Origin of the sequence: Aquitalea magnusonii (assembly GCF_002217795.2) — a bacterium.
Classification (GTDB): Bacteria; Pseudomonadota; Gammaproteobacteria; order Burkholderiales; family Chromobacteriaceae; genus Aquitalea; species Aquitalea magnusonii_B.
This window is the reverse complement of the sequence record NZ_AP018823.1, coordinates 3,038,833-3,095,609: the sequence shown is the minus strand read 5'-3', so window position 1 is coordinate 3,095,609 and position 56,777 is coordinate 3,038,833. Positions and strand designations below refer to the sequence as shown.

Here is a 56,777-nt window from a genome sequence, read left to right as displayed (position 1 = left end):
ACTGGGTCCTGCATTTTACCGTTTTCGTTGGCAGGACTTGTAGCATTGCGTTAAAGAATTGTCGCAATATGCCGATAGATTAATGTGAAGAAATTTTTGTGGTAATCGACAGCATGCTTTCCATCCAGTTATTGGCCAACAGCGTGGTACAGACCGAGACAAGAGGCCATGCTTCCACGGCCCCGGCGGCCAGCGCAGTACCAACTGCGGCTGCGGATGCTGCGAACGGCACACAGAGTACGATAGCGACGGCACCGGCGGCAGCCCGCCAGGCGCTGAACCAGTCTTTACAGCAAGCCCTGAATCAATGGCGCCAGCAACAGTCGGTGCTGCAGAAGCAAGCCCAGACCAGAAAGCAGAATAACAGCCAGCCGCTGGATGCCAGTCGCATGGAAATGCTGAAGGATAGGGTGAAGAATCTGCGCCAGATGTTGTTGCTGGTCGGCCGAGACAAATCCGGCTTGCGCGCGATTGCCCTACAGCTCAAGCAAATCAGTGCCGAGTTGCGACAGATGGTTGCCAATGCCACCGGTCAGGCTCAGTCACCGGAGATGACCCTTACTGTGAATGCCACTGCAGGCGGTAGCGAGCAGGGGGAGGGTGGTGAGGAAGCGGTCTCTGCCGAGGATGCTGCTTCATCGACACCCGACACGGCTCAGGCGGCTGCGCAAGCAGACAGCAGTGCGGCAACCGCAGCGCCATCCACTGATCATGCTGCTGCAAGTAGCGGGCTGGCGGTCGGCAGTGGAATGGCCAGTGGACTGAATGGCAATATGGATTTGCAGGCGCTGATCAACAGCATCAAGGCCATTCAGCAGTGGCTGCGCCAGCGTCAGCAGCAAACGCCAGATGCGGAGTTAAAACAATCGCTGGATGCCAGTAGCAAGGACATGGCCGCCATCGCCAACATGCTGAATGGCGGTGGCAATAGTGCTGAAGGAGATGCCAGCCTTACACTGGTACTGGCCGATGCGGCAAGTGACGGTGGCAATGTCGCAGATGCTGTCAGTAGCGGGGCAAATGCCCAGGCCTGAAAGGGAAGGCCGGTGCATGGCTGCAGCCTTAGCGTGATCCCCACAACTTGCTGGCCAGTTTCCATAGCAGCAGCATGCGTGTGCCACGGCGTAGCCAGCGGCGTAAGGATTCCGAAGGCAGTACATTGGCCAGCGAGGACAGCAGGCTGGCCATGCGACCGCCACTGGAAAATGCCTTGAAACCTTCTCCCGCAATGCCCAGCGGGTGCTGACGTAGCTGTTCCAGTTCCAGTGTCAGTTTCACACGCAAAACTTCGCCCTTCATCAATAACAATTGCTTCTTGATGGCACGATCCTGAGGTTTCATGTCAGCGCCTTCCGCTCAGGCTGTCCCAATCCTTGCGGACTTCGGTCAGCGTATCTGTAAACGGGGCTGCGCTGCGCTGGGCACGCTGCCGTATATGCCATAACAAACCTAGGCCGCCAGCCAGACTCAGCAGTGTCAGACCACCCAGTACCACGGCACGGGACGATTCTGGTGTCAGCACCAAAATCAGCAACAGTCCGCACAGCAGGGCCAGCAGCAGCAGGATGAGCGCCAGTCCTCCCAGCAGCAGGGTGAGCAGCAGGCTGTCCTTCTGCTCTTCTGCTTCCAGCAAGAACAGTTCCAGGCGGGTGAGCAGCAATGAAAACACCCCACCCATCAGCGAGCGGATGCTGCCTGGGCGGGGTTGGCGCTTGGCGGATTCAGACATGCGGCAGTAAATGACTTAGCGACGCGAAACCAGCAGGCCGAGCAAGAAACCGACACCTGCTGCAATGCCAATGGATTTCCACGGGTTTTCGTGTACGTAGTTATCCGTGGCCTTGGCCGCCACCTTGGCCTTGCCCACCACCACCTTTTCCGCCTCCAGCAGACGGGACTTGGCCAGCTTGATGTTTTCACTCAGGCGCTTGCGCAGCTCACGCCCCTTCTCGCCACCTTCATCACCGGCAGCACCAAGCAAATCTTCGGTACTGGACAAAACCTGGCGTACATCATCCAGCAGTTGTTCTTTCTCCTGATTCAGTGCAGCGTCGGACATGGCAATTTCCTTGATGAAGTTGAAGCGGGTAAACGGATACAGACTGCAATGCAGAGTGGATGGTTCCCATGCGTGCATGGATACCCCTGAACGTAACAGTCGTACTGCGGTGCGTCAATTCCCAGCGGCGCAAGACTTGTCCTGACGCAACGGCTGACGGCTGTGATGTACACCCGTTTTCAGAAGATCGCGAGGAAATGACTAGCAATGTCGCGGCGTCCCTGCTGTGTCGGCTGAGCAGTTACGTTGTGACTCTATACCCTGTATTTGATGCATTTTGCCGGTATGGCTGACGTCCCAGGCATCCGGTGTGATATAAAGAAAAAAGCCCGGTTTCCCGGGCTTTAGAGGGCAGGTTTACTGTCCAAATTCTGTCCAAGTAGCTTGGTCAACAACGCGACTTAGAGCAAAAATTTTCAGAGCGTGAACACTCAATGCAAATTGATTGAAAATAACCTAACTGTCTGATATTTATCGGTTTTTATTCCCACTCAATCGTTGCCGGCGGTTTGCCCGATACATCGTAAACCACGCGGTTGATGCCGCGCACTTCGTTGATGATGCGGTTGGAGGCGCGGCCCAGCAGGGAGTAGGGCAGTTCTGCCCAGTGAGCGGTCATGAAGTCGCTGGTGACCACGGCACGCAGGGCAACCACGTAGTCGTAGGTGCGGCCATCGCCCATCACGCCAACCGATTTCACCGGCAGGAACACGGCAAAGGCCTGGCTGGTGAGGTCATACCAGTTCTTGCCGGTTTTCTCGTCCACGGTATTGCGCAGTTCTTCAATGAAGATGGCGTCAGCCTTGCGCAGCAGGTCGGCGTATTCCATTTTCACTTCGCCCAGGATGCGCACACCCAGGCCAGGGCCCGGGAAGGGGTGGCGGTACACCATGTCGTGCGGCAGGCCCAGTGCCACGCCCAGTTGACGCACTTCGTCCTTGAACAGCTCGCGCAGCGGTTCCAGCAGCTTGAGGTTCATGTCTTCCGGCAGGCCGCCCACATTGTGGTGGCTCTTGATGGTGTGGGCCTTTTTGGTCTTGGCTCCTGCGGACTCGATCACGTCCGGATAGATGGTGCCCTGGGCCAGCCACTTGGCATTGGTCAGCTTGTTGGATTCAGCCTGGAACACTTCGACGAACTCGCCACCGATGATCTTGCGTTTCTTTTCCGGGTCGGTTTCGCCGGCCAGCTTGCTCATGAACTGTTCGGTGGCATCCACGTGGATGACCTTCACGCCCAGGTTCTGCGCAAACATTTCCATCACCATCTTGCCTTCGTTCAGGCGCAACAGGCCGTGGTCGACGAAGACGCAGGTCAGTTGCGAGCCGATGGCACGGTGAATCAGCGCGGCAGCAACCGAGCTGTCCACGCCGCCGGACAGGCCGAGGATGACTTCTTCATCGCCCACTTGCTCGCGGATTTTCTTTACCGCTTCGTCGATGTAGTTGGGCATGGTCCAGCTGGGAATGGCACCCGCCACATGCAGCACAAAGCGATGGATCATTTCGGTGCCGCGCTTGGTGTGGGTCACTTCCGGATGGAATTGCACGCCGTAGTAGCCGCGGTCTTCATCGGCCATGGCGGCGATGGGGCAGGACGGGGTTTCGGCAATGACATGGAAGCCGGCCGGCAGGGCTGTCACCTTGTCGCCGTGGCTCATCCACACGTCCAGGAAGCCGTTGCCGGCATCGTCGACGTGGTCTTGCAGGCCTTCCAGCAGTTTGGAGTGGTGGCGGGCCTGGATCTGGGCGTAGCCGAATTCGCGTTTGTCACCGGCTTCTACCTTGCCGCCCAGGCTTTGCGCCATGAACTGCATGCCATAGCAGATGCCCAGTACCGGAACGCCCAGTTCGAACAGGGCCGGGTCGGCCTGGTAGTCGGATTCGTATACCGAATTGGGGCCACCGGACAGAATGATGGCCTTGGGGCCGAATGCACGGATTTCTTCAATCGGCATGTCAAACGAATGAAGCTCACAGTAGACGTGAGCTTCGCGTACGCGGCGGGCAATCAACTGGGTAACTTGAGAGCCGAAGTCGAGAATGAGGATCTTGTCCATGCCTGTCCTTGAAAGGTTCCGTTGGCCCGTGGGCCTGTCGTTCAATGGGTAAAGAGTTTGCCGGTTCAGGGAAGGTCCTGTTTGTCCGGCAGGGAGCGCCAGCGTGTGCTGCGCTCGGGAATCCGGTCGCTACGCGACAACAACATCAACAATCCGGCCAGTACCATGCCCAGCGACAGCAGGTGACTGAAGTGTAGTCCCATATTGTCGCGCAGGTAGGTGGCGGCTCCGGCATAAACCAGCAGCGGGCTGCTGACCAGGGTGGATTTGTTCAGGCCGTCCAGCAGTCCCAGCAGGCAGCCGGCTGCAATCAGCAGCAGGGCCAGCAGGGTGCTGGTGTTGGGTAACAGGGCGGTGCTTTTGAGAAACCATACCGCGCCCAGGCAAATCAGGGCGATGGGCAGCGCGGCACTTTTCTTCATGCGCCACCTCGCTGGTTTTTCATCAGGCGCTGCTTTTCACGCTGCCATTCGCGGTCTTTTTCCGAGTCGCGCTTGTCGTGCAGCTTCTTGCCCTTGGCCAGGCCTACCTGTGCCTTGATATTGCCTTTGCTGTAATGCAGGTCCAGCGCCATCATGGTGTAGCCGGCACGTTCCACCTTGCCGATGAAACGGTTGATTTGCGATTGCGACATCAAGAGTTTGCGCGGGCGGACCGGGTCCGGTTTGACGTGGGTGGACGCGGATTGCAGTGCGGTGATATGGCAGCCGATCAGCCAGAACGCACCGTTTTTCCAGTCGATATAGCTTTCTTTCAACTGGATGCGTCCGGCACGGATGGCCTTGACCTCCCACCCTTCCAGCACAAGCCCGGCCTCGAGTTCTTCCTCGATGAAATAGTCATGGAAGGCTTTGCGGTTCTGGATGATGCTCATGCGGCTGAGGTTTCCGTGGCTTTGAATGGGAATCGGCTATTCTACCAGAAGCTGCGCCCAGGCCAAAATTCCTGAAAATCAGCGGCTTGTAAAGTGTATGCGGGCAGAAGCCGGACAGGCCGGATGGCTTTTGGTAAACTGCCGGGCTTGAGCCATTTTGCACAGTGTGCGGTTTTCCCATGCAGGTTGTCGAAAAGAAAGTTCTGGTTGCCCATACCCCGGCGCAAATGTTTGCACTGGTGGATAAAGTGGAAAATTACCCGCGGTTTCTGCCTTGGTGTGCCAAGGCGGAAGAGCATTCACGCGAAGGGGATCAGCAGGTGGCCAGCCTGCATATCGATTATCTGAAGATCCGCCAGCATTTCACCACGCGTAATACTTTGCGCGATGGTGAGAGCATCTTGATGGAACTGGTGGAGGGGCCATTCCAGCATTTGCAGGGCTTGTGGCAGTTTACGCCCTTGGGTGAATTTGGTTGCAAGGTGGAGTTCAGCCTGCGCTACGAGTTTTCCAGCAAGATTCTGGAAAAGGTGATCGGTCCGGTATTCGGTCATATTTCCGGCACACTGGTGGATGCCTTCATCAAGCATGCGGATAAGGTATATGGCGATGACTGAACGGATTCATATCGAAGTGGCCTGCGCCTTGCCCCAGCGGCAGCGCATCATCGCGCTGGAGGTCGAGAAGGGGGTGACGGCACTGCAGGCGGTGTTGCAGTCCGGTATTCTGACGCAGTTCTCCATGGTGGATAGTGCCAGTCTCAAGCTGGGTATCTTCAGCAAGGCGATCAAACCGGATACCGTGTTGCGTGATGGCGACCGGGTGGAAATCTACCGGCCGCTACAGGCCGACCCCAAGGCGGTGCGCCGACAGCGTGCAGAGGCGGGCAAGGGCATGAGCAAGGGCGGCGAGGCATGAAAAAACCGGGGAATACCCCGGTTTTTTGTTAGCAGGCTTGCATCTTCAGATCATGCGTTGTGCTTCTGCGGAAACCACACGGTTTTTGCCACTGATCTTGGCCTGATACATGGCCTGGTCTGCGCGTTCGATGACTTCAATATCCTGTTCGCCCAGGTGCCACTTGGCGATGCCGGCACTGAAGGTGATCACCAGCCTGTCGTTATTGGCCAGGAAGAAGGTGCGGGTGAGCTCGCGCTGTAGACGCTGTACGGTGTCGATGGCCTCATCCACCGGGGTGTCCGGCATCAGGAGGACAAATTCTTCCCCGCCAAAACGGGCGACGATGTCTGCCGGGCGCAGATTGTGCTTGATCACGTCAACCAGGTATTTCAGTGCATCATCGCCTGTCAGGTGGCCGTAACGGTCGTTAAGCTGCTTGAAATTGTCGACATCGATCAGGGCCACGCTCAGGTCGCTGTTGGTGCGTTCGGCGCGGCTGATTTCGCGTTGGAAGTGTTCGGCCAGCCCACGGCGGTTGTACGCCCCGGTGAGCTGGTCTTCCTTGACCTTGGCACTGGCGGCCTCCAGCGCATTTTCCAGTTCGGAGATACGTTGCTCGGCAGCCACCACCTGTTCGCGCGCCGACAAGAGTTCGTCACGTGAGCGGGTCAGATCCAGCTGCATCAGCGAGGTATCTTCCATCAGGGCACCAATAATGCCGCCTAGCTCTTCCACATTACTGGTGTTTTTCAGTTTTTCACTGTGTTTGCTGATTTTGTTATGGAAGTCGTCGGTGCTGTCGGTCATTTGCGCCAGGCGCGAAATGAAGCGGTCCAGCAGGGTGCGCAGCGAACTGGTGGCTTCATCCAGGCTGCTTTTGAGCATGCCCTGCTTGCGGATGACTTCCTTGAGGCTGGTTTCCAGTTGGTAAACCTGCTGCATGGACAGCGGCTGGTGTGACAGGACTTCCTGCAGCGAGTGAACCTGGCCTACCAGATAGTCATCCGAGCGGTTGATCTCGGCCACATTGTCCAGCAACAGGCGCAGCAGATTGGTTAGTCCGGATACCAGACGGCCTTCCTGCTGGGTTTGCAGTTCCAGCTTGATCATGAAGCCGCGCAGCTTGGGCATGTAGACATTGAGGCTGGCGTCGTCGCTGACCTGTTCCAGTTCGCGGATCAGGGCCTCCAGGGAGTCAACCATGTCCGGCATGCTGATCAGGCGCGGTTCCAGGCCGTGCTTGAGGGCAAAAGCCAGCGTGCGTTGCCACAGTGGCCAGCTATTATCCTGGCCGGATGCCATGGGGGCGACAACGCCGGTGCTGGCCGGTGGCGCACTGTCTGTGATGTCTACCACTTCCCGCTGGCTGGCTGGCGCATTCCAGTTGCGCACCAGCGCACTAAGCTTGAGGTTTAGCTCTTCCGGCTGATTGCCGTAGTTGATCAGTACCCGCTCCAGTGCCGCCTGTTTGTGATGCTGCGGCAGATCCGGCAGGCGTAAATCCCAACTGCGGATCAGGTTCTGGATCAGGCTGCCCCAGGTTTGGGCCAGATTGGTTTCGGTGAGCGCCAAGCGGAGAAAATCGATGGCCAACTGGGGGAGTTGTTCCCAGCGGGATTCTTCTGTGGCCTGCTTGAGGCGCAACAGCAAGGATTTGCTCTGTGCCGATTCGGCAGGAATGGTTTCCAGCGCCCGTAACAGCTGGGTGCCCAGCTTGTTGTCTCGTTCGATGGGTGTTTGCGTGAGCTCGTGGTACACGCGCTCGAAATTTTCCGGTGTAGGCAGCAGCTTGCGCAGACTGAGCTGCTTAAGCGTTTCCCGTGCAACCTCTATCGGATTTTGTGTTGTCATTGACCAAACCCTGGAAGTTTTATAGCCAGCCATAGTTATTCTTAGTTCAGGAGGGCGAAGTTTTGGACTGGCTTAGTCAATGTTTTGTCGCGGTAGCCGGATCCAGTAATTGAAAAAATACCTCGCCGTTGCGGATCATACCAAGTTCGTTACGCGCTCTCTCTTCAATTGCGTCAGTTCCTTGCTTCAGATCACGTACTTCTGCATCCAGGGCCGCATTGCGGGCTATCAGCTTTTGCGTGACAGCCCGCTGTTCCTGCAATTGCTTGTCCAGCTGCCAGACCCTGAGCCAGCTCCCCTTGCCAAACCACAAGGGCCATTGCAAGGCGATCAGCAGGGTTACCAGAGTCAGGGTCAGCCAGCGCATGGTGAGCTTACTTCAGGTGGTAGAAGGCGGCACGGCCCGGGAACCAGGCTGCATCACCCAGTTCTTCTTCGATACGCAGCAGCTGGTTGTACTTGGCCATGCGGTCGGAGCGGGACAGGGAACCGGTCTTGATCTGCATGCAGTTGGTGGCAACGGCCAGATCGGCGATGGTGCTGTCTTCGGTTTCGCCGGAACGGTGGCTCATGACGCTGGTATAGCCGGAGCGCTTGGCCAGGTCAACTGCTTTCAGGGTTTCCGACAGGGTGCCGATCTGGTTGACCTTCACCAGCAGCGAATTGCAGATGCCGGCTTCGATGCCCTTGGCCAGGATTTTCGGGTTGGTGACAAATACATCATCGCCTACCAGTTGGATGCGCTTGCCCAGACGGTCGGTCAGGATCTTCCAGCCTTCCCAGTCGTGCTCGCTCATGCCATCTTCGATGGAGATGATCGGGTAGTTGTTGACCAGGGTTTCCAGGTAGTCGGCAAACTGTTCGGAAGTCAGTTGCAGGCCTTCAGCGGTCAGGTGGTACTTGCCATCCTTGTAGAACTCGGAAGAGGCGCAGTCCAGTGCCAGCATCACGTCCTGGCCTGGTACGTAACCGGCAGCGTCAATGGCTTCCAGAATCAGCTTGATGGCATCTTCGTGGCTGGCTAGGTTGGGGGCAAAGCCGCCTTCATCACCCACGGTGGTGGCGTAACCCTTGCTGTCACACAGTTTTTTCAGGTTGTGGAATACTTCGGCACCACAGCGCAGGGCTTCGCGGAAGGTTTGTGCGCCAACCGGCATGATCATGAATTCCTGGATGTCCAGGGTGTTGTTGGCGTGCGCACCACCGTTGATCACGTTCATCATCGGCAGCGGCAGGGCCATCGGGCCGGCACCACCCAGGTAGCGGTACAGCGGCAGGCCGGCGTCTTCCGCAGCGGCGCGGGCGACAGCCATGGAAACGGCCAGCATGGCATTGGCACCCAGGCGGGACTTGGTTTCGGTGCCGTCCAGCTCGATCAGGGTCTTGTCGATGAAGGCCTGGTCTGCGGCGTCGAGGCCGATGATGGCTTCGCAGATTTCGGTATTGATGTTTTCAACAGCCTTCAGCACGCCCTTGCCCAGGTAGCGGCTCTTGTCGCCGTCACGCAGTTCCAGTGCTTCCTTCTCGCCGGTGGAGGCACCGCTCGGTACGGCTGCGCGGCCCATCACGCCGGATTCCAGCAGTACATCGGCTTCAACAGTCGGATTACCACGGGAGTCGAGAATCTCGCGGGCTACTACGTCAATGATCGAACTCATACTTGTCCCCTTCAATTGCTTGCTTGGTTAACCGTATCACTGCCGGCCAGCCTGCTGGCTGGCCGATATATGCTTGCTACCACAACGCGGGCTGCAGAAGACTCAGAGAGTGTGCTCGGGCCAACTGCTCTGTTTCACCAGGCTGTCCAGTTGCTGCAGTGTGGCCAGCAGTTCCTTCATGCGACCCAGCGGCCAGGCGTTCGGGCCATCCGACATGGCGCAGGCCGGATTGGGGTGGGTTTCCATAAAGATACCGGCAATGCCGGCAGCAACTGCGGCACGGGCCAGAACCGGTACGAATTCACGCTGTCCGCCGGACGAGCTGCCCTGGCCGCCTGGCAGTTGCACCGAATGTGTGGCGTCGTAGACCACCGGGCAGGCCGTTTCACGCATGATCATCAGCGAGCGCATGTCGGATACCAGATTGTTGTAGCCGAACGATACGCCGCGCTCGCAAGCCATGAAACTGTCCTCTGGCAAACCGGCTTCCAGTGCAGCGGCGCGCGCCTTGTCGATGACATTCTTCATGTCGCCCGGCGCAAGAAACTGCCCCTTCTTGATGTTGACCGGCTTGCCACATTGGGCCACGGCGCGGATGAAGTCAGTCTGACGGCACAGGAAGGCCGGCGTCTGCAGCACATCCACCACGCTGGCGACTTGGGCGATTTCACTCTCTGCATGCACATCGGTCAAGACCGGAACGCCGATCTGACGCTTTACTTCGTCCAGGATGCGCAGGCCTTCATCAATGCCGAAGCCGCGGAAGGAGCTGCCGGAAGACCGGTTGGCCTTGTCGTAGCTCGACTTGTAGATGAAGTTGATGCCCAGTTCGCTGGTGATTTCCTTCAGCTGACCGGCGGTATCCAGTGCCATCTGTTCGCTTTCGATGACGCAGGGACCTGCAATCAGGAACAGGGGCTGGTTCAGGCCGACTTCGAATCCGCACAGTTTCATGCTTATTTCCCTTGCTTTTCAGCCTTGTAGTCGATGGCTGCCTGCACATAGGCCTTGAACAGCGGGTGGCCATCGCGCGGGGTGGAGGTGAATTCCGGGTGGAACTGGCAGGCGAAGAACCAGCGGTGGTCTTTCAGCTCGATGGTTTCCACCAGCTTTTCATGACCGGCGGAACGGCCGGAAATGGTCAGGCCGGCAGCTTCCAGGCGCTGTACGTAGTAGTTGTTCACTTCGTAGCGGTGGCGATGGCGTTCGACGATGTCGGTGGAGCCATACACGCGTGCTGCCAGCGAGCCTTCCACCAGATCACAGTGCTGGCCGCCCAGGCGCATGGTGCCGCCCATATTGGAGTTTTCGTCACGCTTTTCGATCTTGCCGTCGTGATTGACCCATTCGTCGATCAGCGCCACTACCGGGTAGTCGGTGTCCAGGTCGAACTCGGTGGAGTTGGCACCGGCAAGGCCGGCCACATCACGCGCGTATTCGATCAGCGCAATCTGCATGCCCAGACAGATACCCATGTAAGGGATGTTGTTCTCGCGGGCAAACTTGACGGCCTTGATCTTGCCTTCCACGCCGCGCTTGCCGAAGCCACCTGGTACCAGGATGGCATCCATGTCCTTCAGCGATTCGGCGCCGTCACGCTCGATGTCTTCGGAATCGACATAGATGATGTTGACGTCGGAGCGGGTGTGAATGCCGGCGTGCTTCAGCGCTTCGGACAGCGACTTGTAGGATTCGGTCAGATCAACATACTTGCCGACCATGGCGATGTTGACGGTTTGTTCCGGATGTTCGATGGCGTCGATGATGCCAGCCCATACCGACAGGTCGGCCGGCGGGATGTCCAGCTGCATGTGTTCGGTAATGATGTCGTCAATGCCTTGTTCGTGCAGCATGGCCGGGACTTTGTAGATGGAGTCCGAGTCGTAGCAGCCGATGACGGCGTTTTCTTCGACATTACAGAACAGGGCAATCTTGCGCTTTTCATCAGCCGGCAGTTCGCGGTCCATGCGGCACAGCAGGATGTCCGGCTGAATGCCGATTTCACGCAGCTCTTTTACCGAGTGCTGGGTCGGCTTGGTCTTGATTTCACCTGCGGTGGCAATGAACGGTACGTAGGACAGATGCACGTACATGGTGTTCTTGCGGCCCAGGTTGGAGCGCATCTGGCGGATGGCTTCCAGGAAGGGCAGGGACTCGATATCACCCACGGTGCCGCCGATTTCGACGATGGCCACGTCGGCATCGCCCGCGCCTTCATGCACCTTGTGCTTGATTTCGTCGGTGATGTGCGGAATGACCTGCACGGTGCCACCCAGGTAGTCGCCACGGCGCTCCTTGGTGATCACGGATTCGTAAACCTGACCAGTGGTGAAGTTGTTGCTCTTCTTCATCTTGGATTTGATGAAGCGCTCATAGTGGCCAAGGTCGAGGTCGGTTTCGGCACCGTCTTCCGTCACGAAAACTTCACCGTGCTGGAAGGGGCTCATGGTACCCGGATCGACGTTGATGTACGGGTCGAGCTTCAGCATGGTGACTTTCAGCCCGCGCGACTCAAGAATGGCAGCAATGGACGCAGCGGCAATGCCCTTCCCCAGGGAAGACACCACACCGCCGGTTACGAAGATATACTTGGTCATGGAATTACGGCTCTATGGGAATCCGGGATTTTAACCTGAAATCGCTTGGATTTGAACCGCCATGGCAGCCCTTGTTGCAACAATGAATGCAACACTTGTGCAGTCTCTTCTCAGCTTGTACTCGCCAGTTTGTGGTAATTCCGTTACAATGCGCCCCGACTGTTTCATATACGAGATCGTGCTTTCTACGGAAAGTGCGCATCATGCTTGAATCGCTGGCTTTTTTCATGGTATAAAGCCAGCTTTTACCGGTTTTGGGAGTGTTAACATGGCGCGTGTTTGCAAAGTCACCGGCAAACGTCCGATGACCGGGAACAATGTTTCCCACGCCAACAACAAGACGAAACGTCGTTTCCTGCCGAACTTGCAGTACCGCAAGTTCTGGGTAGAAAGCGAAAACCGCTGGGTGCGCCTGCGCGTATCCAATGCTGCACTGCGTACTATCGATAAAGTTGGTATCGATGTAGTGCTGGCTGATCTGCGCGCTCGTGGCGAGATCTAAGCGGTCCTCTAGATAGCGACAGATAGGTAATACAATGCGCGATAAAATCAAGCTTGAATCCACCGCCGGCACTGGCCACTTCTACACTACTACGAAGAACAAGCGCACAATGCCGGAAAAAATGGAGATCAAAAAATTTGATCCCGTTGCCCGCAAACACGTTATCTACAAGGAAACCAAGCTGAAGTAAGCTTGATTTTCAGTAACGTCGAAGAGCCCTTCTCTGGTGCACGGAGAAGGGTTTTTTATTGTCTGTTTCCCGCCTGAGCACGGTGCTGCTCCTGTCTGCCAGTTTTGGTGGCTTCTGATTATTTGATCAATTATTAGTTAATTTTCTCCATTAATTAGTCTATATTGGCTTTTTTGATTTTTTTGTGATCATCTTTGTGCGGTCGAGTGCCAGGATGAACATGAGGGAACGTTATGAAGCCGATTGCCATCATTCAACATGTATCGCTGGATGGTCCGGAGTATTTTCTCGATTATCTTAACCGGCAGGCCATTCCTTCGCGTGTATTTCAGGTGTATGCCGGTGATACCTTGCCCGAGGATGTGTCGCTTTATGCCGGTGTCGCCAGTTTTGGTGGGCCGATGAGCGTGAACGATGAAGCGCTGCATGACTGGATCCTGCCGGAGATTGCTTTTTTACAGCGGGCAATTGCGGCGGATGTGCCCGTGATTGGGCACTGCCTTGGTGGCCAGCTATTGGCGCGGGCGCTTGGTGCGCGCGTGGTCAAGGCGGATATCCCGGAAATCGGCTGGATCGACTTGCAGACAGAGCCAGGTACCTTGGCGCGGGCGTGGTTTGGCGAGTGCTCGCCCTTGCGTGTTTTTCAGTGGCATAGCGATACCTTTGCCTTGCCTGAGGGGGCCAGCTTGCTGGTCAGCAGTCCCTATTGTCGCAATCAGGCATTTTTGTATGGCGGCAAGCACCTGGGCATGCAGTTTCATTGCGAAGTGAAAGTGGAGATGATTCGCCAGTGGCTGCAAGTGGGCTATCAGGAAATCGATGCACACGATTTGCCCAGTGTCATGTCTGCCGAAGGCATTGCTGCCTCGCTGGAGATGGGCATGGCGCAAAGTCATGCCCAGGCGGATGTCATTTATCAGCGCTGGTTGCGTGGCGTGTATGGCTGAAGCCTTTACAAATCAGGCTGGCTGACTGAGGCGGGCAAAGTGTTGCTTGGCCAGCACCATGTCCTGCCAGGCCTTGGCCTTGTCCGGCAAGTTGCGCAGCAGATAGGCTGGGTGATAGGTGGCGATCAGCGGGATGCCCTGATATTGATGCAACTGACCACGCAGACGGCCTATGCTCTGTTCGGTTTGCAGCAGCGTTTGTACGGCAAAACGTCCCAATGCCAGGATCAGGGTGGGCTGGACATGGCGAATCTGCTGTTGCAGATAAGTCTGGCAGGCGAGAATTTCCTCAGGGGCTGGATTGCGGTTGCCCGGTGGGCGACATTTGAGCACATTGGCAATGTACACGTCGCGGTCACGATCCAGCCCGGCGGCTGCCAGCATATTGTCCAGCAGTTGGCCGGCCTTGCCGACAAAGGGTTCGCCTTGCCTGTCCTCGTGTTCGCCTGGTGCCTCGCCAATCAGCATCCAGCGTGCCTGCGGGTTGCCTCTGGCGAATACGGTCTGGGTGCGTGTATTGCACAACTGGCAGCGCTGGCAGTTGGCGACGGTTTCTTCCAGTTGCTCCCAGCCTAGTAGTGCCTCCTCCACGTTGGGGGAGGGCGTAACGCTAATACGTGCGCTGTCAGAAGGCAGATGGAGCGCTGCTGCGAGCGGAGCGCTGTGCTCAGGCTGCTGGTTGCTGTACGACGGTACTGGGCTTGCTTGCGCTGCCACTGCTTGTTGCGGTGGTTGCGCAGCGGCGCTGGCTTCGCTTGCCAGCGACTGTTGTTGCCGGGAGTGCAGGATGGCCTGTCTTTCCAGTTCTGCCGGATGCTGTTCAAACCATCCATCACGCGCCTGCCATTGCGGCCCAAGGCCCATCGCGTGCTGTACAAAATGGCTTCTGCTCACAGGATGGCCTCCATCAGGATGGCATGTTCACGTTCACCCGTGCCAGATGGGTAGTAGTTTTTGCGCAGGCCGCTTGCCTGAAAACCACTGCGTTGGTAGAGCCTGATGGCAGGCGCATTACTGGCACGCACCTCCAGAAAGAGCCGCTGATAACCGTGCTGTTTCAGGTCCGCCATCAGACCGGATAGCAAAGCTTGACCCAGTCCTTGTCCCTGTTGCTCGGCGGTAATGAAGATATTCAGCAGTTCGGCTTCATCCAGCAGTGGCATGACCACGGCAGTGCCGCTGCTGCCCTGTTCCAGCCGATAAAAGATATGTGCGGCGTCGATGGAATCCTGATAATTACGTGTACTCCAGCCATACGGGGTGGCGGTGGCTTCACGTTCGGCCAGGGCTTGGGCGCTTTCGGGCTGGTAGCGGCTGACCCGGTTCATCCCTTGAGAGCCTGCTGTTCAAGCGATGTCAACGCCACTTTGTTACGGACGTAAAGCAGTTCGGCCTCACGTGGGTGCTGCTGTGCATAGCGCCCGGTTTGTGCCAGTTCGATATAGGCCCGCGCATCGGCACGCAGCACGCCGGTATGGCGGGTGCTGTCACGCTGTTGCTGCAACAGGGCAGGGTAATTGCTAAAGCCATCGCCTGCCAGCAAGGTGATACCGTCAGGCAGGCTGACATCTTGTGGGTCTTGCAAGGTGATTGGTCCCAGTCGCTGCCAGTGGGGGGTGGTTTGGTAGCTTGCGCAGTACACCTGCTGCATGCGTGCATCCAGGCAAACCATGACCCGCTCGGCGCCGCTTTGATGCGCAACGGCATCCAGCGTGGGAATAGCGATAACCGGCAGCTCAGCAGAAAAAGCCAGACCTTGTGCTAGGCCGCAGGCAATGCGCAGTCCGGTAAACGAGCCTGGCCCCTGGCCAAAGATGATGGCATCCAGTTGGCGCAGTCCGATGTCCGCCTGCTGTAACAGGCGGCCGATTTCGGGCAGCGTGCGTTCTGCATGTTTCTGGCCCATTTCCTCGTGAAAGGCGTGCACTTCCCCGTCCATGCTTAAGGCAAGGGACAAATAACTGCTGGAGGTGTCTATGGCTAACAGTTTCATCGAGACATGGTGACCGGCTGAAGGGCTGGCAATTATAAGCCCAGATCCTCCACCCAGGCGAGTGCCGCAACATGGGCCTGGTTCAACTGCTGTGCGCTTAGCTGCAGTTGGGAGCACAATTCGGCCACACCATTCAACTGCCCATCTTCGCAGGTCTTGGCCAGTTGTAGCAGTTTGCCCATCTGGCCTTTATGTTCGGATAGGGCGGCGATGATGCCGCTTGGCAATTGCAGATGTTCCAGAATGCTGCTCATCGGCATGTCAAACAGGACATCCAGCAAGCTGAACATGCCGACGATGAACAGGTTGTCACAGTCGTCATGATTCAGGCCCAATTGCTCTCCCATCAGCTCCATGAAGCGACCGCGCGTTACCGCGGTTTTCTGCAGTGCCGGTGGCGCATGTCCATCATCTGATGCCGTCACCAGCAGCAGGGTCAGCCAGCGGTAGAGTTTTTTGTAGCCGAGCACGGTGACCGCATGCGAGAACGAGCTGATGGTGGTGTTAAGCCCGGCTGCGGCAGAGTTGACGTAGCGTAGCAGCTTGTAGGACAGGGCGACGTCCCGCTTCAGGATCTGCTCCACCTGGCGCAGGTCGGCATCCATCCGCAGCAAATTGAGCAATTCCAGTGCATTGCTGAATGTGGGATGTATCACCTTGGCCGACAGGGTTTCCGGTCTGGCAAAGTAATAGCCCTGAAAACCATCCATGCCCAGTTCCTTGCACAGATGGTACTGCTCATGGGTTTCTACCCGTTCGGCAATGCGGATGACCGGGTAGCTGCGCAGTCTGGCCGCCAGCACCTGAAAGTGGTTGGCATCACGGTTCTGGATGTCGAGCTTGACGTAGTTGGCGAACTCCAGAAACGCTGCCGATTGTGCTTCGAATGAAAAGTCATCCAGTGCAATACCAAAGCCGAGCGAGCGCAGGTGACGGGCGCGTGACAGCAGTTCGCTGGACGGGCTGATGTTCGGCGCAATATCAAGAATCACGCGCCGTGGTGGCAGCAGCTCCAGAAAGTCGCTGGTCAGCATCGCCTCACCCACATTGATGAAGGCCAGCTTGTTGCCGATCAGCCAACTGGTACCCATATTGTTCAGGGTATTGACCAATACTTCGGTATCAGCCTGCAATTCGCTGTGGGGGCCAACCGAGCTTGCTTCCTGGCTTGCACGAAAAAGCAGCTCATACCCGATGAGCTGCTGGTTGCGGTTCAGAACCGTTTGTCGGCCAATGAAGGCGCTTTGTGTGGTCATTAAAGCTTGCCAGTTTTGGTTTTTTTATGCGGAAATCAACTCCGAGGTCCTTACCTGACCATTGGTGCCATCACTGGAACTGAGCAAGTCTTCCATGTCCAGTACCAGAACCACCGAACCGTCGCCAGACAAGGTGGCACCGGCCACACCCTTGGGACGGATGTTCTGCAGCGGTTTGATGACAACATCGTCACGACCCACAAAGGAATCAATGGCGAGGATGAAGGATTTCTCGGCCGACTGCATCAGTACGCCGAAGTAGGGTTTCTGGGTGGGTTCCCAACCCAGCAGACCTGCCAGCGTGCGCAGTGGCAGAATTTCATCACGCACCACGATGGTGGGCTTGCCCGACACTTCCTGGATGGCGTTCGGGTCGATGGTGATGATTTCGCGCACCATGGCCAGTGGCACGGCAAACGGCTGGTTGCAGGCACGAACCACCAGCACCGGCAGAATGGCCAGGGTCAGCGGCAGCGAAATGCTGATGCGGGTGCCTTCGCCCGGTAGCGAGTTGATGTCGATGCGGCCATTGAGCTTCTGGATATTGGTACGCACCACATCCATGCCCACGCCACGGCCAGAAACGCTGGAGATCTGGTCCTTGGTGGAGAAGCCCGGCATGAAGATCAGCTGCAGGCATTGCTTCTCATCCAGACCATTGGCGGTTTCCTGATCGATCAGGCCTTTTTCGATAGCCTTGCGACGCAGGGCGTCCGGGTTCATGCCCTTGCCATCGTCGGTGATTTCGATCTGGATGTGATCGCCCACCTGTTCGGCAGTCAGCTGGATCAGCGATTGCGGCTTCTTGCCGGCGGCAATACGTTCTTCCGGCGACTCGACACCATGGTCAACGGCATTGCGCACCAGGTGAACCAGCGGATCGTTGAGGTCTTCGATCATGGTCTTGTCCAGTTCGGTTTCTTCACCGGACAGTACCAGTTCGACTTCCTTGCCCAACTGGCGGGCCAGGTCGCGTGCCAAACGCGGGTATTTCTGGAACAGGCGGCCAATCGGCTGCATGCGGGTTTTCATCACCGCGTTTTGCAGGTCGCCCACCAGCAGGTCCAACTGGCTGATGGCTTCATCCAGCGAACGCAGGGTATTGCCGTCACGATTGCCCTGCAGGATTTCCGTGCGCAAGGTGGTCAGGCGGTTCTTGGTCAGGCCGATTTCGCCAGACAGGTTCAGCACCATGTCCAGACGCACCGTATCAATACGGATGGTGTTTTCTTGCGGGCCGCTGCTATTGCCTGCGCTGCTGGGTTGCTTGTTGGCAACCGGTTTGGCGGGCTGTTTGACAGCCGGCAGGTGCTCTGCGGCGGTAATCAGTTCCTGGGCCGGGGCTGCTGCCGGTGCCGACGTTGGTGCCGGTGCCGGCGCAGGTGCAGCAGCTGCAGTGCTGGCAGCCTGGGGGACAATGGCCTGATGCAGGGCATTCCAGTCCGGTCCATTTGCCGTTGCCGCAGCAGGTGCCGGAGCAGATGCCGGAGCTGGAGCAGCGGCTACCGGTGCAGCCGCGGTGGCCTCTTCAGCCTTGCTCAACTGTTGTCCGGACAGTACTGCATCCAGGGCATTGAGAACGTCCGGATCGGCGTCTGCCACCATCAGGCCCTGGCCCAGGGTGCCAAACATGTCGCGCACAATCCCGGTGGCGTCAAGGATCACATCCATGACTTCCGGCGTGATGTGCAGTTCGCCATTACGTAGTTTGTCAAACAGGTTTTCCGTGCGATGACATAGATTGACCATCGGTCCCACGTTCAGAAAACCGGCACCGCCCTTGATGGTGTGAAAACCCCGGAAAATATCGTTCAGCAATGCCTTGTCTTCTGGACGCTTTTCCAGTTCCACCAGCTTGTTGTCCACGTCAGACAACAGATCGGTAGATTCCATCAGGAAGTCTTGTAGCAGTTCTTCCATGCCGCCAAAATCGCTCATATTCACACCCCCGCTTATGCCGCTAACACGTTCACCGCTTGTTGTTTAGAAGCCCAGGCTTTCCAGCAGATCGTCGACCTGCTGTTGGCTGGAAACCACGTCGGTTCTGCCTTCGGGATTTACCACAGGTCCGTTCAGCAGGTTGTTGTCCAGTTCTGCCTTTTTCGAATCCGGCGAGAACTCGATCAAGAAAGCCACCAGTTCCGTTTCCAGTATATGCACCATATCCATCATTTTCTTGATGACTTGGCCTGTCAGGTCCTGGAAATCCTGCGCCATCACAATTTCCAGCAACTGGGCATTGGTGGCTTGAGTCTGTTTGGGAACATGTCCCAGGTACTGGCGCGTTTCTTCGGCCAGGTTTTTGAATTCTGCAATGGAAAGCTGGTTGGCATACAGCTGTTCCCAGCGTGCAGCCAGCAGTTTGGCTCGGCTTTCCAGGTCATCCTGATATGGTTTGGCCAGATCCGTGGCATTGAGGACACGTTCGGCAGCACTCTCAGTCAAGGAAGCAATATAGCCCAGCCTGTCCTTGGCATCCGGGATGGCATCTGCCACTTTCTCCAGCGACTTGTCATAGCCCAGATCACGCAAGGCGTCGTGCATCTTGCGGGTCAACTGTCCAATCTGCTCATACATCACGGCAGTACTGGGGGCATTGCTGCTGGTGGCAGCAGCCGGCGTAGTGGCAACGGCTTCTGCTTCCTTTTGTTGACTGGCAATGCTGTCAAACAGTGCTTCGAGATCCGGTGAATCTCCGCTTTCCAGAATGTGATCCGGCACGATGGCCTCTCCTCGGTGCTGACTAGGCAGGTCTGTTTGCTGTTCTTTGTTTACTTGTTCATGGTCTGGAAGATCTTGTTCATCTTTTCTTCCAGGGTTGCTGCAGTAAAGGGCTTCACAATGTAACCGCTGGCACCGGCCATGGCGGCCTCAATGATGTTTTCCCGCTTGGCTTCGGCGGTAATCATCATGAAGGGCAGATGCTTGATCTGCTGGTCGGCCCGTACTGCCTTGAGCAGCTCGATGCCGGTCATGTTCGGCATGTTCCAGTCGGAAACAATAAAGTCGAAATGTTGCGTTTTCAGCTTGTGCAAGGCCACCTGGCCATCCTCGGCCTCGTCGACGTTGGTAAAGCCCAGTTCTTTCAATAGGTTGCGCACAATGCGTCTCATGGTCGAGAAATCGTCCACAACGAGGAATCGCATGTTTTTATCTGGCATCTGGGTAGGTCCTGAAATGTCGGTATTCCATTGAGCCGTTGATTTTAACGGTTACCTCTGCAGGAATGGAATCAAAGTTTCAGCCAGGATTGCCGGATCGAATTTGGCAACATAGGCATCCACACCCACGCTGGAACCCATCGCCTTGTTGGCATTGGATGACAGCGAGGAGTGCATGATAACCGGGATGCCTTTGAAGCGGACATCGGATTTGATCAGCTTGGTCAGCACATAGCCGTCCATTTCCGGCATTTCCGCATCCACCAGAATGATCTTCAGGTAGTCGTGCAGGCACTCATCCTCACCCCAGGTGCGGCTGGCCAGCACCTGCAGGCGCTCCCACGCTTCGCGGCCATTGGTGGCCTGCTGGAACTTGATGCCCATTTTTTCCAGCACACTGGTGATTTCCTTGCGCGCCACCACCGAGTCATCCACGAAGAACAGGTACTGGTCGCTGTCCATCTGCGCGGTCGGAATTTCCGGCAGGCGCGGTTCGCCCACCACCGTGGCCAGAATCTGCTCCACGTCCAGAATGGAAACCAGCTTGCCGTCTTCCAGTTCGGTAATGGCGGTGATCAGGTTGGAATTGGTGGTGCTGCTGCTGTTCATCATGTTTTCCGGGGCGCGTACGCGATCCCAGTCCACCCGGATGATGCGGTCCACCGAGTCCACCAGGAAAGCCTGGGTGCTCTTGTTGAATTCGGTAACGATCATGGTGTCGAATTTGCGGCCGCTCTGCTCGGAGCCGACAAAACGCGCCAGCGAAATCACCGGAATGATGTTGCCGCGCAGCGACAACACACCCTGCACGCCAAAGGGCATGTTGGGGGTTTTGGTGATGGCGGGGGTCTGGGACACCTCGCGCACCTTGAACACATTGATGCCGAAGGTTTCACGGGTTCCCAGGGAAAACAGCAGGATTTCCATCTTGTTGGAGCCGGCAAGCTTGGTGCGGGCGTCCACGCTGGCGAGCAGGGATGCGTCGGTTGCTGACATATTGGATACCTCTCCCGGATGAAGTCTGTTCTGGTTTAGTTGTTGGTCAGCTTGAGCATTTCGCGCAACTTCATCGACAGCTTCTGGGCTTCGAACTTGGAAACGTACTCATCGACGCCGACGGACTGGCCGAGCTTCTGGTTGGAACTGCCGGAGAGCGAGGAATGCATCAGCACCGGAATACCGGCAAAGCGCGGGTCGCTCTTGATCAGTTTGGTCAGCATATAGCCGTCCATTTCCGGCATTTCCACATCGGTGAGCACCAGATGCAGGGTTTCGTTCAGGCGCTTGCCGGACAAGTCGGCCTGCATGGCCATTTTTTGCAATTCTTCCCAGGCGCGCATGCCGTTGATGGCATAGGCGTATTTGACCTGCATGGCGTCCAGCGTGCGCTCGATCTGTTTGCGGGCGACGGCGGAATCGTCGGTGAAGAAGATCATGCGTTCTTCTTTCACCGGCTCGATATTGATGAAGTGATGCGAGTCGTCGACCAGGGAGGTTTCGGCCAGGACTTTTTCCACGTCCATCATCATCACCAGCGTGCCGTGATCCAGCTCGGTGACGGCGGTGACGAGGCCGGCCATGCGGTTGGTGATCATGTCGGGCGGCACGCGCATGGCGGACCAGTCCAGACGCAGGATGGTATCGACGGCCTCGACCAGGAAGCCCTGGGTGTGGCCGTTGTACTCGGTCACGATCATGATTTCGGGCTTGTTGCTGGTGACGATGCCGGCGTACTTGGCCAGATCGATGACGGGGACCAGGGATCCGCGCAGGCTGACCATGCCTTCGACGGAGGAGGGCATTTCAGGAGCGGAAGTGATTTCGGGGGTGCGCATGACTTCACGCACTTTGAAGACATTGATGCCGAAAACTTCTTTTCTCCCGGTACGCTGGTCGTGACCCAGGGAGAACAGCAGGATTTCCAGCTTGTTGGTCCCTGCCAGTTTTGTTCTGGCATCGATTTTTTTAAGAAGCTCTGACACAGAAACCTCCGCTGCATCGGTTCGTTGTTGTGGCGTATTACTCCTGTTGTATACGCCAATTATTCATTTTCCCAGCTTTCTTTGAAAACTGTCTTGGTTAAGATCAGACTTTAAGTTGGCTTGGCTCAGACTTAGTCATTATCATACTGTTTAAGTCCTTTTTACAAATAAGACGCAAAACATGGCCAAGACAGCATCAAATTTGAAAGACCAGGAGATGCTTGAGGCGGCTTTCGAGCAGTTCAACACCGTCTCCAGTCAGTTGATTGATGCTTATCGCCAGCTAGAAGTACAGGTTAACGTACTGAATGCTCAACTGGACGAGGCTAACAATCAATTGCGAAAACAGCGTGACGAAAACGCTGAACTTGCCGAGAGGCTGGGCATGCTGCTGGAGGCCTTGCCTGCGGGGGTTGTGCAACTGTCTGCTGACGGCGTGGTGGTGGCGGAGAATCCGGCGGCCAGGCTCCTATTGCAGGGCGCACATGGTGGGGAACCCTGGAGCGCGGTCATGGCCGGGTGGGTGCATTCCGAACTGGATGGCACTTATATCTTGCCCGGTCTGGATAATGCGCCTCGCCTGGCGGTGCAGTATCAGGATCTGCCTGCGTCTGGCGGGCGTATCGTGCTGCTGCATGATGTGAGCCGCTTGCATCATCTGACTGTGGAGCTGGCACATCAGCAAAAGCTTGCAGCCATGGGCGGGATGGCGGCATCGCTGGCACATCAGCTGCGTACCCCGTTGGCTACGGCCATGCTCTATACCGCCAACCTGAAGCAGGAGGGCTTGCCTCCGGAGGCTCGTGCCCGCTTTGTCGATAAGAGCCTGGCGCGCATGAAGGCGCTGGAGGGCTTAATCCAGAATATGTTGGGTTTTGTCCGGGGGCAGACCAGTGCGCTGGAGTTGCTTGATGTCGATGCGTTGGTGGAAGACGTTGCTGCGGTGCTGATTCCGCAATGTAATGAGCGCGGCATGATTTGGGATTGCAATAAGTTGCTCCCTTCTGCCATAACGGTAATGGGCGATCGCAAGGCCCTGCAGGGGGCGCTGGTCAGCCTGCTGGAAAATGCCATGCATTTTTCGCCGGAGGGCGGAAGGATCGGCTTGCAGGTCAGCTTGCACGGCGACCAGGTTTGCTTCCGTGTGGAAGATGATGGTGCCGGGTTGAATGGTGCTGATCCGGCACGCTTGTTCGAGCCTTTTTTCACGACGCGGCCTGGTGGCACCGGCCTTGGTTTGTCGATTGTGAAAAAAGTGGCCGAGGAGCTGGCCGGTTCGGTGGTGGGCGGTGATCGCCCCGAAGGTGGTGCCTATTTTGAGTTGAGTCTCCCTTGCCGCGGGATGGGGGCTGTTGATGAGCAAGATATACAAGGGGAAAAGAAATGAAACCAGTTGTTAAGGTGGAAGGGCAGATCGGCACGCTGATGCTGGTGGGGCAGTTTGATTTCAACCTGCACAAGGATTTTCGGCTTGCTAGCCAGGAGCTGCTGGAGAACCCGTCGGTACAGGAAATCCAGGTGGATTTCGATCAGGTTCCTTTCCTGGACAGTTCGGCCTTGGGCATGCTGTTGCTGCTGAAGGAAAGGGCGACCAGTCAGAAGAAAGCCATGTCGCTGGTTAATTGCCGCGACACGGTGTTGCAGGTGCTGGAAATTGCCTGCTTCAACAAGATGTTTACTATCAAGTAATGTTTTGCTGAAAATCACATATGGCATGAGTCACGGCAGTCCTAAGCCTTTGAATAATTATTTTATTTAAGCCAAGCAATTCAGTCATTTACATGTTTTGCATCATTTCCTCCTTGATTTGCCAGCAGGATTGTCAGATGAAGAAGTTAGTACATTGGCAAGATTTTGACTGGCCGGGGGGAAGATGGGGTTTTCATATCGGCATCATCGGTTTGCTGGCGGGGGGATCTGCCTTGCTTCTGGCCTGGCCTGGCTGGTGGGGGCCGGATGGGGGAGCGTGAGCTGGTATCTGGCCACGGTACTGAGTGTTGGCCAGTTGTATGTCATGTCGGTCTTGTGGTTTTACAAGGAGGGCAGGGTGAGCGATCAGCATGAGCCGGCATCCAGCCCGGCTGAACCGGTAAGCGCAGTATCCCGCCCTGAGTGTGTGGACTTCATCCACGATCAGATTTCCCAGTCGAAAGATGAAGTGGCACGGGTGCAAATGCTGATTCAGGATGCGGTGCAGACGCTGGCCAACAGTTTTTCCGGTTTATCCCACGAGGCCGCCGCCCAACTGCAATTGGCCGAATCGCTGGCGCGCGGCGAGTTGGGCATGGATGCCCACGCCATTTCGTTTACCGGGTTTGTGGCTGAAATTGCCAATGCCATGGCCAATTTTGTCGACAAGACCGTGGAAAACAGCCGGCTGGCGATGTTGCTGGTGGAGCAGATGGAGTCGATGGGGCGGGAGATGCAGGATGTAATCCGCTTGCTGGATGAAATCCACTCGATTACCAATCAAACCAATATGCTGGCGCTCAATGCCTCTATCGAGGCTGCCAGGGCAGGCGAGCTGGGCCGTGGTTTTGCGGTGGTTGCCGATGAGGTTAGGCATCTGTCGGGCCGTACCGGGTCTTTCAGCGAGCAGATTCGCGATTTGATCAACAGGGTGAACGGTTCTGTTGCGCATGCCGAAGGACTGATCAACCAACTGGCCTCCCAGGACATGATGTTTACCCTGCAGGCCAAGCAGCGGCTGGATGAAACTTCATCACGCATACGCGACATGGATGCGCTGATGGCTGAGTCGGTAGGCCAGTTGCGCCATGGTGTGGGCCTGCTGTCCGACCATGTGGGTGATGCGGTGCGCTCGCTACAGTTTCAGGACATGGTGTCGCAGTTGATTGCCCATGTGGGCAAGCGGCTGTACGGGATAGAAGAAATGATGGAACTCAGTAGCGGCCAGGCCCGGGAGCAGGAACAAGGGCAGTGGGAGCAGCATGTTTCGGCGCGCTTGGCCGTATTGCGGGAAACCTTGTCCAACAATCCGGTGGCTCAGGGGCGTATGGAAAGCGGCAGCATTGATCTGTTTTGAGCGTGAACAAAACATAAAGTGGGAACAACATGCCAAAAAAAGTACTGACAGTGGATGATTCTGCATCTATCCGCCAGATGGTGACCTTTACCCTGAAGAGTGCGGGCTACGAAGTGGTGGAGGCGGTAGATGGCAACGGTGGGCTGGCACGCGCTCAGGCGGACAGCTTTGACCTGATTCTGACCGATCAGAACATGCCGGGCATGGACGGGCTTAACCTGATTCGCGCCTTGCGCAAGCTGCCTGCCTACGGCACCACCCCCATTCTGATGTTGACCACCGAGTCGAGTGACCAGATGAAGTCGCTTGGCCGTGCCGCCGGTGCCACTGGCTGGCTGGTCAAGCCGTTCGATCCGCAAAAATTACTTGACGTGGTAAAGCGGCTGGTGGGCTGAGCCATCAGTACCGATGTGCTGATGGCCGGGTAAGTGCAGGCGGGTTGCAGGCTTGTTCATTCTGGCTGCGAAGCAGGGGGAAGCATCGTGTCAATCGATATGTCGCAGTTTCATCAGGTATTTTTTGATGAAACCGACGAGCATCTGGCCACCATGGAGTCTGTGCTACTGGCAGTTGATCTGTCCTTGCCAGATAGCGAAGACCTCAATGCCATCTTTCGTGCCGCCCACTCCATCAAGGGTGGTGCCGCCACCTTTGGTTTTGCCGATCTGGCCGAACTGACCCATATTTTGGAAAACCTGCTGGACAAGGTGCGCAAGGGCAGCATGGCGCTCACCAGCGACATGGTGGATGCCTGCCTGCAGTCCAAGGATGTGTTGACCGGCATGCTGGCTGCGCATCGCGGCGCGGCTGCGGTTGAGCCTGGCATCATCGCCGCTGTCGAGCAGCGGCTGTCCCTGCTGGTGGATGGTGGCCCTGCGGTGCCGGCGGATGCTGTAACCGCTCCGCAGACCGAGGTGGCTACGGCGGCCGTCTCCAGTCATACCTTGTATATAGAGCTGGATGATCTGCTTGGCGTCGACTATCCGGCCTTGCTGCAGTCGCTGTCTACGCTGGGCGAGATGACCGTGGTCCAGCAGGGGGGGAGCGATCCGGTACAGCCCTGGGTGCTGGTGTTTACATCGGCATTGCAGGCAGACGAGGTGGCTGAGTCGCTTGCCTTCTCCATTGCGCCGGCGCATTTTCACATCACGGTTGATCATGGGCAGCAGGATGAGGGAGATTTCGGCCTGTTCCTGACTTCCAGCCCGGAGGGCGGCAGGAAAGCGCAAACGTCCGACATCGCCTTTGAAGAAGATGGTTTTGGCCTGTTCGCGCCACCGGACACTGGCAGGACCGCCGCGGCGCTGGAAGACGAAGGTTTCGGTTTGTTTGAACCCTTGCCCGCCGCCCCGGCCAACAGCGAAGTGCTGCATGAAGAAGACGGATTTGGTCTGTTCGCACCCTTGGCAACGGCCACGGCACCAGCCGCGATGCTGCACGAAGAAGAGGGCTTTGGCCTGTTCCTGCCGCTTTGCGCCACGCCATCACATACTGCCCCCATCAATAGCGCAGCGTCTGCTGCAGGCCAGCCGGCAGCACCGCGTGTCGAGCGTGCTGCGCCGGCAGCGGAAAATTCCATCCGGGTCAACATCGACAAGGTGGATCTGTTGTTGAACCTGGTGGGTGAGCTGGTGATCACCCAGTCCATGCTGCTGCAGTCCAGCCAGGCGCTGGATGCGGTTCAGAATGAACGCCTGCTTAGTGGCATTTCCGCCCTGCAGCGCAATGCGCGTGAATTGCAAGAAGCGGTCATGTCTATCCGCATGACCCCGATTGCCTTCGTGTTCAACCGTTTCCCACGCGTGGTTCGCGACCTTGCCAGCAAGTTGGGCAAGCAGATCGAGCTGAAAATGGTGGGAGAGAATACCGAGCTGGATAAAGGTTTTATCGAAAAGCTGGCCGATCCGCTGACCCATCTGGTGCGGAATAGTCTGGACCATGGTATCGAAGCGCCGGACGTTCGGGTGGCCAAGGGCAAGTCGGCGGTTGGCCGGCTGACGCTGCGGGCCTTCCACCAGGGCGGCAGCATCGTGATTGAAGTGACTGACGATGGTGCCGGGCTGCATCGTGAGCGCATTCTGGCCAAGGCGCGTGAGCGTGGCATGCCGGTGTCAGATAGCCTGAGTGATAGCGAAGTATGGGGTCTGATTTTCGAGGCCGGTTTTTCCACGGCCGCAGAAGTGACCGATGTGTCTGGCCGTGGCGTGGGCATGGATGTGGTCAAGCGCAACATCCAGGGCATGGGCGGGCGCATCGATATCGACTCCATGCAGGACTTTGGCACCACCATCAGCATTCGCCTGCCCTTGACGCTGGCCATCATGGACGGCATGTCGGTGGGAATCGGCACTGATCTCTATGTCATCCCGCTGAGCTTTGTACTGGAGTCGCTGCAGCCGCAGGCACAGGACCTGAAAACCGTGGTGGGCAAAGGACAGTTGGTGAATGTGCGCGGGCAGTATCTGCCCATTGTTTCGCTGGCCAGTTTCTTTGGCCATGCCGATGCGGCCAATGCCGATCCGACACGCTCCATCCTGGTGATTGTCGAAGCCGGTGGCCAGCAACTGGCACTGTTGGTGGACGAGCTGATTGGCCAGCAGCAGTTTGTCGTCAAGAACCTGGAAACCAATTATCGCAAGGTCGAGGGCATTTCCGGCGCCACCATCATGGGGGATGGTCGGGTGGCCCTGATTCTGGATATCTCCGTGATTGCCCGCCACAACCAGCGATCTTCACCCGTAGCGGTGCGGCAGGCCGTGGGTGAGGTGGCCTAAGAGGAAGGCAGAGTCAATGACAGAACAACTGGAATACCACCACGGGCAGAGCAAGGCAGTGCGCGAGCTGCTGGTGTTTACCCTGGGGCAGGAAGAGTACGGCATCGACATCCTGAAGGTGCAGGAGATACGCGGTTACGACGCGGTCACGCGGATTGCCAATGCGCCACCCTTCATCAAGGGCGTGGTCAATCTGCGCGGCAGCATCGTGCCCATTGTCGACATGCGCATCAAGTTTGGTCTGGGCGAACCGGTATACGACGCTTTTACCGTGGTCATCATCCTCAATATCTTCCAGCGCACGGTGGGTGTGGTGGTGGATGGGGTGTCGGATGTGATCCAGTTGGCCGAAGACGAGCTGCGCGATCCGCCGGAATTCGGTTCCGTGGTGGAAACCACCTATATCGAGGGGCTGGGTACCAAGGGGGAGCGCATGGTAATCATTGTGGATATCGAGCGATTGATGAGCAGTGCGGAGATGGCGCTGGTCGATGTGACGGACCGTAGCTGAAACCGACAGGGTGTCTGGGAGAGACGAAATATGAACAATCTGAAAGTAACGCATCGTTTGCTGCTGGGTTTTGGCCTGCTGGTTGCCGTCATTATTGCCGCCATGGCGGTGGCCATCAGTCAGATTCACAGCCTGCGCGATGACATTGATGTCATTGCCAATGTCCATGTGCCGCGGGCCTCCGAAGCCAACAAGGTGGTGGATGATGTCAATCTCACCGCGCGTGCCACCCGCACCCTGCTGCTATCCAAGGACACAGCGGTGTTGGAAGTCCAGCACAAGCAGATTGATGAGGCGCTGGGCAAGATCACCGCCCACATGAGCCACCTCGCCAACGGCATACCGGCTAGCGGGCAGGCATTGTTCGATAAGGTCCGGGGGCTGGAAGCCAGCTACCGCCAGCAGTTGCAGCAATTCTTGCAGCAACAGAAGGCCGGGCAGGAAGAAGAAGCCAAGAATTACCTGCTGCAAACCCTGCGTCCCACTCAGGTGGAATACATCAAGTCGATTAGCAACTATGTCGAGTTCGAGGAAGGACTGGCCAAGCAAGTGGCCGAAGGCACTCTTGCACAGGCAAACAAGGCCGGTTTGATGCTTAATGTGCTGATGGCAGTGTCGGTGCTGATTGCAGTGTTGGCCGGCTGGTTGATCAGCCGCTCCTTGCTGCGCCAGATTGGTGGTGAACCGGCCGAAGCGGTGAAGTTGATGCAAGAGCTGGCGGCCGGCGAAGTCACCACCGAACTGAAAGTGGCGGCGGGCGACAGCAACAGCCTGTTTGCCTACATGCGTCAGGCAGCCGACAAGGCGGTGGAGAATATCCGGGTGCGCAATGCGCTGGACCATGCAGCCACCAATATGATGATTGCCGATGCCGACTTTAATGTGGTGTATGCCAACCAATCGGTGGTGAATATGTTTGCCCAGGCAGAAAGCGATATCCGCCGCGACCTGCCGCAGTTTTCCGCCCGTAACCTGTTGGGCAGCAATATTGACCAGTTCCATCGCAATCCGGGCTATCAGCGCGGCCTGATGCAGCAATTGCGCAATCCGCACCATGGCACCATCCACATCGGCGGTCGCACTTTCAACCTGATTCTCACCCCCATCAATGGCAGCAGCGGCAAGCGTCTGGGCTATGGGGTGGAGTGGATAGACCGCACCGCCGAACTGGCACAGCAGGCGGCAGAGCAGCAACGCATCGAGGCCGAGCGCCAGATTGCTGCCGAAAACGCCCGCATCCGCAGTGCGCTGGACAATGTCACCACCAATGTGATGATTGCCGACAACGACCGCAACATCATCTACCTCAACCACAGCGTGGTGGACATGCTGGCGGTGGCCGAAGCCGACCTGCGCAAGGCACTGCCCAATTTCAGCGCCCGGCATGTACTGGGCGGCAATATGGACATGTTCCATCGCAACCCGGCGCATCAACGCGATTTGCTGGCCAATCTGCGCTCCACTTACAAGGCTGACATTACTGTGGGCGGGCGTCATTTCTCACTGACCGCCAACCCGGTTTTTGCTGCGGATGGCGAGCGTCTGGGCAGCGTGGTGGAGTGGAAGGACCGCACCGGCGAAGTGCTGATCGAAAAAGAAGTCGAAGCCATCGTCAATGCCGCGGCCCGTGGTGATTATGGCTCCCGGCTGGCATTGGAGGGCAAGACCGGTTTCTTCCGTGTCCTGTCCGAAGGCGTGAACCAGTTGCTGGGCGTCACCAGCCAGGCGCTGGGCGATATCGCCACCGTGTTGGGCGGACTGGCCCAGGGCGACCTGACCCGCATCATCAAGAACGATTACGAAGGCATGCTGGGCCAGTTGAAATCGGATACCAACGCCACCGTGGAACGGCTGCGCAGCATTGTCGGCAATATCCAGGAGGCCACCAGCGCCATCAATACCGCAGCCCAGGAAATTGCGGCCGGCAACAGCAATCTGTCTGGCCGTACCGAACAGCAGGCGGCCAGTCTGGAAGAAACCGCTTCCAGCATGGAGGAAATCACCAGCACCGTTCGCCAGAATGCCGAGAACGCCAAGAAGGCCAATACCCTGGCCACGGGCGCTTCGGACATCGCCGCGCGTGGTGGCCAGGTGGTGGGCAATGTGGTGTCCACCATGAATGAGATCAACGACAGTGCCAAGAAGATTGTCGACATCATCAGCGTGATAGACGGCATTGCCTTCCAGACCAATATCCTGGCACTCAATGCGGCAGTGGAAGCCGCCAGGGCCGGCGAACAGGGCCGTGGCTTTGCCGTGGTGGCCAGCGAAGTACGCAACCTGGCCCAGCGCTCGGCAGCCGCCGCCAAGGAAATCAAGCTGTTGATCGGCAATTCGGTGGATAAGGTGGAGTCCGGCAGCCGGCTGGTGGATGAGGCTGGCCGCACGATGGAAGAAATTGTCAGCTCCATTCGCCGTGTGGCCGACATCATGAGTGATATTTCGGCCGCGTCGGTTGAGCAAAGCTCCGGCATCGAGCAGGTTAATCTGGCCGTGACCCAGATGGACGAAAACACCCAGAAGAACGCCGCACTGGTAGAAGAAGCTGCCGCGGCGGCGGAATCGCTGGAGGAGCAGGCACGCCACTTGATGGATGCCGTGTCCATCTTCCGGCTGGATGCCGCCGCTGCCCGCCAGTCGACTCCGCGGCTGACACAGCGCGAGTCGGCACCTGCGGCGCGCCTGGCCCATCATGTCGGGCAACAGGTGAAACCGGTTGCTTCCCATCTGCCGCTCAGTGCCGAGCGTATCAAGACGCTGCCCGGACCAGCACCGCACGATGATGAATGGGAGGAGTTTTGAGCCGCGCGGTGAAGCCCGATGAGCGCTGAACGCGATATCAAGTTCACTGCGGCTGATTTTCGCCGCCTGCGGCAAATGCTGTACCAGCGCGTGGGGATTGCGCTGAATGACAGTAAAAGCCATATGGCCTATTCCCGGCTGGTAAAGCGTGTGCGCCAGCTGGGAATGCGCCAGTTTTCCGATTATCTGGATTTGCTCGACAGCAATGTGGACGAAGAGGAGTGGCAGCACTTTGTCAATGCACTCACCACCAATCTGACAGCCTTCTTCCGCGAGCCACATCATTTTGACTTGCTGCGGCTGCATGCGCTGGAAAGGGCAGGGCAGGACCGGGTATACCGGGTATGGAGTGCCGCCGTCTCCACCGGAGAAGAGGCGTACTCGATCGCCATCACCCTGCTGTCGCTGCCGCAGCTTAACCGTAAGCGGCTGGAACTGGTGGCATCCGACATCGATACCCGGGTGCTCAGCCATGCCGCAGATGGCATCTATGATGCCGACCGCGCCAAGGCGCTGGACGAAGCCCAGCTCAAGCGCTTTTTCCTGCGCGGCGTTGGCCGTAATGCCGGCAAGATCCGCGTCCGGCGCGATGTGCGTGACCAGCTATCGTTTTACCAGTTCAACCTGATTGCCGCACAGTGGCCCGATATGGGGCGCTTTGACGTGATTTTTTGCCGTAATGTGCTGATCTATTTCGACAAGCCCACCCAGGCCGCCATCCTGCAGCATTTTGCCACTTGCCTGCAGCCGGATGGTTTGTTGTTCCTGGGGCATTCCGAAAACATCCAGCATCTGTGCGATGCCTTCCAGTCCTGTGGCCGGACCGCTTATCGCCTGGTAAACCCTGCGGTGCGAGGATGAAATGAATACGAGCAGCAGCCGTAAAATCAGAATCGTGGTGGTGGATGACTCGGCGCTGATCCGCAGCCTGCTCACCAGCATCATCAACGAAGCGCCGGACATGGAGGTGGTGGCCACCGCCTCTGATCCCATTGTTGCGCGCGAGCGCATCCGGGAAACCAATCCGGACATGATCACGCTGGATGTGGAAATGCCGCGCATGGACGGGCTGGAGTTTTTGCGCCGGCTGATGCGGCTGCGCCCGACACCGGTGCTGATGATTTCCTCGCTGACCCAGAGCGGATCGGAAACCACCCTCAGCGCGCTGGAGCTGGGCGCAGTGGATTTTCTGCCCAAGCCGACGCTGGATGTCAGCAACACCATGCAGTCCTATGCCGAGGATATCCGCGACAAGATCCGCATGGTGGCGGCAGCCCGTTTGCGCCGCCCGGCCCTGTTTGCCGCCGCCCCCCGGATTGCCTCGCCACGGCTGGCACCTAGCCTGCTGCGGCAAAATGCCATCATCGCGGTGGGGGCCTCCACCGGCGGTACCGATGCCATCAAGGAATTTCTCGACAAGCTGCCGGCCAACTGCCCGCCGGTGATGATTGTGCAGCACATGCCGGAAGGCTTCACCCTGTCCTTTGCCCGCCGCCTGGACAAGCTGTGTGCCATGCATGTGAAAGAGGCTGAGGACGGCGAACCGCTGTTGCGTGGCACTGCCTATATTGCCCCTGGCCATTCCCACATGCGGCTGGGCAAGGGCGCGCAGGGCTTTGTCATCGGCCTGGACCAAGGACCGCCGGTCAATCGCCATCGCCCCGCGGTAGATGTGCTGTTTGCCTCGCTGGCCACGCTGGCGGCTGCCCAGACCGTTGCCGTCATTCTTACCGGCATGGGCCGGGATGGCGCGCAGGGCATGCTGCAACTGCGCCAGGGCGGTGCCATCACCTTTGCCCAGGATGAAGCCAGTTGCGTGGTATACGGCATGCCGCGCGAGGCGGTGGCACAAGGCGGGGTGATGCATGTGCATCCGCTGTCGCAACTGGCTGACAAGGTCATGGATTGCCTGCGCCTGCCGCATGAGCGGGAGGGCATATGACGTATTCCGACCAGCCTGCAGAACGCCTGTATTTCGACCGCCAGTTTCAGGTGGAAGCCATCAAGATTCTGCCGGGCGAATATTTCGCCACTCGCCAGCCACTGATGCTCACCACCTTGCTGGGTTCCTGCGTGGCGGCATGCCTGATGGACCGCGTCGCCGGGGTGCATGGCATGAATCATTTCCTGTTGCCGCAGGGTAGCGACTGGCATAGCCAGACCGGCGTGCCGGCGCGCTTTGGGGTCAATGCCATGGAACTGCTGATTACCGATATGCAGAAACTGGGAGCCCAGCGCCAGCGGCTGGAAGCCAAGGTGTTTGGTGCCGGCAATGTGCTGGATGGCATGTCGGTGGTGAACATCGGCGAGCAGAACAGCGAGTTCATCCGTACCTACCTGAAAAGCGAGGGCATTCCCCTGTTGGCGGAGGATTTGCTGGGCAGCTTTGCCCGCAAGATTTTTTTCTTTCCCGGCGATGGCCGGGTCATGGTGCGCAAGCTCAAGGGCAGCCGCACCCTGGTGTCCAAGGAAGCCGCCTACCGCCAGCGGCTGGATCGGCAGACTGCTTCCCAGCCGGGCGGCGATATCGACCTTTTCATCTAGGCTTGGCGGCGCTTAGTCGCGTTGCAAATGTGGCAGCTTGTCGCTTACCTCGGCCCAGTCGGCGTGGTCGGGCAGCGGTGGCTTGCTGGCCGTGATGGAGGGCCAGCGTTTGGACAGCTCGGCATTCAGCTGAATGTACACTTGCTGGCTGGCAGGTACGTCGTCTTCGGCATAAATGGCCGAAACCGGGCATTCGGCCACGCATAGCGTGCAGTCAATGCACTCGTCCGGATCGATGGCGAGAAAGTTGGGACCTTCATGAAAGCAATCCACCGGGCAGACATCCACGCAGTCGGTGTATTTGCATTTGACGCAGGCATCGGTTACAACGTAGGCCACTTTTCCTTCCTCCAGATGATGATGTCCTCGCCATCAGGCATGCTGCGGGCAGTATGGCGGCAAGCTGATGGTCGGGCAGGGGCAGATCGGACTTGGATAATTCCGAGTGATTTACTCGGATATTATTCACCAAAAATCGCGCCGCTGCTTCCCCATTGTGATGTTGATTGCCAGAACTGTTGCCATGCCAGTCATTCCTTATCGCGGTCGCTTTGCTCCCAGTCCCACCGGCTTGCTACATGCCGGCTCCCTGATGACTGCCGTTGGCAGCTATCTGGAAGCGCGCTGTCGTGGCGGGGAATGGTGGGTACGCATGGAAGACCTGGACCCGCCGCGCGAGATGCCCGGTGCGGCGGACGATATCCTGCGCACGCTGGAAGCCTTCGGCTTTGAATGGGATGGCGAAGTGGTGTACCAGAGCCAGCGCCACCATCTGTATCAGGCCGCCTTGCAGCAATTGATAGACAGTGGCCATGTTTATCCCTGCAGTTGCTCGCGCAAGGAAATCACCAGCATCGCCCGCCGTGGCGTGGATGGCCATGTCTATCCCGGCTGGTGTCGTGACGGCTGCCGCAAGCAGCGTGAACACCATGCCTGGCGTTTGCGGGTGGATGATGTACCGGTCAGCTTTGCCGATCGGCTGCAAGGGGTGTACCAGCAAAACCTGGCCCACGATATCGGCGACTTCGTGCTGCTGCGCGCCGATGGTTTCTGGGCCTACCAACTGGCCGTGGTGGTGGATGATGCCGAGCAGGGCATGAGCGATATCGTGCGCGGTGCCGACCTGCTGGTGTCCACGCCGCGGCAGATCCATATCCAGCGCTGCCTGGGTTTGCCCACCCCCGGCTATTGCCACTTGCCGCTGTTGGTGAATGCGGCGGGGGAGAAGCTCTCCAAGCAAACCCTGGCACCGGCCATTGACCGGGCCGCCGTGGCCAAGGAACTGCGTCTGGCGCTGTGTCGGCTGGGCCATATCCCCCCGGCTGAGTGCCAGAGTGCCAAGGAGTTGTGGCAATGGGCCTGCGCTAACTGGTCGCTGGCGGCAGTACCCGCTGGGCCTTGCCAGCTTTGACCTGCGGTTCTGCTTGATTTTGCCCGGCCAGTGCCGGGCATGTTGTTATGCCGTGGTGGCTACCCCTTGTTCGCAGTCTTCCCTTCCTTCCTTCCTTCCTTCCTTCCTTCCTTCCTTCCTTCCTTCCTGCACTTTTTCTGATTTCCGACATGGTGCTGCGCTGGCAAACCGCCTAAACCATAGAGATGACCGCCTTGTTTTAGCGTCTGCCATCGCCTGCGGTGTGTCTTGCCGCAGTGCATGTTCAAAACCGCGACATGGAATTACATATGCGTAAATAACATATTTACAAAATAATTAAATACTAATATTGTGAAGCTCATACAGAACACGTTCTTTAACAGCTTCGATTTTCGGCCTCGATGGAGACAAGACCATGAGCGAGACCAAAGTAAAAAAAGCGGCATTGGGCGTGTGGATGTGTACCGCCCTGGTCGTGGGCAATATGATCGGTTCCGGTGTATTCCTGCTTCCCGCTTCGCTAGCCCCCTACGGGGGGATGTCCCTGATCGGCTGGGCAATCACCTCGGCTGGTGCCATTTGTCTGGCGCTGGTGTTTGCCCGGCTTTCCGCCATGATTCCCAAAGAGGGTGGCCCCTACGCCTATATCCATGCCGGCTTTGGCGACTTTGCCGGTTTCTGGATTGCCTGGGGTTACTGGATAGCCCTGTGGGCCGGCAACGCCGCCTTGGCGGTGGCCGCCACCAGCTATATGCAGGTGTTTTTCCCGCAACTGGGGCATGACAACCTGCTGGCAGCTGCCTTTTCCATCGGCCTGATCTGGACCGTTACCTGGATTAACAGCCGCGGTGCGCGCAGTTCCGGCCTGGTGGCGGTGGTGACTACCGTACTCAAACTGGTGCCACTGGCAGCCGTCACCTTTATCGGCTTCTTTTACATGCACCCGGAAAACCTGGTGTTCAACCCGCACGGCAAGCCCTTGTTGAGTTCGGTTTCCGCCACTATGGCGCTCACCCTGTGGGCGTTTCTGGGACTGGAATCGGCCTCGGTTCCCGCCGGTGATGTGGTCAACCCCAGCAAGACCATTCCGCGTGCCACCGTCATCGGCACCTTGCTGGCCACCGTGCTGTACATCCTGTCCACGGTGTCGCTGATGGGGGTGATGTCACCGGCCATGCTGGCCAATTCTCAAGCCCCGTTTGCCGATGCCGCCCGCCTGATGTGGGGCGACTGGGCCTACTGGGTGGTAGGGCTGGGGGCGGTGGTGTCCTGCTTTGGCGCACTCAATGGCTGGAGCCTGATGCAAGCCCATGTGCCCCATGCCGCCGCCAGGGACAAGCTGTTCCCGCGCCGCTTTGGCCAGACCAACCGCCAGGGTGTGCCGCTGTTCGGCCTGCTGCTGTCAAGCGGCCTGGTGACGGTGCTGCTGGCGATGAAATACGCGGGCGGGGAGGGCGGGGTGAAGATTTTTGAATTCATCATCCTGCTGGCCACGGCCACCACCTTGCTGCCCTATGCCTTCTGCGCGATGGCGCTGCTGGCCATCATGCTGATGCAGAAAGGCAAATACAGCCGGCGCGACTTTACCGCGCCGCTGATCTTCTCCTCCATCGGTTTTCTTTATGCGGTGTGGGCACTGTTTGGTGCCGGCGCCGAGATTGTGATGTGGGGAGTCCTGTTGTTGATGCTGGGTTTGCCAGTCTATGTCTGGCAGATCAAAGAACGTTACGAGACCGAAAACTGAAGCCAGCCTTTTGCTGTTCACTCCTTTGCGCCAGCAAGGGAGTGTACGGAAACAGGTTTATGCAATTACTGATTGAAAGGATTTCATCATGACCGGCAAATTTGGTGTTCATTCCGAATGTGGCAAGCTGCGCAGCGTGATGGTGTGCCGTCCGGGCCTGGCTCACAAACGCCTCACCCCCGACAACTGCCACGACCTGCTGTTTGATGACGTGATCTGGGTGGAACGCGCCCAGAAAGACCACGCCTACATGGTTGAGCAGATGCGCGCCCGCGGCATCCATGTGATCGAAGCCCACGACGCACTGGCCCAGGTGCTGGACGACAAGGCCGCCCGCAGCTGGCTGCTGGACCGCAAGGTCAAGGCTGACAACGTCGGGATCGGCATGCTGACCGACCTGCGCAGCTGGCTGGACGAAATGCCGTCCACCCAACTGGCCGAGCACCTGATCGGCGGCATCGCCAAGTTCGAACTGCCGTTCGACCCCAAAGGCCTGTTCGGCGGCTATCTGGACCAGTCCGAATTCGTCATCCCGCCGATTCCCAACAGCCTGTTCCAGCGCGACCCGTCCTGCTGGATCTACGAAGGCGTGACGCTCAACCCGATGTACTGGCCGGCCCGCCGTCAGGAAACCCTGATCCTGCAAGCCATCTACCAGCACCACCCGTACTTCGCCGGCAAGGTGAAGGTATGGTGGGGCGACTGCGACAAGAACCACGGCCCGGCCACGCTGGAAGGCGGCGACGTGATGCCGATCGGCAACGGCGTGGTGCTCATCGGCATGGGCGAACGCACCAGCCCGCAAGCCGTCGTGCAAGTAGCCCGCAATGTGCTGGGCAAGGAAGGCGGCGCCACCCGCGTGATTGCCTGCCAGATGCCCAAATCGCGTGCCGCCATGCACCTGGACACCGTGTTCAGCTTCCTCGATATCGACCTGCTGTCGGTGTTCCCGGACGTGGTCAACGAAATCGTCTGCACCAGCATCTACGCCGGTGACAAGGAAGGCGAAGTCCGCTTCGAACGCCACGACGGCGTGCCGTTTACCGAAGTGGTGCGCCAGGCCCTCGGCCTGAAGGAAGTCCACATCATCCAGACCGCCGGCGATGCCTACCAGCGCGAACGCGAACAATGGGATGACGGCAACAACGTGGTGGCCCTGGACCGCCGCGTGGTGGTGGCCTACGACCGCAACACCTACACCAACAAGCTGATGCGTCAGCACGGGGTGGAAGTGATCGAGATTCCGGCCTCCGAACTGGGCCGTGGCCGTGGCGGTGGTCACTGCATGACCTGCCCGATCATCCGTGACGAAGTGAAGATTTAAACCGCTGCCCCCGCAGCACACCAAGCACATCAATCTCGCCCGGTGGCGACGGCCAAGCCCGCCACCCGGCACCGAAACAAGGAGTGTTACCATGGCCTTCAATCTGCGCAACCGCAACTTCCTCCGCATGCTGGACTTCACCCCGCGCGAAATCCGCTACATGCTCGACCTGGCCCGCGACCTGAAACGCGCCAAGTACACCGGCACCGAACAGCAACACCTGAAGGGCAAGAACATCGCCCTGATCTTTGAAAAAACCTCCACCCGCACCCGCTGTGCGTTCGAAGTAGCCTGCTACGACCAGGGCGCCAACGTCACCTACCTCGGACCGTCCGGCTCGCAGATCGGTATCAAGGAATCGATGAAAGATACCGCCCGCGTGCTGGGTCGCATGTATGACGCCATCGAATACCGCGGCTTCGACCAGGACATGGTGGAAAACGAACTGGCCAAATTCGCCGGCGTCCCGGTGTACAACGGCCTGACCGACGAATGGCACCCCACCCAGATGCTGGCCGACGTGCTGACCATGTGGGAAAACAGCGACAAGCCGATCTCGCAAATCAGCTACACCTACCTGGGCGACGCCCGCAACAATATGGGCAACTCCTTGCTGGTGATTGGCAGCAAGCTGGGCATGGACGTGCGCATCGGCGCCCCGAAACACCTGTGGCCGACCGATGAACTGGTGGCCGAATGCCGTGCCATCGCCGCCAAGACCGGCGCCCGCATCACCCTGACCGAAGACGCCGCCGAAGCCGTCAAGGGCACCGACTTCATCCACACCGACGTGTGGGTATCGATGGGCGAACCGGCCGAAGTGTGGGCCGAACGCATCCGCCTGCTGAAACCTTACCAGGTGAATGCCGCGCTGATGGCTGCTGCACAGAACCCGCAAGTCAAGTTCATGCACTGCCTGCCGGCGTACCACAACAGCGAAACCAAGGTGGGCAAGGAAATTGCCGCGCAATACCCGGACCTGGCCAATGGCATTGAAGTGACCGAAGACGTGTTCGAAAGCGAAGCCTGCATTGCCTTCGAGCAAGCCGAGAACCGCATGCACACCATCAAGGCCATCCTGGTCGCCACGCTGGGCGATTAAGACTGGACAACGTGGCAAAGCCCCGCTGCGTTGTTGCGCCGCCTTGCCGTACGACCTGTACTGTCTGCGGCGGCGCGCCTGGCAGCAGCCGCTGCGCTGACTTTGCCACGTCGCCAGCGTGTAAGGCAAAACGCCGTGCAAGCAGCTGAATCACCTGAAGTTGAAGTCTGACAGCTATACCGTTTCACCCACCACGACGACACCCCCTTGCAGTCGTGGCGGCGGAATCCGCTCCCCCTCACTCAGGCGGATTCCACCCTCCGGCAGGTCATCCCCCGGTGACCTGCCGCCCCATCCGACACACACCGGCCTGCCACAGGCAGACCGGCCACGCCACTGTCCCGCACGCGCGGACAGGGCCAGAAAAGGAAACATCATGCGAGTCGTCGTAGCCCTGGGCGGCAATGCCCTGCAACGTCGTGGCGAAGCCATGACCGCTGACAACCAACGCGCCAACGTCAAGGTGGCCGCCGAACAACTGGCCGCCGTCACCCGGCTGGGCCACAACCTGGTGATGTGCCACGGCAACGGTCCGCAAGTCGGCCTGCTCGGCCTGCAAAACGACGCCTACGCCCGCCACGTCGACGGCAAAGTCACCCCCTATCCGCTGGATGTCCTCGGTGCCCAGACCGAAGGCATGATCGGCTACATGATCGAACAGGAACTGGGCAATGTGCTGCCGTTTGAAGTGCCGCTGGCCACCATCCTCACCCAGACCGAAGTGGACGCCGCCGACCCCGCCTTCCAGAACCCCACCAAGTTCGTCGGCCCGGTGTACAGCAAGGAAGAAGCCGAAGCGCTGGCTGCCAGCCACGGCTGGACGGTGAAAGCCGACGGCGACTACTACCGCCGCGTGGTACCGAGCCCGAAACCGAAACGCATCTTCGAACTGCGCCCCATCAAATGGATGATCGAAAAAGGCGCGGTCGTGATTGCTGCCGGTGGTGGCGGCATCCCCACCATGTACCAGGGCGACAAGCTGGTGGGCGTGGAAGCGGTGATCGACAAAGACCTGGCCTCCGCCCTGCTGGCCCGCGAAGTGGACGCCGACTACTTCGTCATCGCCACCGACGTGAAGAGCGTGTTTGTTGGCTGGGGCACCCCCGAAGCCAAGGCCATCCGCCACGCCCACCCGGACGAAATGGACAAGCTGGGCTTTGCCGCCGGCTCGATGGGCCCGAAAGTGGAAGCCGCCTGCGAATTTGCCCGCTTGACCGGCAAGCGTGCGGTGATTGGCGCGCTGGAAGACATCGAGAAGATCGTCAAGGGCGAAGCCGGCACCATCATCTCCACCGAGAAGAGCGGTATCGAGTGGTACTGAGCGAGGGCTGAAACACCTGCGGCGGCGTGGCGACGTCGGCTGAAGGGCAGGTGAGATGTGGATCAACAAGGGCTGCTGTGGCAGCCCTTTTGTTATGCCTGATCAATAATGAATAAATTGTGACAAGGAATTATTCGTATTTTTTCGATTACGAAAATAATGCAAAAACAACAGGATAGATCACTTCGCGTGAAGATATTCTTGGCTTGCCTTTGTCTTTATCTGCAACGATAATCGCCCCCATCATGCAGGAGAGAGTGGCCAATCGCGGCCACCGCCGAAGGCGCAAGCGCACCCGCAATCGCTCAGGCAAAAGGACTGCATCATCGGATATCACGTATCTGCTTTACTCTGGAGAGCGCTGCCCATGAAGGCAGCCACCGAAGGGGCTAACGGCGGCTGAAAATGCCCGCCGGAAAATCTCAGGTGTCAGGACAGAGGGGTGTTGTACCAAGACAGGCAAAACACCCCCTTTGCAAGGACGCACAGATGACGGCCCCGAAACGTACCCCCCTGTTTGACGCTCATGTCGCCGCCGGCGCCAAGATGGTTGATTTCGCCGGTTGGGAAATGCCCATCCATTACGGCTCCCAGCTGAAGGAACATGAGATCGTGCGCAGCGACGCCGGCATGTTCGATGTGTCCCACATGACCGTGATCGACATCACCGGCAGCGATGCCAAGGCCTGGCTGCAACAACTGATTGCCAACGACGTGGCCAAGCTGGGCTTTGAAGGCAAGGCGCTGTACTCCGGCATGCTGACCGAAGACGGCACCGTGGTGGACGACCTGATTGTCTACCTGACCTCCTACGGCTACCGCATGGTGGTGAATGCCGGTACCACTGATAAAGACCTGGCCTGGATGGAGAGCCACAAGGCCGGTTTTGATGTCTCCCTCAATGTACGTCGCGACCTGGCCATGCTGGCCGTGCAAGGCCCCAATGCCATTGCCAAGGTCTGTGCGGTAAAGCCGCAACTGGCCGACGCCATTCAATCACTCAAGGTATTCCAGGGCTTGCCTGCAGGCGACTGGTTCTTTGCCCGAACCGGCTATACCGGTGAAGACGGTCTGGAAATCATGATTCCGGCTGGCGAAGCCATCAACTTCTTCAATCAGCTGGTAGAGGCCGGTGTGGCCCCCATCGGCCTGGGCGCCCGCGACACCCTGCGTCTGGAAGCCGGCATGAACCTGTACGGCCACGACATGGACGAAACCGTGTCCCCGCTGCAGGCCGGCATGGGCTGGACCATCGCCTGGGAACCGGCCAGCCGTGACTTTATCGGCCGCAAGGCACTGGAAGCCCAGAAGGCCGCCGGTGTGCCGATGAAGCAGGTGGGCCTGGTGCTGGAAGGCCGTGGCGTGCTGCGTGAAGGCCAGAAAGTGGTGGTGGAAGGCGTGGGTGAGGGCATCATCACCAGCGGCACCTTCTCGCCCACCCTCAAGCATTCCATTGCCATTGCCCGCGTACCGGCCGCAACCGGTGCCGACGCACAGGTGGATTTGCGTGGTACGCTCACCGCTGTCCGCGTGGTGAAGATGCCGTTCGTGCGCAACGGCAAGAAAGTTTTCGAATAACAGCGAGCCGGGAAACACCGCACCAGCCTGCGCGCTGCGCTGCGGTTTCCCGCTCCCGTAACGGTTCAATCAATCCGAGGAGATTCAATCCATGAGCAATATCCCTGCCGAACTGAAATACGTTGCCAGCCACGAATGGCTGCGTCTGGAAGCCGACGGTTCCGTCACCGTGGGCATTACCGAACATGCACAAGAGCTGCTGGGCGACATCGTGTTCGTCGAGCTGCCGAAAGTGGGTGCCAAGCTGGCTGCTGAAGAGCAGGCCGGCGTGGTGGAATCGGTAAAAGCCGCTTCCGATGTATACGCCCCGATCGCCGGTGAAGTGCTGGAAGTGAACGCCGAACTGGAAGCCGCTCCCGAGCTGGCCAACAGCGAGCCCTATGGCGCTGGCTGGTTCTTCAAGATCAAGCCGGCCAATGCCGCAGATCTGGACAGCCTGCTGGATGCCGCTGGCTACGCCAAGGAAATCGGCGCCTGATTGCACGCTGTCAAAGCCTCGTGATGCTTACCATCGCGGGGCTTTTTCAGTTTCAGGCACAGCTCTTCATTACCGGACACCCACCATGACTCTTGCTTCCCTGTTTAACCGTAGCGAATTCATTGCCCGCCATATCGGCCCCTCCGATGCCGAGCGCAGCGAAATGCTGGCCGAAATCGGTGCCGCCTCGCTGGACGATCTGGTTGCCCAGACCCTGCCGGCCGACATCCGCCTGAACCGTGCGCTGGACCTGCCGTCCCCGGTGCCGGAAGCCGAAGCCCTGGCTGCGCTGAAAGAGGTGGCCAGCCGCAACATCGTCAACAAGTCTTTCATCGGCCTGGGTTATTACCCGGTGCTGACCCCCACCGTCATCCTGCGCAATGTGCTGGAAAATCCGGGCTGGTACACCGCTTACACCCCGTATCAGGCTGAAATCGCCCAGGGTCGTCTGGAAGCGCTGCTCAACTACCAGCAAATGGTGATGGACCTGACCGGTCTGGAAATGGCCAATGCCTCGCTGCTGGACGAAGCCACCGCCGCCGCCGAAGCCATGGCCATGGCGCGCCGTGTGTCCAAGAGCAAGTCCGCGCAGTTCTTTGTCGACAGCCGCGTGCTGCCGCAAACCCTGGACGTGATGAAAACCCGTGCCAAGTACTTCGGTTTCGAGCTGGTTTCCGGCCACCCGGAACAAGCCGGCAATGGCGACTACTTTGGCGCGCTGTTCCAGTATCCGGGTGAAGCGGGCGACCTGATCGACCTGACGCCCTACATTGCCGCCGTGAAAGCCAAGGGTGGTGTGGCCGTGGTGGCCGCCGACATCATGGCGCTGGTGGCGCTGAAGTCGCCGGCCGAAATGGGTGCCGACGTGGCCATTGGCAACACCCAGCGCTTTGGCGTGCCGATGGGCTATGGTGGCCCGCACGCTGCCTACTTTGCCTTCAAGGATGAAATGAAGCGCTCGGCACCGGGCCGCATCATCGGCGTGTCCGTGGATGCCAAGGGCAAGACAGCGCTGCGCATGGCGCTGCAAACCCGCGAGCAGCACATCCGCCGCGAAAAGGCCAACTCCAATATCTGTACCAGCCAGGTACTGCTGGCCAATATCGCCGGCATGTACGCGGTGTACCACGGTGCCGAAGGCGTCAAGCGCATTGCCAGCCGCATCCACCGTCTGGCCGCCATCTTCGCCCATGCGGTGACAAGCGCCGGTGGCAAGCTGGTATTCGACCGCTTCTACGACACCGTACAGGTGGAAGCGGCCAATGCCGACGCCATCTACGCCGCCGCCCTGGCTGCCGGTTATAACCTGCGTCGCGTGTCCGCCACCGTGCTGGGCGTGGCCTTCCACGAAGCGGCTACCGAGGCTGATCTGGCCACGCTGATCAAGCTGTTCACCGGCAAGGATGCCGACATCGCCGCGCTGGATGCCGCCGCTGCCGATGCCATCCCGGCCGGCCTCAAGCGCGAATCCGCCTTCTTCACCCACCCGGTGTTCAACACCCACCACAGCGAGCACGAGATGCTGCGCTACCTGAAGAAGCTGGAAAACCGCGACCTGGCGATGAATCACTCGATGATTTCGCTGGGCAGCTGCACCATGAAGCTGAATGCCACCAGCGAGATGATTCCCATCACCTGGCCGGAATTCGCCAATATGCACCCGTTTGCCCCGCGCGATCAGGCTGCCGGTTATCTGCAACTGATCGACGACCTGCAAACCCAGCTCAAAGCCATCACCGGTTTTGATGCCATTTCCATGCAGCCCAACTCCGGCGCGCAGGGCGAGTACGCCGGCCTGCTGGCCATCAGCCGTTACCACGAAGCGCGTGGCGAAGCGCAGCGCAATATCTGCCTGATTCCGCAATCGGCCCACGGTACCAACCCGGCCACCGCGCAGATGATGAACATGCAGGTGGTGGTGGTGAAGTGTGACGAATCCGGCAACGTCGACGTGGCCGACCTCAAGGCCAAGGCGGAGCAGCATTCGGCCAATCTGGCGGCACTGATGATTACCTATCCGTCCACCCACGGTGTGTTCGAACAGCCGATCCGCGAGATCTGCGACATCATCCACAGCCACGGTGGTCAGGTGTACATGGACGGTGCCAACCTGAACGCCCAGGTGGGCCTGTGCCGCCCGGCCGATATCGGTGCCGACGTGTCGCACATGAACCTGCACAAGACCTTCTGCATCCCGCACGGCGGTGGCGGCCCGGGCATGGGCCCCATCGGCCTGAAAGCCCATCTGGCCCCGTTCATGGCCAACCACGTGGTGGCGGAAGTGCCAGGTGCGCTTGCCGGTCAGACTGCGGTTTCCGCTGCGCCGTTCGGCTCGGCTTCCATCCTGCCCATCTCCTTCATGTATATCCGCATGATGGGTGCCGAGGGCATGAAGGCCGCCACCGAAAACGCCTTGCTGTCCGCCAACTACATGGCCAAGAAGCTGGGCGAGCATTTCCCTGTGCTGTATACCGGTGCCAATGGCCGTGTGGCGCACGAGTGCATCATCGACCTGCGCCCGCTCAAGGCCGCCAGCGGCGTGACCGAGGTGGACGTGGCCAAGCGCCTGATGGACTACGGCTTCCACGCTCCGACCATGAGCTTCCCGGTACCGGGCACGCTGATGATCGAGCCGACCGAATCCGAGCCCAAGGCCGAGCTGGACCGCTTCATTGCCGCCATGACCGCCATTCGTCAGGAAATCGACCAAGTGCAGAACGGCACCTGGCCGGCGGACAACAACCCGCTGCGCAATGCACCGCACAGCAAGGCTGACATCGCTGGCGACTGGGACCGTCCGTACAGCCGCGAAACCGGCCTGTTCCCGCTGCCTTATGTGCTGGAAAACAAGTTCTGGCCGAGTGTGAACCGTATCGATGACGTATACGGCGACCGCAATCTGGTGTGCAGCTGCCCCAGCACCGACAGTTATCTGTAAGCCAAGGCCGCCCGCCTGCGGGCCGGGCTGATGCCCTGAGCGCTGTTGCCAACCCCCGTCTGTGACGGGGGTTTTTCTTTTAATTCAATAGCATTTGCGCTTGAGCAAAGGCTCTAATCTGCGGCGTGGTTATAGTGGCGTCCGTGCGCTGGTCGCGCCAAGCTGCTTAAATCGTGAGCAGTCGTTAACGAAATAAGATTTATTTTAAGCTGATAGCTTAAAAAACGATGGATGATTGCTAGAATGAACGGCTAATTAATGGCAAATGGCAGTGTTGTCATGGCAGCTCTATTCATACTGGGGTAAGTCGAGAATCGATATGCAGCATGATGCAGTACCGTTTTCTGCGGAAACCATGGCGCGCTTTGCCTTGCTCGAAAGGCTGCGTCACCCGGTATGGGTGTTTGATATTGATGCGCGGCGCGTGTTCTGGGCCAACCAGTGCGCGCTGACGGTATGGGAGGCGGCCAGCCTGGAAGAGTTGTGCGCCCGCGATATGGGGCAGGACATGTCCGATTCCGTGGCGCGCCGGCTGCGGCAGTACCAAGCTGACTTCATCAGCCATGATGTGGCGTTTTCCGAAACCTGGACGCTCTACCCCAACGGCAATCCGCGCAGTCTGCAGGTGGTGTTCAGCGGCCTGCGGCATCAGGGCCGCATGCTGATGCTGTGCGAAGCCTTGGGCGAGTTGCAGGCCAATCCGGACACCCTGCGCAGCGCCGAGGCCCTGCTGCATTCCCCGGTTTTCATCACGCTTTATCAGGCCGATGGCCAGCCGCTGTACCGTAATCCCAGTGCGCGTGAACAGGTGCTGGACCCGGCCGAGCACTGGCAGGCGCGCTTTGTCGACCCGGCAGACCTGGCACTGCTGCAGCAGCAGCTTGAAGCACAGGGCAAAGGGCGGCTGGTGGCGCGGGTACTCACCCGTCAAGGAGAGCGCTGGCACGAAATCTCGGCCCGCCACTGCCGCGATGCCGCCTCTGGCGAACCGGCGTTGCTGGTCAGCGAAATGGATGTCAGCGAACTGAAGGAGGCCGAGGCCCGTGCCAGCCATCTGGCCATGCACGATATGCTGACCGGCTTGCCCAATCGCAATTTCGTCCAGCAGCATTACCCGGCCTTGCTGCAGCAGGCGCGAGAGCAAGGGCTGCAAGTAGCCTTGATGTGCATAGACCTGGACCGTTTCAAAAACATCAACGACAGTCTGGGCCATGGTTTTGGCGACTTGCTGCTGGTGCAGATGAGCGAGCGCCTGAAAACCCTGTTGCAGCCGGGACAGCAACTGGCGCGCCAGGGGGGAGACGAGTTCCTGCTGCTGCTGTCTGCACCCCAGGTCAAGGATGTGGCTGCCGGCATGGCGGCATCGATTGTGGAAACGCTGGGACGCCCGCTGTGGCTGCGCGGACAGGAGGTGCAACTGACGGCCTCGGTCGGCATCAGCCTGAGTGCCGATGGTGCCGACGATGTACAAAGTCATATGCGGCATGCTGATTTGGCCATGTACAGCGCCAAGGAGGCTGGCCGCAACGGCATCCATTTTTATGATGAGTCCATGGATGCGCGCGCCCGCTCACGGCTGGCGTTGGAGTACGAGATTCGCCGTGGTCTGGAAAACGGCGAATTCGAGGCCTTCTACCAGCCCCGTGTCGATTGCTTTACCGGCGAGATTGTCGGTGCCGAGGCGCTGGCGCGCTGGCGGCATCCCGAGCGTGGCCTGCTGTTTCCCGACAGCTTTATCCCGGCCTGCGAAGAAAGCGGCCTGATCCGCGAGCTGGACCGGCAGATTCTGGCGCAGGTGGCGCGCCAGTTGGCCTGCTGGCAGGGACAGGGCAGAATCTTGCAAGTGTCGGTCAATCTTTCGGCCAGTCAGTTTGCCGATCCGGAACTGTCCAGCGTCTTGCAGCAGATCCTGCAGCAAAGTGGCTGCCCGGCTGCCAGTATCGAGCTGGAAATCACCGAATCCCTGTTGCTGGCACATGACCAGCACACCCTGGAAACACTGGCCTCCCTGCAAGCCATGGGGTTTGCCATTGCCATCGACGATTTTGGCACCGGCTACTCCAACCTGGCTTATCTGCAAAACTACCCGCTCAATACCCTCAAGATCGACCGCTCCTTTATTTCCGGCCTGCCGCAACGTTCCGCCATTCCCGAGCTGATCACCAGCCTGTGCCGCATTCTCAAGCTGGCCATGGTGGCCGAAGGCGTGGAAACCCACGCTCAATTGGACTGGCTGCGCCAGCAAGGCTGCCAGCAGTACCAGGGCTATCTGTGCAGCCGGCCGCTGTCGCTGCGCCACTTCAACGAACTGCTGGAATACAGCACGGCTCCGGCCTGAGCCTTGCCGCCTGATAAGCAGGGTGAATAAGCTTAGCGGGAAAGCGTCATTCTATTTTGCCGCGTCTTCCCTTAAGCTGATGTCCAGCCGGGGCCCCGCATGATGGCGGCCTTCCCCCGCATGGAGATCAAGATGAACCTACGCCCCCTGTTGCCGGTCTTGCTGCTGGCCAGCCCGCTGGCGCTGGCTGCCAAGCCGCTTACCGTCTGTACCGATGCCAATCCCGAAGGCTTTGACGTGGTGCAGTACAACTCGCTGGTGACCACCAATGCCTCGGCCGATGTGCTGATGAACCGGCTGGTGGAATATGATGCCGTCTCACACAAGCTGCAGCCCGGTCTGGCCACTAGCTGGCAGGTTAGCGCTGATGGCCTGTCCTACACGTTCCGGCTGCGCCCCGGCGTGGCTTTCCACAGCACCGATTACTTCAAGCCCACGCGCAAGCTCAATGCCGATGACGTGGTGTTTACCTTCCAGCGCATGCTCAACCCCGAGCATCCTTGGTACAAGACCGCAGCCAACGGTTATCCGCATGCCCAGTCCATGCAACTGCCCAAGCTGATCAAGGCGGTCAGCAAGCTGGACGACAATACGGTGCGCTTTGAACTGAATTACCCGGAATCCACCTTTCTCTCCACGCTCAGCATGGGTTTTGCTTCCATCTATTCCGCCGAATACGCCGCCCAGTTGCAGGCTGCAGGCAAGCAGGCCGAGCTGAACAGCAAACCCATCGGCACCGGGCCTTTCATCCTGCGCAGCTTCCAGAAGGACAGCGTGGTGCGCTACCAGCCCAATCCGGCTTACTGGGGCGGCAAGGTCAAATTGCCCGCCCTGGTGTATGCCATTACCCCGGACGCCACGGTGCGGGTGCAAAAGCTGAAAGCCGGCGAGTGCCAACTGGCCCTGTCTGCCAAGCCGCAAGACGTCCTGGCAGTGCAGGGCGACAGCAAGATCCGCGTGCTGTCCACACCGGCCTTCATGACGGCCTTTGTTGCCATCAACAGCCAGCACAAGCCCTTTGACAATGTGCTGGTACGGCAGGCGGTCAACCTGGCCTTTGACAAGAACACCTATCTGAAAACCGTGTTCGATGGCACCGCCACCGCCGCCACCCTGCCGTATCCGCCCAATACCTGGAGCTACAACAAGAGCGTCAAACCCTATCCACAAGACCTGGCGCGCGCAAAGAAGCTGCTGGCCCAGGCTGGCTATCCCAACGGCTTTGACACCACGCTGTGGGTGCGCCCCAGCGGCAGCACGCTCAACCCCAACCCCAAGGCCGGGGCCGAACTGTTGCAGGCTGATCTGGCCAAGGTGGGCATCCGCGCCCAGATCAAGGTCATCGAATGGGGCGAGCTGATCAAGCGCGGCAAGGCGGGCGAGCATGACCTGCTGTTCATGGGCTGGGCCGGGGATAATGGCGACCCGGACAACTTCCTCACCCCGCAGTTCTCCTGCGCGGCCGTGCAGTCCGGCACCAACTTTGCCCGCTATTGCGACCCGAAACTGGACAAGCTGATTAGCGATGGCAAGAAAACCAGCGACTTTGCCCAGCGCAGCAAGTTGTACCTGCAGGCGCAAAAGCTGATCAGCGATCAGGCATTGTGGCTGCCGCTGGCCCATCCCACCGCCTATGTGCTGGAGCGCAAGGAAGTGGCCGGCTTTGCCGCCAACCCGTTTGGCCGCGTCAACTTTGCCACGGTGAATGTGCAGTAAAACCGCTCATCCAGCAAAGCCGTCCATCCCGCAGCAAAAAGGCAGCCTTGCGCTGCCTTTTTGCATGGACCGCAGGCCGGCTTGGCTTGCATGCTGTCGACAGCGGCGGCTTGCGGTATCATGTGCGGGTGTTTGTCGATCACAGACACAGCGGGTGCCGGGAACAGTCTGTCCCGGGGTTCCGCGCACCGGGAAGAACCTGCCATGAGTCGCAAAGAAAGCAAAAGTCCAACCTTTGACCGCATTGTCGAAGCCAGCCTGCAACTGTTCAACCAGCAGGGCGAGCGCAGCGTCACCACCAATCACATCGCGCGCTATCTGAATATCAGCACCGGCAATCTGTACTACCACTTTGCCTGCAAGGAAGACATCATCAACGAGCTGTACCGGCGTTACTCCAAGGGCATGGCCGATTACCTGAATGCCGCCGGTGAGTTGAGCGTGAATGCCTCGATCGAGGGGCTGGTGTCGCTGCTGGAAAAGGTATTGCGCCATCTGTGGACCTTCCGTTTCATCCCGCAGAGCATTTCCAGCCTGTTTTCGGTCAACCAGTCGCTGCAGGAAAGCTACAGCAAGATCGAAGCCGGGCTGATCAGCCGTGGCGTGGAAAAGCTGTTCTTCAAGCTGCGCGATCAGGGCATGCTGGAGGGGGATGACGTGCAGATCGGGTTTCTGGCGCGTAATTTCCAGTTGCTGCAAACCGGCTGGATTGCCCGTCCCGATATTGCCAAATGCCCGCAGGAAGCCCAGACCGTGGCACGCGAGGGCTGTCTGAGCCTGCTGTATTTCCTGGACCCCTATGTGTCCAGCCGTTTCCGGCAGCCTTTCGAGCGCGTGCTGGCCGGCATGGCACCGGCCCAGCCCCAGACCATGCCTGCCTAGGGTTGGCCATCTGCGCAGATCGCCTGCGTGGCCGGTGCTGGCACCGGCCATTTGTTTTTCCATGCCGGTTTTTTCATAAGCTTTGCAGGAAATCCGGCTTGGCTTCTGCTCTTGCTGCCGGTATGGTTAGGCCGATATGCAACAGGCGTAAAGCCGCAGGAGAGAAGAAGATGAAACTGGAAACCCTGGCCGTACACGGCGGCTACAGCCCGGACCCGACCACCAAGGCGGTGGCGGTGCCGCTGTATCAAACCACCAGCTATGCCTTTGACAGCACCCAGCACGGTGCTGATCTGTTCGATCTGAAAGTGCAGGGTAATATCTATACCCGCATCATGAATCCCACCACCGATGTGCTGGAAAAGCGCGTGGCTGCGCTGGAAGGCGGCATCGGTGCGCTGGCGGTGGCCTCCGGCATGGCGGCCATCAGCTATGCCATCCAGACCATTGCCGAGGCTGGCGACAACATCATTGCCACCAGCACGCTGTATGGCGGTACTTACAATCTGTTTGCCCACACCTTCCCGCAACTGGGCATCGAAGTGCGTTTCATCGACTACAAAGACCCGGCCTCCATCAGCAAGCTGGTGGATGACAAGACCAAGGCGGTGTTCTGCGAATCGGTGGGCAACCCGCTGGGCAATGTGGTGGACTTTGCCGCCTTTGCCCAGGAAGCCCACCAGCACGGCCTGCCGCTGATTGTCGACAATACCGTGCCGTCGCCTTATCTGTGCCGCCCCTTCGAGCATGGCGCGGATATCGTGGTACACAGCCTCACCAAATACCTGGGTGGCCACGGCACCAGCATTGGCGGCATCATTGTCGATTCCGGCAAATTCCCCTGGGGCGAGCATAAAGAGCGTTTTGTGCGCCTGAATACGCCGGATGTCAGCTATCACGGCGTGAACTATGTCGAGGCACTGGGCCCGGCAGCCTATATCGCCCGTGCCCGCGTGGTGCCGCTGCGCAATATGGGCGCCGCCATATCGCCCTTCAATGCCTTCCTGATCCTGCAAGGCATCGAAACCCTGGCCTTGCGCCTGGATCGCATCTGCGACAATGCGCTGAAGGTGGCCGAGCGCCTGCAGGCGCACCCGGCGGTGGAGTGGGTGGAATACGCCGCCTTGCCTTCCAGCCCCAACAAAGCCCTGGTGGACAAATACATGGGCGGGCGGGCTTCGGGCATTCTGTCCTTCGGCATCAAGGGTGGCATCGAGGCCGGTGGCCGCTTCATCGATGCGCTGCAACTGGTGACCCGTCTGGTGAATATCGGCGATGCCAAGAGCCTGGCTTGCCACCCGGCCTCCACCACCCACCGTCAGTTGTCGCCAGAGGAGCAGCTCAAGGCCGGGGTGCGTCCTGAGCTGATCCGCCTGTCCATCGGCATCGAGCATATCGATGACATTCTGGCGGATGTGGATCAGGCGCTGAAAGCGGCGGCCTTGTAAGCATTTTCTGCCGATGCAAAAAAGGCTGCCGGATGGCAGCCTTTTTTCTTGCCCGGCAAATCAGTGCCGGTGAACCACTTGCGGATTCTGGCCATTGGGCAGGTGGTGGTGCCACTTGCCGTTGATGAATTCCTGCACAAAACGCTTGGCGCGTTCGGCGTGGTCCAGCTCACCGTGTAGGGCGATATTGCTCAGGTGTACCGGGTGGCCCAGTTTGCGCGCCAGCTCTTCGGTATCCACAAACATCAGGGGTTGATCGGGAAAGCACGGTTCGTCCACGGTTTCGCGCGATAGCAGGGTCAGTTGCAAATGGTGCTGGTCGTGCTGGATGAAGTCGTACAGTTCATCCACCGCGGCTTCCTCGCCTTCCAGCATTTGCAGGAAGTCCTTGTTCATCAGCAACAGCAGACTGTTGATGCCCATGCGCTGGTTGCGTGCGCGGTAGCCGGCCAGCAGGCCATGCAGCTCCTGCACGGAATAGGCAGGGTTGAGGGCGCTGGAATAAATCAGGCGGATCATGGTGGTCTCCCGGCGCTATGGCGCTCTTGTGCTAGCAGTCATTATCGGCGGCTGGCGACTCAGGCTGTTTCACTCAGGCTGTTTCCATGATAAGTGGAATTTTCCTGGCCTGCATCATGCCTTGCAAACCGTTTCAGTTGGCGCTGGTGCCATGCAGCCAGGCCAGCAAGCTCAACAGCGCGGCCAGCGCATGCAGCCAGGCACGCCAGCGGTAGCTGCGGGCCACGGCTTGTGGCGTCAGGGTGTTGATCAGAAATGGCTTGCCGTCATCCGGTCTGCGTACATGCAGGGTGGCGGGGGTGCTGGCCAGTTGCCGGTGTAACTGGCTCACCTCGCGTTCGGCCGCGGCGCGAACCAGCAGCCATTCCTGTTCGCTGATCTGCCCGCTGCCGTCCAGATCAAAACGGCGCAGCAAGGCGGGCTGGTCCCGTTTCCACTCGCTTAATTTGGCACCGACATCCTGGCGGAATGCCTGCTGGTCGGGCCGCACGCCGCCGTGGCTGCTCAACTGGCCCAGTACGTAGAGCGGGTCGCCTTCGTCTATCCATTCCTCCACCAGCGTTTCTCTGCCTTCCTGCCAGCTTTCGCGGTGCGGTGACTGCACCTCGGCACCTTCGGGATGGATGATCACCGTCTGTTTGCCATCTTGCAGCACAAAGGACTGCTCGCTGCATTCCGGGCGTGAGAGCAGGCTGGCACTGTCCAGCGCAAGCGGCTCAAGCACGCCATCCTGGCTGCCGGCTTGTCGCTCATGGTGATAACGCCAGCAGCGATACCAGACGCAACGCCGTCCGGAGTAGGGGCTGTAGTTGACCGCGCTTTCATGATTGGCGGCCACGCCATAAAGCTCGACATGGCCCAGCGCGGCACTCGCCGCGCGGGCCGTGGGCGTGTCGGCAATCAGGCGGTAGCGCCGGTAGTTCAGCCACCAGCCAATCAGCCCGCAGGCCAGCATGGCGGGCAGCAGGATGTGCTGGAAGGCCGGCAGGCCCAGCTTGAAGCCGGCAATGCCCAGCAGCAGGTAGAGGCCAAAGGCCATCCAGCCATTGCGTGTCCATTGCCAGCTCAACCACTGCTGCATGGCTCAGTCCTGACGGAACAGTCGCGCCAGATCGACATCGCGCTTTTCCGCCGCGTTGAACTGCAAGGGGCGGGCGGCTGGGAAGTTGAACAGGCGGGCGATGAGCACATCGGGAAACTGCTCGATGCGCACATTATTGAGATTGACGGCATCGTTATACAGCTCGCGCCGATCCGCGATGGTGTCTTCCAACTGGCTGATGCGCTCGGCCAGATGCGAGAATTGCTGGTCAGCCTTCAATTCCGGGTAGGCTTCAGCCACGGCCAGCACCTGGCCGATCAGGCCGCGCAGCTTGCCTTCTTCGTGGCCCAGTCCTTCCATATTGCGGCTTTGGGCATATTGCGCCACGGCGGAGCGCGCCTCCATCACCCGGCTGAGGGTTTGCTGTTCGAACTGGGCGTACTGCTTGCATACCTCCACCAGCTTGGGCAGTTCATCGTGGCGCTGCTTGAGCAGCACGTCGATATTGGCCCAGCAGCGGGCTACAGCGTGCTTGAGGTTGACCAGTGCGTTGTACAGGGTGACGAAATACAGCAGGACAATGGCGATGATGCCAAAGAAGATCACCAGCTTCATGATGCGGACTCCCCCGGGGGCTGCTGTGGTGGCGGGTAAAATATTGTTAAGCAGGATTATTCTAGCGGCATCGTCAGATATGCCGCCAGCGGTATCAAGAAAGAGGATGGGTAATGCAGAGACTCAACATTATAGGAACCGGCAAGCTGGGACGTACGCTGGGTCGCCTGGCGGCCAGCAGCGGTCAATACCGGGTGCAGGACTGTCTGGCCCGCAGCACGGCATCGGCACAGGCGGCGGTGGACTTTATCGGCGCAGGCAGGGCATGTCAGCACGTGGCGGCCTTGCAGCCGGCGGCGCTGATCTTGCTGTCGGTGCCGGACGATGCCATTGCCGCCACGGCGCAGGCGTTGGCTGACGGTGAGGTGATCGCCGCCGGGACGGTGGTGTTTCACGCCAGCGGCGCGGCGGAGGCGGAAATCCTGGCACCCTTGCGTGAGGTGGGGGCGCATGTGGCCAGCCTGCATCCGGCGTTTTCCTTTGCCGATCCTGAGCGGGCGGTGCAACAGTTTGCCGGCACCTTGTGCGCGCTGGAAGGCGATGCGGCAGCGCTGCCCTTGTTGCAGGATTTTGCCGCGGCCATTGGCGCGCGTCCGTTTGCACTGGCACCCGGTGGCAAGGCGGCCTATCACGCCGCCTTGTCGGTAGCGTCCAATTATCTGGTGACGCTGACCGACATCGCCAGTCAACTGGCACGACAGGGCGGTGTGGATGAGCAGTTATTGCCAGCGCTGCTGGGGCCGCTGATGCAGGGCAGTCTGGCCAATGCGCTGAACATGGGGTCGCAGCCGGCGCTGACCGGCCCCATCGTGCGCGGCGATGCCGCCACCGTGGCGCGCCATCTGGCGGTATTGCCGCAGGCGTTGCAGCCGGTCTACCGGATGCTGGGCGAGCGCACGGTGGCACTGGCGGGGGAGCGTCTGCCTGAGGTGGCGCGGCAGACGCTGCTGGCCTTATTGCGCGACTGAATCCGCTGCCGGCGCTGCCACCTTGAATACCTGGCGCAGGTAGGCGAGGAAGGTTTGGTCGCTGCACATGGTCTTGCCTGGGCTGTCGGATAATTTGGCTACCGGCTGGCCATTGCAGCTCACCAGCTTCAGCACGATCTGCAGTGGCTCCAGCCCCATGTCATTGGTGAAGTGGGTGCCAATGCCAAAGCTCACCTGAATGTGCGGGCTGTAGCGGCGGTGCAGTTCCAGCGCACGGTCCACGCTCAGCCCATCGCTGAAGGTGAGCATCTTGGTGGCCGGATCGATGCGCAGCTTGCGGTAATGGGCAATCGCCTTGTCTGCCCATTCCACCGCGTCACCGCTGTCGTGACGCAGGCCATCGAACAGCTTGGCAAAGTACAAGTCGAAATCGGCCAGAAAGGCATCCATGCACACCACGTCGGTGAGGGCGATGCCCAGGTCGCCGCGGTATTCCTGCACCCAGGCTTCCAGCGCCGCATTCTGGAAGTCACGCAGCCGCACCCCCAGCGCCTGGAAGGCCTGAAAGAATTCATGCGCCATGGTGCCGATGGGGGTAATGCCCAGTTTCCACGCCAGCCAGACATTGCTGGTGCCACGGAAAATCTTGGGCAGGGCGGCATTGAGTTGTTCCACTACCTGTTGCTGCCATTCGCGGCTGAAGCGGCGGCGGGTGCCGAAGTCGGAAATCAGCAAGGGAAAGCGCTGGCTGGCGCTTTCTTCCGCCTCGAAGCGCAGCAGGGTGGCAATCTTGGCGTCCAGCCGCCGTTGGCCTTCTTCACGGATTTGCGGCGTGTCCAGGCGGCGGAAGTACAGCTCGTTGACGATGGCCAGCACGAAAATCTCGAAGAACATGGCCTGCACCAGCGGTCCTTCGATATGAATGTTCAGCGCATCGCCATCGCACTCCACCCGGATAAAGCGCCGCTGCAGGTGGAACAGTTCCAGGTAATCGACAAAATCACTCTTGATGAAGCGCAGGCTGCGCAGATAAGCCAGCTCCGGCTGGGTGAATTGCAACTGGCACAGCCAGTCCAGTTGGGCTTCCACTTCCTTGTGCAATTGCGATAGCGGGAAGTCCGGCTGGTTGCGGCAGCGGAATTCATATTGCCCGTAAGCCGCCGGGAACTGGTGCAGGATGGCCTGCAGCATGGTGAATTTGTACAGATCGGTATCCAGCAGCGAATGGATCAGTGGCGGCAGCTTGGGCATGGTATGGGCTTTCAGGCAGCGTGCAGGATGAAAATGGCCGGGCGCTTGTGGAAATCCGGCGCAGCTTGCGGCCAGTCTTTTACCAGGCGGCTGACAATGGTTTCCGTCGGCAGGGTCAGGTCGCAAGCCACGGCCAGCCGGGTGGTGGGGGCCAGTGTCTCACGCAATTGCTGCAGCAGCGCGTTGTTGCGGTAAGGCGTTTCAATGAACACCTGGGTTTCATTGCGCTGGCGCGAGCGTTGCTCCAGTTCCTTCACCACTTTGGCCTTTTCAGCCGCATCCACCGGCAGGTAGCCGTGGAAGGCAAAGCACTGGCCATTGGCTCCGGAGGCCATCAGCGCCAGCAAAATGGAAGAAGGGCCGATCAGCGGTGCCACGCGGATGCCGCGCTCGTGCGCCAGTGCCACCAGTTGCGCGCCGGGGTCGGCTACCGCCGGGCAGCCGGCTTCGGAGATCAGGCCCACGTCTTCACCC

The 56,777-nt window shown here is 59.0% G+C and carries 55 protein-coding genes and 2 riboswitches (1 of these 57 running past the window's edge); of the genes, 29 read left to right on the top strand and 26 right to left on the bottom strand.

Annotated features, from left to right (window positions below):
• Positions 1-98 precede the first annotated feature (98 nt).
• Positions 99-1,034, top strand: coding sequence for a hypothetical protein (locus DLM_RS14745; protein ID WP_089085729.1), 936 nt, complete (start codon positions 99-101; stop codon positions 1,032-1,034).
• 28 nt (positions 1,035-1,062) lie between these two features.
• Here DLM_RS14745 and DLM_RS14740 read toward each other — a convergent pair whose 3' ends face one another.
• The 6 genes from DLM_RS14740 to smpB form a co-directional block, all read right to left on the bottom strand.
• Positions 1,063-1,341, bottom strand: coding sequence for a hypothetical protein (locus DLM_RS14740; RefSeq protein WP_089085730.1), 279 nt, complete (start codon positions 1,339-1,341; stop codon positions 1,063-1,065).
• A gap of 1 nt (position 1,342) precedes the next feature.
• Complete coding sequence (locus tag DLM_RS14735) at positions 1,343-1,729, bottom strand: phage holin family protein (RefSeq protein WP_089085731.1); 387 nt, start codon at positions 1,727-1,729, stop codon at positions 1,343-1,345.
• Between the two features lie 15 nt (positions 1,730-1,744).
• On the bottom strand, positions 1,745-2,059 hold the full coding sequence (locus DLM_RS14730; RefSeq protein ID WP_089085769.1) for a DUF883 family protein: 315 nt from the start codon (positions 2,057-2,059) through the stop codon (positions 1,745-1,747).
• A gap of 481 nt (positions 2,060-2,540) precedes the next feature.
• Positions 2,541-4,118 carry a glutamine-hydrolyzing GMP synthase gene (gene guaA, locus DLM_RS14725; protein WP_089085732.1) on the bottom strand — a complete coding sequence of 526 codons (1,578 nt, stop codon included), beginning with the start codon at positions 4,116-4,118 and terminating at the stop codon, positions 2,541-2,543.
• 65 nt (positions 4,119-4,183) lie between these two features.
• Positions 4,184-4,540, bottom strand: coding sequence for a hypothetical protein (locus DLM_RS14720; RefSeq protein ID WP_089085733.1), 357 nt, complete (start codon positions 4,538-4,540; stop codon positions 4,184-4,186).
• Positions 4,537-4,992, bottom strand: a complete 456-nt coding sequence (smpB, locus tag DLM_RS14715; RefSeq protein ID WP_089085734.1) for an SsrA-binding protein SmpB — start codon at positions 4,990-4,992, stop codon at positions 4,537-4,539. Before smpB ends, DLM_RS14720 begins: the two co-directional genes overlap by 4 nt.
• A gap of 179 nt (positions 4,993-5,171) precedes the next feature.
• Here smpB and DLM_RS14710 point away from each other — a divergent pair, with 179 nt between their 5' ends.
• Together DLM_RS14710 and DLM_RS14705 are read left to right on the top strand one after the other, a co-directional pair.
• Entirely contained in the window at positions 5,172-5,609 is a 438-nt protein-coding gene (locus DLM_RS14710; protein WP_089085735.1) for a type II toxin-antitoxin system RatA family toxin, read from the top strand.
• Positions 5,602-5,910 (top strand): RnfH family protein, encoded by a 309-nt coding sequence (locus DLM_RS14705; RefSeq protein WP_089085736.1) that lies wholly within the window; start codon positions 5,602-5,604, stop codon positions 5,908-5,910. Before DLM_RS14710 ends, DLM_RS14705 begins: the two co-directional genes overlap by 8 nt.
• Positions 5,911-5,955: 45 nt before the next feature.
• Here DLM_RS14705 and DLM_RS14700 read toward each other — a convergent pair whose 3' ends face one another.
• The 5 genes from DLM_RS14700 to DLM_RS14680 form a co-directional block, all read right to left on the bottom strand.
• Entirely contained in the window at positions 5,956-7,743 is a 1,788-nt protein-coding gene (locus DLM_RS14700) for a GGDEF domain-containing protein (RefSeq protein ID WP_089085737.1), read from the bottom strand.
• A 76-nt stretch (positions 7,744-7,819) separates the two neighbouring features.
• Complete coding sequence (ftsB, locus tag DLM_RS14695) at positions 7,820-8,110, bottom strand: cell division protein FtsB (protein ID WP_045847413.1); 291 nt, start codon at positions 8,108-8,110, stop codon at positions 7,820-7,822.
• 7 nt (positions 8,111-8,117) lie between these two features.
• Complete coding sequence (gene eno, locus DLM_RS14690; RefSeq protein ID WP_089085738.1) at positions 8,118-9,401, bottom strand: phosphopyruvate hydratase; 1,284 nt, start codon at positions 9,399-9,401, stop codon at positions 8,118-8,120.
• A 102-nt stretch (positions 9,402-9,503) separates the two neighbouring features.
• On the bottom strand, positions 9,504-10,355 hold the full coding sequence (kdsA, locus tag DLM_RS14685) for a 3-deoxy-8-phosphooctulonate synthase (protein ID WP_089085739.1): 852 nt from the start codon (positions 10,353-10,355) through the stop codon (positions 9,504-9,506).
• Between the two features lie 2 nt (positions 10,356-10,357).
• Entirely contained in the window at positions 10,358-11,998 is a 1,641-nt protein-coding gene (locus DLM_RS14680; protein WP_045847410.1) for a CTP synthase, read from the bottom strand.
• A gap of 268 nt (positions 11,999-12,266) precedes the next feature.
• Between DLM_RS14680 and rpmB the strand changes: the two genes are divergently transcribed.
• The 3 genes from rpmB (at position 12,267) to DLM_RS14665 (ending at position 13,637) form a co-directional block, all read left to right on the top strand.
• Complete coding sequence (rpmB, locus tag DLM_RS14675; RefSeq protein ID WP_011137003.1) at positions 12,267-12,500, top strand: 50S ribosomal protein L28; 234 nt, start codon at positions 12,267-12,269, stop codon at positions 12,498-12,500.
• A 34-nt stretch (positions 12,501-12,534) separates the two neighbouring features.
• Positions 12,535-12,690 (top strand): 50S ribosomal protein L33, encoded by a 156-nt coding sequence (rpmG, locus tag DLM_RS14670; protein ID WP_028453358.1) that lies wholly within the window; start codon positions 12,535-12,537, stop codon positions 12,688-12,690.
• Between the two features lie 233 nt (positions 12,691-12,923).
• Positions 12,924-13,637, top strand: coding sequence for a type 1 glutamine amidotransferase (locus tag DLM_RS14665; RefSeq protein WP_089085740.1), 714 nt, complete (start codon positions 12,924-12,926; stop codon positions 13,635-13,637).
• 12 nt (positions 13,638-13,649) lie between these two features.
• On the opposite strand, the gene DLM_RS14660 is transcribed toward DLM_RS14665, so the two are convergent.
• From DLM_RS14660 to DLM_RS14620, 9 genes are all read right to left on the bottom strand, one after another.
• The gene (locus DLM_RS14660; protein ID WP_089085741.1) at positions 13,650-14,531 is read right to left on the bottom strand and encodes a uracil-DNA glycosylase; all 882 of its coding nucleotides are present in this window, start codon (positions 14,529-14,531) and stop codon (positions 13,650-13,652) included.
• Positions 14,528-14,965, bottom strand: coding sequence for a ribosomal protein S18-alanine N-acetyltransferase (rimI, locus tag DLM_RS14655; protein ID WP_089085742.1), 438 nt, complete (start codon positions 14,963-14,965; stop codon positions 14,528-14,530). Before rimI ends, DLM_RS14660 begins: the two co-directional genes overlap by 4 nt.
• On the bottom strand, positions 14,962-15,576 hold the full coding sequence (gene tsaB, locus DLM_RS14650) for a tRNA (adenosine(37)-N6)-threonylcarbamoyltransferase complex dimerization subunit type 1 TsaB (protein ID WP_231959862.1): 615 nt from the start codon (positions 15,574-15,576) through the stop codon (positions 14,962-14,964). The genes rimI and tsaB overlap by 4 nt, the downstream gene beginning before the upstream one ends.
• 86 nt (positions 15,577-15,662) lie before the next feature.
• Complete coding sequence (locus DLM_RS14645; RefSeq protein ID WP_089085744.1) at positions 15,663-16,886, bottom strand: EAL and HDOD domain-containing protein; 1,224 nt, start codon at positions 16,884-16,886, stop codon at positions 15,663-15,665.
• 24 nt (positions 16,887-16,910) lie between these two features.
• A complete protein-coding gene (locus DLM_RS14640) occupies positions 16,911-18,824 on the bottom strand; it encodes a chemotaxis protein CheA (protein ID WP_089085745.1) in 1,914 nt (637 codons plus the stop codon).
• A gap of 45 nt (positions 18,825-18,869) precedes the next feature.
• Complete coding sequence (gene cheZ, locus DLM_RS14635) at positions 18,870-19,607, bottom strand: protein phosphatase CheZ (protein ID WP_089085746.1); 738 nt, start codon at positions 19,605-19,607, stop codon at positions 18,870-18,872.
• Between the two features lie 50 nt (positions 19,608-19,657).
• Positions 19,658-20,047, bottom strand: a complete 390-nt coding sequence (gene cheY / locus DLM_RS14630) for a chemotaxis response regulator CheY (RefSeq protein ID WP_082693990.1) — start codon at positions 20,045-20,047, stop codon at positions 19,658-19,660.
• Positions 20,048-20,098: 51 nt separating this feature from the next.
• On the bottom strand, positions 20,099-21,043 hold the full coding sequence (locus tag DLM_RS14625) for a chemotaxis protein (protein ID WP_119313254.1): 945 nt from the start codon (positions 21,041-21,043) through the stop codon (positions 20,099-20,101).
• A gap of 35 nt (positions 21,044-21,078) precedes the next feature.
• Entirely contained in the window at positions 21,079-22,029 is a 951-nt protein-coding gene (locus DLM_RS14620) for a chemotaxis protein (RefSeq protein WP_119313253.1), read from the bottom strand.
• Positions 22,030-22,210: 181 nt separating this feature from the next.
• Here DLM_RS14620 and DLM_RS14615 point away from each other — a divergent pair, with 181 nt between their 5' ends.
• The 10 genes from DLM_RS14615 (at position 22,211) to cheD (ending at position 33,706) form a co-directional block, all read left to right on the top strand.
• Positions 22,211-23,416: a sensor histidine kinase gene (locus DLM_RS14615; protein ID WP_231959861.1), complete on the top strand. Its 1,206-nt coding sequence runs from the start codon at positions 22,211-22,213 to the stop codon at positions 23,414-23,416.
• Positions 23,413-23,718, top strand: a complete 306-nt coding sequence (locus DLM_RS14610) for an STAS domain-containing protein (RefSeq protein WP_089083554.1) — start codon at positions 23,413-23,415, stop codon at positions 23,716-23,718. The genes DLM_RS14615 and DLM_RS14610 overlap by 4 nt, the downstream gene beginning before the upstream one ends.
• 277 nt (positions 23,719-23,995) lie before the next feature.
• A complete protein-coding gene (locus DLM_RS14605; RefSeq protein ID WP_167467123.1) occupies positions 23,996-25,075 on the top strand; it encodes a methyl-accepting chemotaxis protein in 1,080 nt (359 codons plus the stop codon).
• A 29-nt stretch (positions 25,076-25,104) separates the two neighbouring features.
• On the top strand, positions 25,105-25,470 hold the full coding sequence (locus DLM_RS14600; protein ID WP_059287422.1) for a response regulator: 366 nt from the start codon (positions 25,105-25,107) through the stop codon (positions 25,468-25,470).
• Between the two features lie 87 nt (positions 25,471-25,557).
• Positions 25,558-27,849, top strand: a complete 2,292-nt coding sequence (locus DLM_RS14595) for a chemotaxis protein CheW (RefSeq protein WP_089083556.1) — start codon at positions 25,558-25,560, stop codon at positions 27,847-27,849.
• Between the two features lie 16 nt (positions 27,850-27,865).
• A complete protein-coding gene (locus DLM_RS14590) occupies positions 27,866-28,360 on the top strand; it encodes a chemotaxis protein CheW (protein ID WP_089083557.1) in 495 nt (164 codons plus the stop codon).
• A gap of 30 nt (positions 28,361-28,390) precedes the next feature.
• Positions 28,391-31,162 carry a methyl-accepting chemotaxis protein gene (locus tag DLM_RS23950; RefSeq protein WP_089083558.1) on the top strand — a complete coding sequence of 924 codons (2,772 nt, stop codon included), beginning with the start codon at positions 28,391-28,393 and terminating at the stop codon, positions 31,160-31,162.
• Between the two features lie 18 nt (positions 31,163-31,180).
• Positions 31,181-32,023: a CheR family methyltransferase gene (locus tag DLM_RS14580; RefSeq protein ID WP_089083559.1), complete on the top strand. Its 843-nt coding sequence runs from the start codon at positions 31,181-31,183 to the stop codon at positions 32,021-32,023.
• A gap of 1 nt (position 32,024) precedes the next feature.
• Positions 32,025-33,104, top strand: coding sequence for a protein-glutamate methylesterase/protein-glutamine glutaminase (locus DLM_RS14575; protein WP_089083560.1), 1,080 nt, complete (start codon positions 32,025-32,027; stop codon positions 33,102-33,104).
• A complete protein-coding gene (gene cheD, locus DLM_RS14570) occupies positions 33,101-33,706 on the top strand; it encodes a chemoreceptor glutamine deamidase CheD (protein WP_089083561.1) in 606 nt (201 codons plus the stop codon). Before DLM_RS14575 ends, cheD begins: the two co-directional genes overlap by 4 nt.
• Before the next feature lie 12 nt (positions 33,707-33,718).
• Here cheD and fdxA read toward each other — a convergent pair whose 3' ends face one another.
• Positions 33,719-34,045, bottom strand: a complete 327-nt coding sequence (gene fdxA / locus DLM_RS14565; protein WP_089083562.1) for a ferredoxin FdxA — start codon at positions 34,043-34,045, stop codon at positions 33,719-33,721.
• 184 nt (positions 34,046-34,229) lie between these two features.
• Here fdxA and gluQRS point away from each other — a divergent pair, with 184 nt between their 5' ends.
• The 12 genes from gluQRS to DLM_RS14505 all read left to right on the top strand — a co-directional run bounded on the left by gluQRS (position 34,230) and on the right by DLM_RS14505 (position 51,947).
• Positions 34,230-35,117, top strand: a complete 888-nt coding sequence (gene gluQRS / locus DLM_RS14560) for a tRNA glutamyl-Q(34) synthetase GluQRS (RefSeq protein ID WP_089083565.1) — start codon at positions 34,230-34,232, stop codon at positions 35,115-35,117.
• A 376-nt stretch (positions 35,118-35,493) separates the two neighbouring features.
• On the top strand, positions 35,494-36,822 hold the full coding sequence (locus tag DLM_RS14555; RefSeq protein ID WP_089083563.1) for an amino acid permease: 1,329 nt from the start codon (positions 35,494-35,496) through the stop codon (positions 36,820-36,822).
• Positions 36,823-36,910: 88 nt separating this feature from the next.
• Positions 36,911-38,146: an arginine deiminase gene (locus tag DLM_RS14550; RefSeq protein ID WP_119313252.1), complete on the top strand. Its 1,236-nt coding sequence runs from the start codon at positions 36,911-36,913 to the stop codon at positions 38,144-38,146.
• Between the two features lie 91 nt (positions 38,147-38,237).
• Positions 38,238-39,248 carry an ornithine carbamoyltransferase gene (locus DLM_RS14545; protein WP_089086456.1) on the top strand — a complete coding sequence of 337 codons (1,011 nt, stop codon included), beginning with the start codon at positions 38,238-38,240 and terminating at the stop codon, positions 39,246-39,248.
• A 376-nt stretch (positions 39,249-39,624) separates the two neighbouring features.
• Positions 39,625-40,569 carry a carbamate kinase gene (gene arcC, locus DLM_RS14540; protein ID WP_119313180.1) on the top strand — a complete coding sequence of 315 codons (945 nt, stop codon included), beginning with the start codon at positions 39,625-39,627 and terminating at the stop codon, positions 40,567-40,569.
• 238 nt (positions 40,570-40,807) lie between these two features.
• Positions 40,808-40,900: riboswitch (glycine riboswitch) on the top strand.
• Positions 40,901-40,910: 10 nt separating this feature from the next.
• A riboswitch (glycine riboswitch) is annotated at positions 40,911-41,017 on the top strand.
• A 41-nt stretch (positions 41,018-41,058) separates the two neighbouring features.
• Positions 41,059-42,147 (top strand): glycine cleavage system aminomethyltransferase GcvT, encoded by a 1,089-nt coding sequence (gene gcvT / locus DLM_RS14535; RefSeq protein WP_062789778.1) that lies wholly within the window; start codon positions 41,059-41,061, stop codon positions 42,145-42,147.
• A 91-nt stretch (positions 42,148-42,238) separates the two neighbouring features.
• Complete coding sequence (gene gcvH, locus DLM_RS14530) at positions 42,239-42,625, top strand: glycine cleavage system protein GcvH (protein ID WP_045846158.1); 387 nt, start codon at positions 42,239-42,241, stop codon at positions 42,623-42,625.
• Between the two features lie 85 nt (positions 42,626-42,710).
• Positions 42,711-45,563, top strand: coding sequence for an aminomethyl-transferring glycine dehydrogenase (gene gcvP / locus DLM_RS14525; RefSeq protein ID WP_089084629.1), 2,853 nt, complete (start codon positions 42,711-42,713; stop codon positions 45,561-45,563).
• A gap of 319 nt (positions 45,564-45,882) precedes the next feature.
• Positions 45,883-47,901 (top strand): putative bifunctional diguanylate cyclase/phosphodiesterase, encoded by a 2,019-nt coding sequence (locus tag DLM_RS14520; protein WP_231959860.1) that lies wholly within the window; start codon positions 45,883-45,885, stop codon positions 47,899-47,901.
• 132 nt (positions 47,902-48,033) lie between these two features.
• Positions 48,034-49,617: an ABC transporter substrate-binding protein gene (locus DLM_RS14515; RefSeq protein ID WP_089084688.1), complete on the top strand. Its 1,584-nt coding sequence runs from the start codon at positions 48,034-48,036 to the stop codon at positions 49,615-49,617.
• A gap of 204 nt (positions 49,618-49,821) precedes the next feature.
• Positions 49,822-50,499: a TetR/AcrR family transcriptional regulator gene (locus tag DLM_RS14510; RefSeq protein WP_089084630.1), complete on the top strand. Its 678-nt coding sequence runs from the start codon at positions 49,822-49,824 to the stop codon at positions 50,497-50,499.
• Between the two features lie 170 nt (positions 50,500-50,669).
• Positions 50,670-51,947, top strand: a complete 1,278-nt coding sequence (locus tag DLM_RS14505; RefSeq protein ID WP_089084631.1) for an O-acetylhomoserine aminocarboxypropyltransferase/cysteine synthase family protein — start codon at positions 50,670-50,672, stop codon at positions 51,945-51,947.
• A 60-nt stretch (positions 51,948-52,007) separates the two neighbouring features.
• Here DLM_RS14505 and DLM_RS14500 read toward each other — a convergent pair whose 3' ends face one another.
• The 3 genes from DLM_RS14500 to DLM_RS14490 all read right to left on the bottom strand — a co-directional run bounded on the left by DLM_RS14500 (position 52,008) and on the right by DLM_RS14490 (position 54,123).
• Positions 52,008-52,466: a BLUF domain-containing protein gene (locus DLM_RS14500; protein WP_089084632.1), complete on the bottom strand. Its 459-nt coding sequence runs from the start codon at positions 52,464-52,466 to the stop codon at positions 52,008-52,010.
• Positions 52,467-52,599: 133 nt separating this feature from the next.
• Positions 52,600-53,547, bottom strand: coding sequence for a hypothetical protein (locus tag DLM_RS14495; RefSeq protein ID WP_089084633.1), 948 nt, complete (start codon positions 53,545-53,547; stop codon positions 52,600-52,602).
• A gap of 3 nt (positions 53,548-53,550) precedes the next feature.
• Positions 53,551-54,123 (bottom strand): LemA family protein, encoded by a 573-nt coding sequence (locus tag DLM_RS14490; RefSeq protein WP_089084634.1) that lies wholly within the window; start codon positions 54,121-54,123, stop codon positions 53,551-53,553.
• A gap of 113 nt (positions 54,124-54,236) precedes the next feature.
• On the opposite strand from DLM_RS14490, the gene DLM_RS14485 reads away from it, so the two are divergent.
• On the top strand, positions 54,237-55,091 hold the full coding sequence (locus DLM_RS14485) for a Rossmann-like and DUF2520 domain-containing protein (protein ID WP_089084635.1): 855 nt from the start codon (positions 54,237-54,239) through the stop codon (positions 55,089-55,091).
• On the opposite strand, the gene pncB is transcribed toward DLM_RS14485, so the two are convergent.
• Together pncB and DLM_RS14475 are read right to left on the bottom strand one after the other, a co-directional pair.
• Positions 55,077-56,303, bottom strand: a complete 1,227-nt coding sequence (gene pncB, locus DLM_RS14480) for a nicotinate phosphoribosyltransferase (protein WP_089084636.1) — start codon at positions 56,301-56,303, stop codon at positions 55,077-55,079. The genes DLM_RS14485 and pncB overlap by 15 nt on opposite strands.
• 11 nt (positions 56,304-56,314) lie before the next feature.
• On the bottom strand, positions 56,315-56,777 hold the 3' portion of the coding sequence (locus DLM_RS14475; RefSeq protein ID WP_089084637.1) for an SAM-dependent methyltransferase. 242 nt of this gene lie beyond the right edge of the window; 463 of the gene's 705 nt are visible here — the last part of the coding sequence; its start codon lies off the right edge, out of view; its stop codon occupies positions 56,315-56,317.

Excerpts from the sequence above, each read along its gene's own strand:
- DLM_RS14485 (WP_089084635.1), top strand. The coding sequence starts at position 54,237 with ATGCAGAGACTCAACATTATAGGAACCGGCAAGCTGGGACGTACGCTG.
- DLM_RS23950 (WP_089083558.1), top strand. The coding sequence starts at position 28,391 with ATGAACAATCTGAAAGTAACGCATCGTTTGCTGCTGGGTTTTGGCCTG.
- cheD (WP_089083561.1), top strand. The coding sequence starts at position 33,101 with ATGACGTATTCCGACCAGCCTGCAGAACGCCTGTATTTCGACCGCCAG.
- arcC (WP_119313180.1), top strand. The coding sequence starts at position 39,625 with ATGCGAGTCGTCGTAGCCCTGGGCGGCAATGCCCTGCAACGTCGTGGC.
- gcvH (WP_045846158.1), top strand. The coding sequence starts at position 42,239 with ATGAGCAATATCCCTGCCGAACTGAAATACGTTGCCAGCCACGAATGG.
- DLM_RS14510 (WP_089084630.1), top strand. The coding sequence starts at position 49,822 with ATGAGTCGCAAAGAAAGCAAAAGTCCAACCTTTGACCGCATTGTCGAA.
- rpmG (WP_028453358.1), top strand. The coding sequence starts at position 12,535 with ATGCGCGATAAAATCAAGCTTGAATCCACCGCCGGCACTGGCCACTTC.
- gcvT (WP_062789778.1), top strand. The coding sequence starts at position 41,059 with ATGACGGCCCCGAAACGTACCCCCCTGTTTGACGCTCATGTCGCCGCC.
- DLM_RS14500 (WP_089084632.1), bottom strand. The coding sequence starts at position 52,466 with ATGATCCGCCTGATTTATTCCAGCGCCCTCAACCCTGCCTATTCCGTG.
- guaA (WP_089085732.1), bottom strand. The coding sequence starts at position 4,118 with ATGGACAAGATCCTCATTCTCGACTTCGGCTCTCAAGTTACCCAGTTG.
- DLM_RS14575 (WP_089083560.1), top strand. The coding sequence starts at position 32,025 with ATGAATACGAGCAGCAGCCGTAAAATCAGAATCGTGGTGGTGGATGAC.
- rpmB (WP_011137003.1), top strand. The coding sequence starts at position 12,267 with ATGGCGCGTGTTTGCAAAGTCACCGGCAAACGTCCGATGACCGGGAAC.
- DLM_RS14610 (WP_089083554.1), top strand. The coding sequence starts at position 23,413 with ATGAAACCAGTTGTTAAGGTGGAAGGGCAGATCGGCACGCTGATGCTG.
- DLM_RS14665 (WP_089085740.1), top strand. The coding sequence starts at position 12,924 with ATGAAGCCGATTGCCATCATTCAACATGTATCGCTGGATGGTCCGGAG.
- DLM_RS14740 (WP_089085730.1), bottom strand. The coding sequence starts at position 1,341 with ATGAAACCTCAGGATCGTGCCATCAAGAAGCAATTGTTATTGATGAAG.
- DLM_RS14555 (WP_089083563.1), top strand. The coding sequence starts at position 35,494 with ATGAGCGAGACCAAAGTAAAAAAAGCGGCATTGGGCGTGTGGATGTGT.
- DLM_RS14545 (WP_089086456.1), top strand. The coding sequence starts at position 38,238 with ATGGCCTTCAATCTGCGCAACCGCAACTTCCTCCGCATGCTGGACTTC.
- DLM_RS14515 (WP_089084688.1), top strand. The coding sequence starts at position 48,034 with ATGAACCTACGCCCCCTGTTGCCGGTCTTGCTGCTGGCCAGCCCGCTG.
- DLM_RS14710 (WP_089085735.1), top strand. The coding sequence starts at position 5,172 with ATGCAGGTTGTCGAAAAGAAAGTTCTGGTTGCCCATACCCCGGCGCAA.
- DLM_RS14580 (WP_089083559.1), top strand. The coding sequence starts at position 31,181 with ATGAGCGCTGAACGCGATATCAAGTTCACTGCGGCTGATTTTCGCCGC.
- DLM_RS14600 (WP_059287422.1), top strand. The coding sequence starts at position 25,105 with ATGCCAAAAAAAGTACTGACAGTGGATGATTCTGCATCTATCCGCCAG.
- DLM_RS14495 (WP_089084633.1), bottom strand. The coding sequence starts at position 53,547 with ATGCAGCAGTGGTTGAGCTGGCAATGGACACGCAATGGCTGGATGGCC.
- ftsB (WP_045847413.1), bottom strand. The coding sequence starts at position 8,110 with ATGCGCTGGCTGACCCTGACTCTGGTAACCCTGCTGATCGCCTTGCAA.
- gcvP (WP_089084629.1), top strand. The coding sequence starts at position 42,711 with ATGACTCTTGCTTCCCTGTTTAACCGTAGCGAATTCATTGCCCGCCAT.
- kdsA (WP_089085739.1), bottom strand. The coding sequence starts at position 10,355 with ATGAAACTGTGCGGATTCGAAGTCGGCCTGAACCAGCCCCTGTTCCTG.
- smpB (WP_089085734.1), bottom strand. The coding sequence starts at position 4,992 with ATGAGCATCATCCAGAACCGCAAAGCCTTCCATGACTATTTCATCGAG.
- DLM_RS14735 (WP_089085731.1), bottom strand. The coding sequence starts at position 1,729 with ATGTCTGAATCCGCCAAGCGCCAACCCCGCCCAGGCAGCATCCGCTCG.
- DLM_RS14505 (WP_089084631.1), top strand. The coding sequence starts at position 50,670 with ATGAAACTGGAAACCCTGGCCGTACACGGCGGCTACAGCCCGGACCCG.
- DLM_RS14700 (WP_089085737.1), bottom strand. The coding sequence starts at position 7,743 with ATGACAACACAAAATCCGATAGAGGTTGCACGGGAAACGCTTAAGCAG.
- rimI (WP_089085742.1), bottom strand. The coding sequence starts at position 14,965 with ATGAACCGGGTCAGCCGCTACCAGCCCGAAAGCGCCCAAGCCCTGGCC.
- cheY (WP_082693990.1), bottom strand. The coding sequence starts at position 20,047 with ATGCCAGATAAAAACATGCGATTCCTCGTTGTGGACGATTTCTCGACC.
- tsaB (WP_231959862.1), bottom strand. The coding sequence starts at position 15,576 with ATGGACGGGGAAGTGCACGCCTTTCACGAGGAAATGGGCCAGAAACAT.
- DLM_RS14730 (WP_089085769.1), bottom strand. The coding sequence starts at position 2,059 with ATGTCCGACGCTGCACTGAATCAGGAGAAAGAACAACTGCTGGATGAT.
- DLM_RS14625 (WP_119313254.1), bottom strand. The coding sequence starts at position 21,043 with ATGTCAGCAACCGACGCATCCCTGCTCGCCAGCGTGGACGCCCGCACC.
- pncB (WP_089084636.1), bottom strand. The coding sequence starts at position 56,303 with ATGCCCAAGCTGCCGCCACTGATCCATTCGCTGCTGGATACCGATCTG.
- DLM_RS14645 (WP_089085744.1), bottom strand. The coding sequence starts at position 16,886 with ATGACCACACAAAGCGCCTTCATTGGCCGACAAACGGTTCTGAACCGC.
- gluQRS (WP_089083565.1), top strand. The coding sequence starts at position 34,230 with ATGCCAGTCATTCCTTATCGCGGTCGCTTTGCTCCCAGTCCCACCGGC.
- DLM_RS14705 (WP_089085736.1), top strand. The coding sequence starts at position 5,602 with ATGACTGAACGGATTCATATCGAAGTGGCCTGCGCCTTGCCCCAGCGG.
- DLM_RS14590 (WP_089083557.1), top strand. The coding sequence starts at position 27,866 with ATGACAGAACAACTGGAATACCACCACGGGCAGAGCAAGGCAGTGCGC.
- DLM_RS14680 (WP_045847410.1), bottom strand. The coding sequence starts at position 11,998 with ATGACCAAGTATATCTTCGTAACCGGCGGTGTGGTGTCTTCCCTGGGG.
- DLM_RS14520 (WP_231959860.1), top strand. The coding sequence starts at position 45,883 with ATGCAGCATGATGCAGTACCGTTTTCTGCGGAAACCATGGCGCGCTTT.
- DLM_RS14640 (WP_089085745.1), bottom strand. The coding sequence starts at position 18,824 with ATGAGCGATTTTGGCGGCATGGAAGAACTGCTACAAGACTTCCTGATG.
- DLM_RS14615 (WP_231959861.1), top strand. The coding sequence starts at position 22,211 with ATGGCCAAGACAGCATCAAATTTGAAAGACCAGGAGATGCTTGAGGCG.
- DLM_RS14720 (WP_089085733.1), bottom strand. The coding sequence starts at position 4,540 with ATGAAGAAAAGTGCCGCGCTGCCCATCGCCCTGATTTGCCTGGGCGCG.
- eno (WP_089085738.1), bottom strand. The coding sequence starts at position 9,401 with ATGAGTTCGATCATTGACGTAGTAGCCCGCGAGATTCTCGACTCCCGT.
- DLM_RS14550 (WP_119313252.1), top strand. The coding sequence starts at position 36,911 with ATGACCGGCAAATTTGGTGTTCATTCCGAATGTGGCAAGCTGCGCAGC.
- DLM_RS14490 (WP_089084634.1), bottom strand. The coding sequence starts at position 54,123 with ATGAAGCTGGTGATCTTCTTTGGCATCATCGCCATTGTCCTGCTGTAT.